The sequence below is a fragment of the Clostridium pascui genome, assembly GCF_016908015.1.
Lineage (GTDB): Bacteria > Bacillota > Clostridia > Clostridiales > Clostridiaceae > Clostridium_AK > Clostridium_AK pascui.
In genome coordinates, this window is record NZ_JAFBDB010000002.1 from 519,044 (window position 1) to 576,714 (window position 57,671).

Here is a 57,671-nt window from a genome sequence, read left to right on the forward strand (position 1 = left end):
CAGCAGCTAAAAATAGAGTACCTATTGTAATAGATGGGGTTATATCTTCAGCAGCCGCATTATGCGCTTATAAGTTAAATCCCAATGTAAAAGATTTTATGTTTCCATCTCATATTCCAGTAGAACCAGGTGCAACTTGTGTAATGAATGAAATAGGTCTTAAAGCAAATTTAGGTTTAGATATGAGATTAGGAGAAGGTTCAGGATGTCCTATAGAGTTTTTAATAATAGAATCTGCTCTATGTGTAATGAATGATATGCATACATTACAAGAGGCAAGTATACACAACACTGAATTTTTTGTGGATATTAGAGAAAAATAGCAATCAGTAACCAGTAATCAGTTATAGATGCTTCATAAATTACAAATACAAGCCACTGGTTACTGGATAATAAAAAAATATTAGTAAAAAATATAACTTTTTGAATTTTATTTGTTGACAAAAGTCATATCAGCTTATATAATAATAATTGTCTTAAACGACACGCAAGTATTTATGGGAGCATAGCTCAGCTGGGAGAGCATCTGCCTTACAAGCAGAGGGTCACAGGTTCGATCCCTGTTGTTCCCACCATGATACTGCGGCCCAGTGGCTCAGTTGGTTAGAGTGCCGGCCTGTCACGCCGGAGGTCGAGGGTTCGAGTCCCTTCTGGGTCGCCAAATGGCTGGATAGCTCAGTCGGTAGAGCAGAGGACTGAAAATCCTCGTGTCCCTGGTTCGATTCCTGGTCCAGCCACCACAATGCGGGAGTGGCTCAGTGGTAGAGCGTCACCTTGCCAAGGTGAACGTCGCGAGTTCGAATCTCGTCTTCCGCTCCAATTTTATATGGCGCTATAGCCAAGTGGTAAGGCAGAGGTCTGCAAAACCTTTATCCCCAGTTCAAATCTGGGTGGCGCCTCCATAGCGAAAAGCTTCTAGAATTTCTAGAAGCTTTTTTTTGTGCCACCCACGTGGCAAGTGGCAAATTATAAGCATATTGTTAATCTGTAACTTGCCACTTGCCATGTGAGTGGCACTCAACTACAAAGATGCTTCCTCTATCAATAAGTTTTCCATTTCTTAAATAAACAGGTTTTACATTATATTTTTCTAGAAATGATAGAACTTCTTTGCCATAAGCGTAATGAGACAAGTCACCATAAAAGGCTACAGTATTATCATCTATTTTGCCACAACATCCTCCTATAAAGCCATAATCAAGTCCAGGAAGTTCAATATCACCTGGAGGTAATAAAAGTACATCAATGTCGGTGGTCTTAAGAGAGTTAGCTATGCTTTTATCACTAGTTATTAGCGCTCCTTCAGAAACTATAGCAGTGGAGCATTTAGTGTAACCCTGTTTTACATTTATTAAGGTTTTGTTTTTTATTTCATTAAGTAATGCTTCATCTGTGTATTTTAAGTAATGCATAAATAATTTTGATAAGTTAACCGCATTTAGTGTAATATCGTAAGGGTATTTATCAGAAATTGATGAGTTAGATTTCAATACATTGAAATTTAAGGATTTCAGCAATTCGACAAAATCAGTAGGCATATCTTTATGTACTAATATGCTTTCCTTATCTATTATATGAATAAGCATATCGGGATGACCGCATACAGCGGCATATAGTTTTTTATAAGGAGGACAAGTTAATACTTTGCATCCTAGTTCTTCTAAATTACTTTTTTCTACAGGATTTATTCTATAATCTACTAATGCATATTTCATATTTCTCACCCATATTACATATTAAATTAGTTATGCTATTTTTGTCAAATTTCCTGGGAAATATGTTCAAGCATGCTATGTATACACTTCTAAATTTCACATATACTATCCTAGAAAGGAGTGAGAATAGTATGGAGCACTTTACATTGGTATATGAAAATGAAATAGAAGATATTATAGATAGTGTTAATAGCTTGAAAGAATATTTCAAAAATAAAGAAATAGAAGTTGGAATATGGGAAAGCATACATGAGAGCACTCACTTTCTTAAAATATATTTTGCTAAGGAAAAGTTTAACGAAAAATACTTTCAAATTTTTAATTTATATATAGCTAATATATTATATAGGGAAGTTGTAAAAGAATTTTTTAAAAAAAATCTTGTGGATTTTTTAGCAGATAATTATTTTTTTCTTACTGATGAAGAAATAATAGAAATAAAAAATAAAAGTGTAGAGATATTTAATAATGAGAATTTTTTAATAGATGATAAGAATATATTTTATTTAAATAGAAAAAATGAAATGATAGATAAGATAATAGATTGTGTAAAAGAAAATAAGGAAATAAATATAAATGGGTTTGTAATGTTTAGGATGAAAGAATTAGAGATATACTTAGAAGGTATACTTGAAAAAATAGTAGAAGAACATATGGTTGAAAAGGAATATGATGAATTTATAAAGTTACTTCAGTACTTTGTAAATATACAGGAAAGCAGAATAGATGAATTGAATATAATTATAGATATAGAGGGAAGATATATACTTAGAGATAAAGATGGTAAAGATATAACAGAAAGTTTTATGGATGATATACATAAAAGTAAAATAAGTACTGAAGTTTTAAATGGTGTAAATTTTGAAGATATGCTTATAAGTAATTTAATAACTTATTGTCCAGAAAAAATAGTTATACATTGTTCAGAAAATTCTTTTAATCAAGAAATAATAAATACCATAAGTAAGGTGTTCCTTCAAAAGGTGGAGTTTTGTAGTGAGTGTAAGATGTGCAATAAAATAAAAAGAAAAAGCCCGTTGTAAAAGTCATAGTTTTTATTGACAGAATTTAATGTTAATAATATAATTAAAAAAAGCAATGAAAAGGAAGAGTAAGCAATTAAATTATTACTAGAGAGGAAAATCCACGGGCTGAAAGATTTTCTTAATGATGTTGTTGAAAACCACCTTAGAGCTGTATACTGAAATTTAGTAAGTATTACCGTTGCCTGCGTTAAGGGTTCAAAGAAGATAATGTATTATATATATTATTAATTTGGGTGGAACCACGGTTATAAATCGTCCCAGTGTATGGGAGGATTTTTTATTTTTTGAAATATATTTAAATTAAATAAGGAGGATATTATGATTAAGGTAACTTTAAAAGATGGAAAAGTTTTAGAGGTTGAAAAGGGAACTAAAGTAGCAGATGTAGCTATGAAGATAAGTCCTGCCCTTTACAAAAAAGCATTAGGAGCAAAAATAAATGGTGAGGCTAGTGAGTTAATGACAGAAATACATAATGACTGCTCTCTTGAAATACTAACATTTGAAGATGAAGGTGGTAAATTAACATTAAGACACACTGCTTCACATATACTTGCTCAAGCAGTGAAGAGACTTTACCCAGAAGTAAAATTAGCAATAGGACCTGCTATAGATACAGGCTTTTACTATGATTTTGATGCTGATTTTACCTTTACTCCAGAAATGTTCGATAAGATAGAAAAGGAAATCCAAAATATAATAAAAGAAGATTATGCATTAGAAAAATTCGAACTTTCAAGAGAAGACGCTATAAAATTAATGAAAGAAAATAATGAATTATATAAGGTTGAATTAATTCAAGATCTTCCAGAGAATGCGGTTATATCTTTCTATAAGCAGGGAGATTTTACAGACCTATGTGCAGGTCCTCATGTGCCATCCACAGGAAAGGTTAAGGCTATGAAACTTCTTTCAGTAGCAGGAGCTTACTGGAGAGGTGACGAAAAAAATAAAATGCTTCAAAGAATATACGGAACAGCATTCACTAAAAAGAGTGAGTTAGAAGAATACCTACATATGTTAGAAGAAGCTAAAAAGAGAGATCATAGAAAACTAGGTAAGGAATTAGACTTATTTAGCCTACATGAAGAAGGCCCAGGATTCCCATTCTTCCATCCTAAGGGAATGGTAGTTAGAAATCTTCTTGAAAATTACTGGAGAGAAACACACACTAAAGCAGGATATCAAGAAATAAGAACTCCTATTATATTAAATGAAAAATTATGGCATCAGTCAGGTCACTGGGATCATTATAAGGATAATATGTACTTTACACAAATAGATGGAGAAGATTTTGCTGTAAAGCCAATGAATTGTCCAGGATCAATACTTGTTTATAAGAGCGCAATGCATTCTTATAAGGAATTTCCACTTAGACTTGGTGAACTAGGAATGGTTCACAGACATGAACTATCTGGAGCTTTACATGGTCTTATGAGAGTAAGATACTTTACTCAAGATGATGCTCATATATTTTTAACTAGAGAGCAAATAAAGGACGAAATATTAAATGTAATTAAATTAATAGATGGATTTTATAAGAGCTTTGGTTTTGAGTACTTTGTTGAATTATCTACAAGACCAGAGGATTCAATGGGTAGTGAAGAAGATTGGGAAGCAGCTACAAATGGACTTGTAGAAGCTTTAAATGCTGCAGGATTAAGTTATAAGGTAAATGAAGGGGATGGAGCATTCTATGGCCCTAAAATAGATTTTCACTTAAAGGATTGTTTAGGAAGAACATGGCAGTGTGGTACTATACAACTTGATTTCCAAATGCCAGAAAGATTTGATTTAACTTATGTAGGAGCAGATGGAGAAAAACATAGACCAGTTATGGTTCATAGAGTTGTATTTGGAAGTATAGAAAGATTTATAGGAATACTTATAGAAAACTATGCTGGAGCATTCCCAACTTGGCTTGCGCCAGTACAGGTTAGAGTATTAAATATAACAGATTCACAAAAGGACTATGCTAAAAACATAGTTGAAACTCTTAAAGAAAAAGGATTAAGAGTAGAATTAGATGACAGAAATGAAAAAATAGGATACAAAATAAGAGAAGCACAGCTTCAAAAAATTCCTTATATGATTGTAATAGGAGATAAGGAAATGCAAGCAGGAAAAATAGCCCTAAGAACAAGAAGAGGCGGAGATTTAGGATCAATGGAATTGAATGATTTCATGTCTAAGATAGAAGAAGAAATCAAAACTAAATCAACTGAAGGATGCACTTTATAAAAAACTTGTTGACAAGTAGATAATATTATAGTAAAATTTGTTGTGTTAAGAAGAAACCAGCCGTTTCTCACCTTACAGCATCGCTAGTAGGGTTATATGGATAGCAATTTTTATTTTGTTGCATATAAAAGGACGGCATTTGCCGTCCTTTTTTTAATACATACAATAATCATTTATTTGATGTTTATTTCTCTTGGGAGGTGAATGTTATTAGTAAAGATTACCTTATGAATGAAGATATAAGGGAAAAAGAACTAAGAGTAATTGGCGATAATGGCGACCAATTGGGAATATTGAGTTCCTCTGAGGCTATAAAAATTGCAGAAGAGAAGGAACTAGATTTAGTAATGATATCTCCTACTGCTAAACCTCCTGTTTGTAGGATAATGAATTATGGAAAATTCATTTATGAGCAGGCTAAAAAGGACAAAGAGGCTAAGAAAAAGCAAAAAGTTGTTAACATTAAAGAAGTTAGATTAAGCCCAAGTATAGAGGAACATGATATTGAAATTAAGGCTAACAATGCAAGGAAATTTTTACTTGCAGAAGATAAAGTTAAAGTAACTGTTAGATTTAGAGGCAGAGAAGCTGATTACTCACATCTAGGTAAAAAAATATTAGATTTATTTTTGACAAAACTTGAAGATGTGTGTATAGTTGAAAAGCCAGCTAAATTAGAAGGAAAAAATATGACAATGATTTTAGCTCCTAAAAGGGCTTGATATTGAGAGGAGGAAAAGATTATGCCAAAAATGAAATCAAAAAAAGCTGCTGCAAAGAGATTTAAGCTTACAGGAACAGGAAAACTAAAGAGAGCTAAAGCTTTCAAGAGCCATATCCTAACTAAAAAGAGCGCAAAAACAAAAAGAAACTTAAGACAGACAGGATATGTATCTGAAACACAGGAAAAAGTAATGAAGAAATTATTACCATACCTATAATAGGTACGTTAAAAGGAGGTTTATTAAATGGCAAGAGTTAAAAGAGCTATGAACGCTCGTAAATATCATAAAAAAGTATTAAAACTTGCAAAAGGTTACTATGGAGCAAAAAGCAAGTTATTCAAAACTGCTAATGAATCAGTTATAAGAGCATTAAGAAATGCTTACGTAGGAAGAAAGTTAAGAAAAAGAGACTTTAGAAAACTATGGATAGCTAGAATTAATGCAGCAACAAGAATGAATGGTCTTTCATATTCAAGATTCATGAATGGAATGAAGCTTTCAGGAATAGATATAAACAGAAAGATGCTTTCTGAAATAGCTATAAATGATCCAAAGGCTTTTGCAGAATTAGTAGAAGTAGTAAAAAAACAGCTTAATGCTTAATAAAAAAATGCAGCTTTAAAAGCTGCATTTTTTAAATTTTATGGAATTATTTATTTAAAATTATTATTTTACATAAGTTTGACAATTTGTATTCAAATGCTATAATAGTTGTTAATGCTATAAGATTATAGTAATTATGAGGTGCTTAAAAATGAAAGTTAGTGTAGGTAAGTACTTTAAGCTTACTCCAGTACAAATTTTAGCAATAGGTTTTGCAACAGTTATATTAATAGGAGCAATTTTATTAAATTTGCCTATAGCTACGCAGGATAGGAGCAGGACTCCATTTATAGATTGTATTTTTATTTCAACATCAGCTACTTGCGTAACAGGTCTTGTAACGGTAGATACAGGGACTCATTGGAGTTATTTTGGTAAAACTGTAATAATGTTTTTGATCGAAATAGGTGGATTAGGATTTATGTCCTTTGCAACATTAATAGCGCTTTTACTAGGTAAACGGATTACTTTAAAAGAAAGACTAGTTATGCAAGAGGCACTTAATTCATTTTCTCTCCAGGGATTAGTAAAAATGGCTAGGTATGTGCTGATGTTTACATTTTCAATACAGCTAGCAGGAGCATTATTATTATCAACTCAATTTATACCTGAGTTTGGGTTTGGAAAAGGAATATATTATAGTGTTTTTCATTCCATTTCTGCATTTTGTAATGCGGGATTTGATATTTTAGGTGAATATAGAAGTTTAACTATATATGGAGAAAATTCTGTTATAATTCTAACAATAGGTATTCTTGTAATAATAGGTGGTCTTGGGTTTTATGTATGGCAAGAAATTTATAATTATAAAGGATTAAGAAAACTATCACTTCATTCAAAAGTAGCTCTTTCAGGTACTGCTTTTTTAATCATTATTGGAACTATACTTATGTTTATATTTGAAAGTAATAATCCTGGAACTATGAAGAACATGTCCTTTAAGGGGAAAATCCTATCTTCATTTTTTGCAGCTGTAACTCCAAGAACGGCTGGATTTAACTCGATTTCTACTAGCGACATGACTAATGCTGGTATATTTTTAACTATAATTTTAATGTTTATAGGTGGAGCACCAGGCTCTACTGCAGGAGGAATTAAAGTAACTACTGCAGGGGTTTTAGCTATGACGGTGTTTAGTATTGTAAAAGGAAGAGAAGATACTGAAATATATAAGAAGAGAATAGTAAAAGATACTGTTTATAAGTCTTTGTCCATCACTATAATCGGATTAGCGTTAATAATAACAGTTATTATGTTACTTTCTTTAACTGAGCCAAGTGCATCGCTTGAGTATATAATATATGAAGCAACATCAGCCTTTGGTACAGTAGGTATGTCATTAGGACTTACAACTCAATTATCCTTTGCAGGAAAAGTAATTGTTTCATTTACAATGTATTGTGGAAGATTAGGTACACTTACTGTGTTTCTAGCTTTAACAAAGAGAGCAAATTCAAATAAAATAAAATATCCTGAAGAGAAGATATTAGTTGGATAAGGAGTGTTATCATGACAAAGAAACAATTTGTTGTTATAGGATTGGGTAGATTTGGAACTTCAGTAGCTAAAACATTATATTCACTGGGGAATGATGTTTTAGCAATAGACGTAGATGAAGAAACAGTACAAAATATATCTGACAGTGTGACTCATTCGGTTCAAGCAGATGCTACAGATGAAAATACTTTAAGATCTCTTGGAATAAGAAATTTTGATGTAGCTGTAGTAACCATAGGTTCAGATTTACAATCTAGTGTTATGGTTACCTTATTGCTTAAAGAATTAGGCGTAGATCACATAATAGCAAAGGCAAATAGTGAGATTCATGCAAAGGTACTTTACAAAATAGGTGCAGATAGAGTTGTTCTTCCTGAAAGGGATATGGGAGTCAGAGTAGCTCATAACCTAGTATCTTCAAATATATTAGATTATATAGAATTATCACCAGATTATAGTATAGCTGAGATAGCAAATCCAAAAGCATGGCAAGGAAAAACTCTTCAAGAGTTAAATTTAAGAGCTAATTTCGGAATAAATATAGTTGCTGTAAAAAAGGATAATGATATTAACGTATCTCCTATGGCAGATGATAAGTTAGAAGCTGGGGATGTAATAGTTGCAATTGGATGTTCAGATGAGCTGAATAAATTAGAAAACCAAATTGGAAATAACAAATAAGAAAAAGGTGGAGTATTTTTGGAAAGGATAACTAGTAAAGATAATTCATCTATTAAAGAAGTAAGGAAGCTTAAAGAAAAGAAGCATAGAAGTTTCAATAAAAAGTTTTTGGTAGAAGGTTTTAGATTTGTAGAAGAAGCAATAAAATCAAATTTTTATATTGAGGAATTATTTATAGCAGAAGAAGCTTTAGAAAAGTTTTATAAATATAATTTTAAGTACAATATAATGGAGTATACAAAGATATATTCCGTGGAAGATAAACTTTTTAAAACTATAGGTAATACTGAAAATCCTCAAGGTATACTGGCTATAGCAAGATATAAGGATACTAAAATAAAAGATACAGATGGATTTTATATATTAGCAGACAGGATTCAGGATCCAGGTAATATGGGGACTATAATAAGAAGTGCTCATGCAGCTGGAGCACTAGGGGTAATTTTAACCAAAGGAACTGTTGATGTATATAACGATAAAACCTTAAGATCTACTATGGGTTCAATATTTCACATTCCAATAATAGAGGATACTGATCTTTCTATAACTAAAACTTTGCAGAATAATCAATTCAAGATTTTGGTAAGTTCCTTAGAAGAAAGTCAAGATTTTTATGATATAAATTTAAATAAAAACATTATAATATGTGTTGGTAATGAAGGTAGCGGTATAAGTGATGAAATACTAAAGTTAAGTGATGAAAAGTTTAAAATACCTATGCCAGGTAAAGCTGAATCATTAAATGTAGCAGTAGCAGCATCAGTTATGATGTTTGAAAGAGTAAGACAAAACTTAAAAAAGGTTGACAATTCAATTTAAAATAAGTAAAATTTAGAATTAAGATGTTATAATAAAATACTGAAACTATGAAGAAGAGAGTAAATATAAGTCCACTTCAGGGAGAAGGGGTCATAGACTGAAAGCCCTTTTATTGATATTTATATTGAAGTTCACTTCTGAGTTCTAACTGTGAATTTATAGTAGCAGTTAGCGGCAAAGCCGTTATAATTTTAAGCTGGACATTAAGTCAATTAGGGTGGTACCGCGGATATAAAGTTCGTCCCTTTATGGGAGGGGCTTTTTTTATATGTCTTAAAACTTATATAGAGAAAGGAGTATTAATAAAAATGCAAGAAAAACTAAATTTAATAAAAGACAACGCTATAGAAGAGCTAAAAAAAGTTAATGATGCTCAAGAGCTAGAAAGTATAAGAGTAAAATACCTTGGGAAAAAAGGGGAGCTTACTCAAATACTTAGAGGAATGGGTGCCTTAAGTGCTGAGGAAAGACCTATTGTAGGTAAAGTTGTAAATGAAGTGAGAAGTAATATTGAAGAACTTATAGAAAGTACATATAGAGTTATAAAAGAAAAGGAAAAGACAAATCGTCTGCAAAATGAAACTATTGATATATCAATGCCAGGAAAGAAGCAGTTTTTAGGTAAGAGACATCCCCTTGATTTAACGCTTGAAAGCATGAAAGAAATATTTATTTCTATGGGATTTACTATAGAAGAGGGGCCAGAAGTAGAACTTGACTATTATAACTTTGAAGCTTTAAACATCCCTAAAAATCACCCAGCAAGAGGGGAACAAGACACATTTTATATAAATGACAGCTTGGTTTTAAGAACTCAAACATCACCTATACAAATAAGAACTATGGAAAAACAAGAACCTCCTATAAAGATGATTGCACCGGGAAAGGTTTATCGTTCTGATGCTGTAGACGCTACTCATTCACCTATATTTTATCAAATGGAAGGTCTTGTAATAGATAAAGGAATAACTTTTGCAGATTTAAAAGGAACACTAGATCTTTTTGCAAAAAAAATGTTTGGAGATAAGGTTGTAACTAAGTTTAGACCTCACCATTTTCCATTTACTGAACCTTCTGCTGAAATGGATGCTACTTGCTTTGTATGTAATGGAGATGGTTGTAAGGTTTGCAAGGGAAGCGGATGGATAGAAATATTAGGTTGTGGAATGGTTCATCCACAAGTTTTAAGAAACTGTGGAATTGATCCTGAAGTATATTCAGGATTTGCATTTGGATTTGGTGTAGATAGAATGGTAATGATGAAGTATGCAATAGATGATATAAGACTTTTATATGAAAGTGATATGAGATTTTTAAATCAATTTTAAGATTAATATTTTAGTAAACTTTAAAATTACTTAAGGAGGAATAAGAATGAAAGTACCAGTTAAATGGCTTAAAGATTATGTTAATATAGATATTTCACCAGATGAGCTTGGAGATGCATTAACTCTTTCAGGTTCCAAAGTAGAAGAAGTTATAACTTCAGGAGATGAAATACAAAATGTAGTAACAGGAAAAATACTCGAGATAAAGCCTCATCCTGATGCAGAAAAGTTAGTAGTATGTCAGGTAAATGTAGGAGCAGAGGAGCCAGTACAAATAGTTACAGGGGCAAATAATATGAAGGAACAGGATATAGTTCCTGTTGCATTACATGGTTCAATGCTTCCTAATGGATTAAAAATAAAAAAAGGAAAGCTTAGAGGAATAGTTTCTAATGGAATGATGTGCTCGGAAGAAGAATTAGGTATAGCTTCAGAAGAACATGTACATGGGCTTATGATATTACCAGAGAATACTCCTATTGGAAAAGACATTAAAGAAGTTTTAGGATTAAATAATGCAGTAATTGATTTTGAAATAACTTCAAATAGACCAGATTGTTTAAGTGTTGTTGGAATTGCAAGAGAAACAGCTGCTACTTTGAATACAACATATACTATGCCAGAAACAACATATAGTGTAAAATGCAATGAAAATATACAAGATTCATTAAAGGTAGAAGTAAAAGATAAATTATGTAGAAGATACATGGCACGAGGAGTTAAAAATATTAAGATAGCAGAATCTCCTTCTTGGATGCAAGAAAGACTTATAGATGCAGGGGTAAGACCTATAAATAATATAGTTGATATAACAAATTTCGTAATGCTTGAACTTGGTCAGCCAATGCATGCTTTTGACTGTAGGCAAATAACTTCAGGTAAAATAGTAGTTGAAAGAGCTGAAGATGAAGATAAGTTTGTGACTCTTGACGAAACTGAGAGAACATTAAATGAAGATGTACTTTGTATAAAAGATGGAGAAACAACTATAGGACTTGCAGGAATAATGGGCGGACTTAATTCAGAAGTTAAGGAAGATACTACTGCAATAATATTTGAAAGTGCCAATTTTGATGGTACAAATATAAGAGTGTCTTCTCAAAAGCTAGGTCTTAGAACTGAAGCTTCAGCAAAATTTGAAAAGGATTTAGATCCTAACTTAGTGGAAACTGCCATGAACAGAGCTTGTCATCTAGTAGAACAGTTAAATGCAGGAGAAGTTATTGAAGGAACTATAGATATATATGAAGAAAAACTAGATCCACATGAATTGGAAATAAGTTCAAAGTGGATAAATGAGTTTTTGGGAACAAGTTTATCAAAAGAAGAAATGAAAAGTTGCTTAGATAGATTGGATTTATTTACTGAAGTAAGTGAAGATACACTTCATGTAAATGTTCCAACTTTTAGATGTGATGTAAATATAAAAGAAGATGTAGCAGAAGAAATAGCAAGAATTTATGGATATAACAATATTCCTACAACGCTTATAAGAAGTGTAAGTGAAAGAGGAGGTAAAAGTAAGAAGCAGCATTTAGAAGATGAAGTAATAGCAGCCTTAATGGGAAGCGGATTAAATCAATCTATAAGTTACTCATTTGTAAGTCCTAAAGTATTTGACAAGGTAAAAATATCTGAAGACAGTGAACTTAGAAATGCTATAAAGATAAGAAATCCATTAGGTGAAGATTATAGCATAATGAGAACTACCACAATTCCTTCTATGATGGAAGCTTTAGCTAGAAATTATTCAAGAAATAATGAAGAAGCAAGACTTTTTGAAATAGGCAAAGTATATATGTCTAAAGAAAATGAAAATGAAGTGCCAGAAGAAAGAAATGTGTTAACTATTGGATTATATGGAGATGTCGATTACTTAAATTTAAAAGGTGTAATTGAAAACATAGCAGAGCATTTAGGAGTAGAAAGATTTAACTTTACACGCGAAAGTGAAAATCCTACATTCCATCCTGGAAAAACAGCTTGTGTAAGTATAAGAAAAGAGCTCTTAGGAATTTTAGGGGAGGTTCACCCTGATGTAGCTGAAAATTATGGTATAGAAGAAAGATGCTACATAGCAGAATTGAACATGGATGTATTATTTGCTAATGCAAATTTAAATAAGGTATATAAGGTGCTGCCTAAATTCCCAGCAGTTACTAGAGATATGGCGCTTTTAGTAGATGATGCTATATTAGTTCAGGAAATAGAAGATATCATCTTAAAGCAAGGTGGAAAGATGGTAGAAAAAGTTAAACTATTTGATGTTTATAAGGGTAAACAAATACCTGAAGGCAAAAAGAGTGTAGCTTACTCAATTCTTTATAGATTAGAAAATAAAACTTTAACTGATGAAGAAGTAAATAAGGTTCATGATAAAATAGTAAGAACTCTTGAAAATAGACTAGGAGCACAACTTAGATAAATCCGACAAATTGATATTTTAACCATAGTTGATTTGTGTTAAAATAGATATAATAATATATGATTTATCTGAGAGGTGTTTACATGAACATAGTAACTGTTAGGATAAATGGAGTAGAGTACAACTTAAAGGGTGATGAAAGAGAAGAGTATTTACATAAAGTTGCTGGGTATGTGGATAAAAAAGTTAGGGAACTTATAGAAAGTAACCCTAAATTGAGTACATCTTCTGCATCTATACTTACTGCTATAAACACAGTAGATGAGTATTTAAAAAAGCAGGAAGAAGTTCATGAAGCTTTTGAAATAGTTAAGAAAAAAGAAGAACAAGAAAAAAACTATAAACAAGAAATTGATATACTCAAACAAAAAATCTTACAGCTAGAGGCTTATGTAGAAGAACTCACAGTTGTCTTAGAAGAACCTAAGTATAAAGAACAGTTAGAAGTTAAGGAAAAGGAATTAGAAGTAACAGTAAAAGAAATTGAAAATATTACAAAAGAAAGAGAAGTACTTCAAGAAACCTGCAAAAAATACATGGAGGAAAATAATATACTTAAAGCTGAATGTAAAGAATATAAATTTCAAGTGCAGTCTCATAAGTATAAAACCATTGACCTTCAAAACAGACTAATTGAAGCTCAGGTTGAACTTGCTAAGGCCAAAAGACAAAGTTACCCGTTTGTGAGTAAGGAAGTAACAATAAAAAAATAAGTACCTTAAAGGTACTTATTTTTTTATATCTAAATTTATCACATATTAGCTATTCAAAAATAATATATTTTATTAGAGTATATTATTTTTGAAAGTTGAGGATGAGTATGAGCATGAGCATTTATATAGATAATGCAGCGACCTCTTTTCCCAAACCAGAAGAGGTTTATAATGAAACATTAAACTGCATGAAAAACTATGCAGCAAATCCAGGCCGAAGTACACATACTATGGCATTAGAATCTTCAACCAAAGTATCTGAAACAAGAGAGGTACTAAGTGATTTCTTTAATATAACAAGTTCCTTTAATATGATATTTACAAGTAATGCAACTGAAGGATTAAATATAGGAATAAAAGGGGTGTTAAAGCCAGGAGACCATGTTATAAGTACTGTAATAGAGCATAATTCAGTATTAAGACCATTAAATAGTTTAAGTAAAAAGGGAGTCAAAGTAACATTACTCGCAGTAGACAATTATGGAAAGTTAAATATAAATAGCTTAAAAAAAGAAATACAGAAAAATACAAAGCTTATAGTTGTAAATCATGCTTCAAATGTATTGGGAACCCTGCAATATATAAATACTATTGGAAAGATTGCAAGAGATGCAGGCATATTATTTATGGTAGATGCATCTCAAAGTGCTGGAACTATTAATATTGATGTAGAAAAGTATAATATAGACTTGTTGGCTTTCCCAGGTCATAAGGGGCTAATGGGGCCTCAAGGTACTGGTGGATTATTTATAAGAGATGGCATATCTATAGCTAATTTTAAGGAAGGCGGCACAGGAAGTAACTCTATGTCTATGACACAGCCAGATTTTTTACCGGACAAATTTGAAAGTGGAACTCTTAATGTTCCTGGAATTGCAGGATTATGTGAAGGGGTTAAGTTTATCCAGAAAATCGGAAGGAGAAATATTCAAAAACATGAAGAGGGACTCATACAATATCTTTTACAGGAATTTAAAAAGATGCCCTATGTAAAAATATATGGATCAGGTTGCACAGAAAAGAGATCTGCAGTTATTTCTATAAATATAGATAACATGGACAGTTCAGAAGTAGGGTATTTATTAAATAAAAAAGGTATTGCAGTACGAACAGGATACCATTGCGCAGCACTTATACATCCTATAATAGGTACATCCAAAACTGGCACTGTGAGGCTCAGTCCAGGTTATTTTAATACCTATGAGGAAATGGAACAAGTGGTGAAGGTTATACAAGGAATATATAAAGGCAATGTTTAGAAATAAGACGACATTTTTAATGCTCTGGGTCGTATAGAATTCTCATCTAGGAAGGTGTTCATTTCGCCGAGAACGGCTAATATTTATAAATTTAAAATATCTAAGCCTTCTAAACTCGCTGTCGCTCAAACAATAGGCGGCTCTTGACGGTATTTTAAATTTATAAATAAAGCCGTTCTAAGGCTCATTCAATGTCTTCTATGATGAAAATTCTATGCACCAGAGCGTTAAAAAGTTCTTCATGTGAACTGCTGAAGGAAGAAATTCAGTGGGCTGAATTTCTGAAATATTTTAAGACCTAGCACATAAAGATCTTTTAGGGCCGTGGCCAGAGGAGTTATAAGAATCTATACGAACTAGATGAGAAAATTTAATTTACAAATTAAAGATATGGTAATATAATAAAAGTTTCTTGATAAAAAATAGAATTATTAGTATTTTAGGACCTATCGGTCTTCGGGCTTACCAGCCCTTTGATAAGTGTCAATTTATTGAGAGGAACTTTCGCTAAAGCGAAATTCCTTCCTTCAGTCAGTGAGCCTGAGTGATATTTTTAATGTTGAACAGAAGTTTGGAATTTGCATTGTAGAAAGCATTGAACAAGCAATTAAAAGCTCTTTATTTCTGATTTTAAGGCGCCTATAGAGACTTCTACTGTTTGAGCTACAGGCGAGTTTAGAAGGCTTAGGCGCCTTAAAAGGAAGAAATATTAGAGCTTTTTTGCGTAGCGAACGCTTTCCTAAATGCAAATTCCATATGACCCGTTCAACATTAAAAACGTCGTAATTTCCTTTTATAGTACATTCGTAAAAAATTATCATATACTGCTATTAAGAAATAATTACTAATAACAGGTTATTATTTACTTTAATGGTGGGAGTTGAATCTTATATGAATTCTTTTAATGATAGAAATTTTATTATAATTATTGCATCCAGCAATAGAGGTGCATTTTTATATAAGAAATTAATAGAGCTTGGAGTTAATGTAGAAATTATGGCTACTCCTTGCAAGCTTTCTAAGGGATGTACTAGATCGATAAAATGCAGCAGAGAGCAATTTGATATAATAAAGGATCAAGCACAAAAGTACAATATTACAATAAATGGTATATATGAAAGGATTATTGAAAATAAAAAGTATAAGTATGTTAAAGTAGAATAATATTTTATAGAAATTCAGCTTAGTCTGAATTTCTTTTTCATATTAATCTTTTTATATGCATAATAATAATCTAAAGAACAACTAATTTATAAATCATATAAGTATAAATTACGAGGGGGATATTTTGATGAAAGTTTTGTTCTGCATGAGAAGTGATTATTACAGAAATTTTGGAGAAGACTCTATGCAGGCTTTAAAAATAAAAAAGTATTTAAACAAAATTGGTGTAGAGGTAGATGTAAATTATGGTCAAATAGACGATTATTCAAGTTATGATATAGTTCATTTATTTAATCTGAAAATTACAGGGGAAATATATAAGTATTATAAAACTGCAAAATACTATAAAAAGAATATAGTTATTTCACCATTATATTGGGATCAAAATAAATATTATAACTACATTAATGATTTAGAAGGAATTAAGTTGTGGGATAAAAGTAAGGTATATAGGCAGAAAATATTAAAAGGATGTACTATGGTTTTTCCAAATAGTTTAATGGAAGAAGAATTTATAAGAAAAGAATTTGGGAAACTTATACAATGCAGTGTGATTCATATAGGAGTAGACATACCCAATGATGAAATTCCTCTTTATAACTTTAAGGATAGATACAATTTAGATAATTATGTTATATCCGTAGGAAGAATAAATAAAAAAAATAATCAAATAACCCTTGCAGAAGCATGTGATAGGATAGGTATGCAGCTTGTACTTATAGGTAGTGCAAGAGATAAGGAATATTTAAATAAAATTATGCAATTTAAAAATGTGCTGTATCTAGGAAATGCAGATGATTATGATAGGTATAATGCTTATAAGTTTGCAAAGTTATACGCAAATTTATCTTTTGCAGAAATCGTTCCTGTATATTGCCTTGAAGCAGCAGTAAGTGGATGTAATATCCTTTCTACAGAAGAAGGAAGTTCTATAGAATATTTTAAGGATATGGGAAACTATTGTAATCCTTATTGCTCTGATAGTATATTGAAAGAATTGGAAATTGGACTGAAAAAGAAAAAGAATAGAAATATAAAATCCTATGTAATACAAAACTACAGCTGGGAAAAGTCTGCTAAAAATTTATATGAAAACTATTTAAAAATAAAAAAAACCAAGGAATATACAGCAAATCCTTAGTAGATTTTTGACGTATAGTTGCAGAAGTTTATTTATACCAAACTCCTGCAACATTTGTTTTAGCAATTAAATGTTAAAATTGTTGCAAAAAGCTTTACGGTTTTAGATTTATAATTTTATTAAGTTATAATTATCCAATAACCTCTTCTGGACAATTTTCGCAAGGACATGGGCAGTCTATTACATAATGAGCGGAAACTGCAGCTGCAAATTCTCTTGCACTGCCATTAGGTCTGCACTCATCAGCAATTAAGAAGGTAAATGTTCTGGTTACAGTTGTGCAAAATACACCTGGGTCTGCAGTTACTACTTCTTCTATAACTTGAGTAGCTATTGCTCTGCATATATCAAAGTTACCATCGCCATCTGTATCAAATTTTTCACAAAGAATAGCTCCTACAGATAGTGTGCTGCCTACGCATACATTTGCTACAGTAGTAGTTACATTTATTAGTATACCAGAATTTAATACAATAGGTTGTGTAATATTTATTTCTGCACACAATTGACAATTTTCAACAGGAACCTGTTCACTACAAACTAATGCCATTATAAATTCACTCCTAAATATTTAAATTTTATAGTATTTAAACTATAAGTACAGCATTTTTTAAAATTAACTAGTATAACGTTAATTTTGATATGTCTCTAATGTTTTTAGTTACTAAAAAAGATTAAGTTAAAATATTTGATATTATGCAAATGTTATTAATTATAATAATATCTATTAGTACAATTTGAGGGATAACAGCAACACCTATACAAAAGTAAAATAAATATTAAAATAACTAGCACCTTGTAATTAAACTTACATGGTTTATTTGGCTTTGGACAAGGAGGCATTTTTATGTGAAGTTCAACATTTTTACAACTTTCACAGGGGTTAACTATTATAGGTTCTGAGCATACAAAGCAAGAGTTTCCATGTAATTTTGTATTCAATATATACACCCCTAAGGATTATTTAATGCTTTCTAATATAATAATATGAAATGCATTTGATTTTGCCACTAGATATGTTAACAATATATTCAATATACATTAAATAATAAGTGTCATAAAAGTATATGCATTAATATAATACAGTAGAGACAAAAATTAATAATAGAAATAAATGGGAGTGATAATATGCCACTTAATTATAGTATAGCCTTAGCGCCAGGTTCACCTGAATGTGAATTTAATGCTGCTGAAAATAGATTTGAACAGACTTGGACTTATATAGTAACACTAACTGCTCCACAAGATCCTGAAATAAGTCACTGGGAGTTAGAGCTCTGTCCAGGTCATAATGTATTAAGAGTTTCTAAGAATGGCACAGAAGTTCCAATAGAGCAAGCTGCAAATTTAGATATAGAAGTTGCAGCACCAAATGTAAATGATTGCTTATTAGGTTTAGCTGCAAGAAGAATAAAATGGAATGATTTAAGTAATGCCGAAGTAGCTCCAGCTGCATTAGGGGAATTTAATTTTGTTTTAGAAGGCTGTTATCAAACAGGATTAGTAGACGCTGCAATAAAAGCTGGAACTGAACCTTGTGATATACGCCAAGTACCTGGACCAATATGTGTACTTCAGCCACCAAATAGAGGAATTAAACTTTCACAATTTGAAGAGTAATTAATAAATTATAAATTAGATTAAATTTTAGGCTGATGATAAGTATATTTTGTCATCAGCCTTTATGGTTTCCTAAAAAGGATTGTAGGTAAATCGCATATAATTTTATTATCATATAATGAAAACTTATCAACATTGTTATAAAGTTATCACAAGTTAGAACTAGATTCATATATTATAGTGAGAGTAACAATACAAGTTACTCTTAAATTCAGAAAGCGGAGATGTTAAATTATGGCTTTTAATTATAATGAAGCCCCAGTAATAACCCAAATTAATGATGGTAGTGAAGTAGTTGCTACAGTTACAACAACATTTGATGTAACTTTTAAAGTAAATGTTTTAGTTGATGCACTTGTTACAAGAGAAGGAGGAGCAAAAGAACATTATTTTGCTTCTAGACAATATAACGCTGGCGCATGGACAGGTTCTGACATTTTTAATATTGCTATAGATCCAACTGTAGGAGCTGCAGATACTGTAGAAGTAAAAGCATATGCATCCTATCTTTATGTAGAAACACCATAATGTTAATATAAAACAGTTTTGGAGTACTATTGTACTCCAAAACCCTAAATAAAGAAGGTGTATGTGTTGTCATCAATAGATATTCCAGCATCTAAAAGTTTAACACTATTAAGTAATTACACTAAAACAAATATAAGAAGTAACGTTATAACTATAGGTAAGAGAAAAAAATATGATTATATAAGTTATTTATATTTTGAATTGCCGCTTATTCCAGCAAATATGGAAGTTTATTCAGCTGAAATAGTATTATTTAAGACAGGCAATTCATTAAATGAAGCTGATAATTATTACTGGATCTACCCCCTTTTAGAAGACTTCAGCACCTATACAAATTATTACAATAGACCTAATTATGAATCTTCATTAGGAATGGTATTTTCAACATCTAAAGATAAGATATATTCACAAATCAATATAACTCCTATTATTTTACAATGGATAAATAATAATTTATCTAATAAGGGGTTAACTTTGTTTGGAAGAAGTGAAACAGCAGGAGTAATAACCTATGGTTCAGCGCTAAATAAAGATAAATATCTTGTTCCATTTTTAAGGATGTATTTAAAAAGGTATCCAGATAATTGTTGTATAAAGACAGTTCCTATTTCTTGTAAGTATTCTATATTACCTCCTATAGGTAAAGAAAAATTATAATTAGCTATTAATATAATTATTAATAGCTAATTTATTTTATTGAAAAACTATATTAATTATTATCTATAAGTTATTATTTACATGGGGAATAATAACTTATAGAAAAATACCCTTAACTACTATAGTTAATTATTGTATAATAAACCTTAGGATTTCAAATGGGAGAGATGAAAATGAGTAAAATAGAATTATTAGCTCCAGCAGGAGACATGGATAGTTTAGTAGCTGCAGTACAGGCGGGGGCTGATGCTATATATTTAGGAGGAAGTAAGTTTTCAGCTAGAGCTTATGCCTCTAATTTTGATGAAGAAAATATGAAAAAGGTAGTAAAGTACTGCCACTTATATGGAGTTAGAGTATTTGTTACAGTAAATACTCTGCTTAAAGAAGATGAAGTTTTAGAAGCACTTGAATATGTAAAGTTTTTATATAATATTGGAGTAGATGCACTTATAATTCAAGATTTAGGACTTGTAAGCTTAATAAATAAATATATCCCTAAAATGGAACTACATGCATCCACTCAAATGACAGTACATAATTTAGAGGGAGCAGAATTTCTTAAAAAACATAATTTTAAGAGGATAGTGCTTTCCAGGGAGCTTTCTTTAAAGGAAATAACACATATTTCAAATGAATTAGGTGCTGATATTGAAATATTTGTTCATGGAGCATTGTGCATATGTTATTCTGGTCAATGCCTTATGAGCAGCCTTATAGGAGGCAGGAGCGGAAATAGAGGAAGGTGTGCTCAACCTTGCAGGCTTCCATACAAATTAGAAGAAGAAGGAACTGAAAAAACTAAGCAAGGATATCTGTTAAGTCCTAAGGATATATGTACTTTAAATGATATTAAGGATATAGTAAATAGTGGAGTAACTTCGCTTAAAATAGAAGGAAGAATGAAAAGACCTGAATACGTAGCAGGAGTAGTAAGTATTTATAGAAGAGCGATAGACAGTATATATAATAATAAAGAATTTGAATTCGAACAGGAATATAATAAACTTCTTCAATTATTTAATAGAGAAGGTTTTTCTAAAGCTTATCTTTATGGAAATGTAGGAAGAGACATGATGTCTTATTCATTTCCTAAAAACACTGGAGTTTTCTTAGGAAATACAAGTAATAATAAATCTATAAAACTTGAACAAAATATAGCTGTAAAAGATGGTGTAAGAATTGGAGACAAAGGATTTATTATAAATAAGATTATAGTAAAGGGTAAAGAAGTAGAAAGGGCTTATAAAGGAGATATCGTAACGCTTTTACCTCAAAACTATAATTCAGGAGACAAAATATATAAAACCTTAGATAACGAACTTATGGCAAGTTATGAAGAATATTATACAAATCATTATAAAAGAAAAATATCTGTGGATATCAGCATAGACTTCAAGTGTGAAAATCCTATAACGCTATATGCTAATATAAATAATAAACAAATCATAATAAAGGGTGAGGAAGTTCAAAAGGCTATAAAAAGACCATTATCTGAAGAAAAAATCATAGAAAGCTTAAGTAAAACAGGAGATACTCCTTTTGAATTTAAAAATATCAAATTTAATATTTTTGAAGAAGGATTTTTGCCTGTATCCTCTATTAATGAGGTGAGAAGAAAGCTTACAGAAGCAATACATAATGAAATCATAAATTCCTATAATGAAAATAAAAAGCTTAATGAAAGAAGTTTTAAAGAGCTAAGTTATGATTATGTAAAAGCTGAAGTACCAGAGAAGATGTTTTATGTAACAACTGTAGAGCAGTTAAAGGCTTTAAAAGAGCTTGGGGAAATAGATATAATATTTAATCCTTTCATAAGAAACAGCAAACTTAATATGGAGAGGCTTTTAGAAGAAGAGGTAAATATTTATTTAAAGGCTCCAAACATAATTAAGGAAGAATTTAATTATGTAGAAAAATATATTAATGATAACCTGAAAAATATAAAGGGAATTGTAACTGCAAACCTTGGAGTAATAAATAAGTTTAATAGTGCTGTCCCTATAATTGGAGATTATAAGTTAAATATATTTAATAGTTACTCACTAGAGTTCTTTAATAAGACTATAAACGGAAGCTTGATTAGTGTAGAACTTAATAAAAAGGAAATATATTCTTTAAGTAAAAGAATAAGCTCAGGACTTCCAATGCTTGTATATGGAAGAATAGAAGTTATGGTAAGCGAATATTGTCCTATAGGAAGTACTTATGGTGGAAAGTGTGATTCTAAGCAGTGCGACAATTACTGTGAAAGAGGCAATTTTAAATTAATAGATAGACTGAAAAATAAATTCCCAGTTTATACGGATAAATTTTGCAGAAGCTATATATTAAATTCTGTCCCATTAAATTTAATACCTAATATTAAAGAATTAGAGAAGTTAAATATAAATAGTATGAGAATAGATTTTACAGATGAAAGTTACGATGAAACTGTAAAAATAGTTAAGGCGCTTCAAGATAGGCAGTGGAATGAAGGATTTGAAAATTACACAAGGGGACATTTTAAAAGAGGCGTAGAGTAAATAATAAGGTGGTTTTAAGAAATGAACGAAAGAGCACTTAGAGTATTAGAATTTAATAAAATAAGAGAAATGATTAAGAATTATGCAGTAACTGGAGCAGGTAAAGATTTAATCGAAAGTTTAGAGCCTTATAAAAGTTTATATGAAGTTCAAGAGCATCTTGAGGAAACTCATGAAGCATTAATGCTTTTAACTAAAAAGGGTGCTCCTCCCTTTGAAGGAGTACATGATGTACGAGAAGGAATAAACAGAGCTGAAAAGGGTTCTGTACTTTTGCCGGGACAGCTTTTAAGGATTGCAGCACTACTTAGAAGCGCAAGAAGATTTAAGGATTATGTATCTCATAAAGAAGAGGAAGAAGCATATAAGGTTATTGAAAACATATGTGAGGGAATTGTACCCCTTAAGAGTCTTGAGGATGAAATATTTAATGCTATCATAGGAGAAGAAGAGATATCAGATAAGGCAAGTTCAACTCTTTATAATATAAGAAGAGCTTTAAAAGATAAAAATGCTTCTATAAGAGATAAAGTAAATTCACTTATGAGAGCACATTCAGACCATCTTCAAGAGAGCTTATATACCATTAGAGGAGATAGATATGTGCTTCCTGTAAAAGCAGAGCACAAGGGAGCTGTACCAGGTCTTGTTCATGATCAAAGTTCATCTGGAGCAACACTCTTTATAGAACCTATGAGTTTAGTTAATTTAAATAATGAAATAAAAGAACTGATGCTAAAGGAAAAGGCTGAAATAGAAAGAATACTTCAAGAGCTTTCAGGAAAAGTATATGATAATATTTTTGCTGTTAAAAATAATGCAGAGATAGTTTGGGAACTAGATTTTATATTTGCAAAAGCTAAGTTTGGAAGTAACATGAATGCAACGCGTCCTCATGTAAATGATGATGGAGTAATAGATATAATAGAATCAAGACATCCTTTAATAGATCCTAAAGTAGTGGTATATAATGATATATATTTAGGAAAGGACTTCACATCACTTATAGTTACAGGACCTAACACAGGAGGGAAAACTGTTACTTTAAAAACTGTAGGACTTCTTCATATAATGGCACTAAGTGGTCTTATGATACCTGCAAAGGAAAATTCTACAGTAAGCTTCTTTAAGGAAATATTTGCAGATATAGGTGATGAGCAGAGCATTGAACAAAGCTTATCTACGTTTTCGTCTCATATGACAAATATAGTAAAGATTATGGATGAGGCAGATCAAAACTCCTTAGCATTATTTGATGAATTGGGGGCTGGTACAGACCCTACAGAGGGAGCTGCTCTTGCTGTAGCTATACTTGAAAATTTAAGGAAGAGAAAAACCAAAGTAGTAGCAACTACTCATTATAGCGAAATTAAGGGATATGCACTTAAAACTTCAGGAGTAGAAAATGCTTCTGTGGAGTTTAATGTGGAAACTTTAAGACCAACCTATAGACTTTTAATAGGTGTTCCAGGAAAATCGAATGCATTTGAAATATCTAGAAGACTGGGACTTCCAAATTATATAATAGATGATGCTAAAGAAAGTATTTCTAGTGATAGTTTAAGATTTGAAGATTTGATTCAAAGCCTCCAGGAAAAAAGTATAAAAGCTGCGGAAGATGCACGTAAGGCTGAAATATTAAAAATTCAAGCTGAAAATTTAAAAGAGAAGTACGAAGAAAAGCTAAATACCGTAGATAGAACTAGAGAAAAGGCCTTAAGAGAAGCTCAAAGAGAAGGGAAAAATATATTAAGAGAAGCTAAAGAAGAAGCAGATACTATACTTAAAAATATAAGAGAATTAGAGAGAATGGGTTATTCCTCTGATGCAAGACAAAAGCTTGAAAGTGAAAGAGCAAAGCTTAAAAATAAAATGGATCAGTTAGATAGCATGGAAGAGGATATTAAAAAGGATGAAGGGCAAGAATTAAAAACTGTAAATGTTGGAGAAGAAGTTTTCCTACCTTCATTAAATCAAAAAGTTATTATACTTACAAAGCCTGATAATAGAGGAGAAGTTCAAGTTCAAGCCGGTATAATGAAAATAAGCGTAAAGGTAAAGGATTTAAGGGCAGCTAATGGAATAAGCAAAGAAGAAAAGAAAATTAAAAAGAGAGAAGCTAAATTGAACTTAAGAAGTGTAGAATCATCCATAGATTTGAGAGGATTAGACGCAGAAGAAGCGGTTTATAATACTGATAAATATTTGGATGAAGCATATATGGCAGGTCTTGGATCAGTAACAATCATACATGGAAAAGGTACTGGGATTCTCAGAAAAGCCATACATGATATGTTAAAGCGTCATCCTCATGTAAAAACTTATAGAATAGGAGCATATGGAGAAGGCGGAGAAGGGGCAACAATTGCAGAATTAAAATAGTGCCACCCACATGGCAAGTGGCAAGTTAAAAGGTAAGCATATCTGATATGCTTACCTTTTCAATTCCCCCTAAATGTAATACATTAAGCACTTCTATAACCATACAATTACTGGCAGCATTTATTAATATAAGAAATAATCTTTAGATTTAGGTTTTATTATACAGCTGAAGTGGGAAAGATATAAGCAATTAAAAAATCAATTATAAAGCAGAGGGGATAGAAATTAAGAAGATTAAATTAATAATTATTACATTTACAGTAATTTTTTTAATTACAATATTATCTATATACATATATAGATCTAAAAATATCGTTGAATCTGCAGCAAAAGGAGCCTCAAATGTAGATCTTGCTTTTGCTGTGTTAGGAGATATCCATGAAAACACTGGTAGCCTTAAAAAGGCTATCAAGGACTTATATAAGATAAACTCTAATATGGATGCATTAGTATTAAATGGTGATATTGTAGATCAAGGTTCAGAGAAGCAGTATAAATCAATAAAAAATGTATTAAATAAAAATAAGAAATTATTGCCTGCAATAATTATCAAAAATATTGGTAATCATGAGTTTTTTGAATATGATATTAACATTAATTCACCAGAGCAAGTTCGAGGATTTATAAATAAATATCTTGAATTTGCTGGGGAGAGTAATGTATATCATGATACATGGGTAAGAGGTTACCATTTTATATCATTAGGCTCTGAAGATGGTAATTCTGAAACATTAAATTCAATAACAGCGTTTATATCAGATAAGCAGTTAAAATGGTTTGAAGAAAAGCTTGGCGCAAATTATCAAAAGGGAAGGCCAATATTTGTGTTTCTTCATCAGCCATTAGATTATGGTAATGGAGGCTGGATTGGTGTTAAGCAAAGTGAACAAATTAAAGAAATATTATCACAATATCCAGAAGTAATATTATTTTCATCTCATAGTCATAGTGATTTAAATGAAAATAGTGTAATTTTAAATAAACCATTTACTATAGTTAATACGGGAGCGGTTCATTATACTATTATTCATGATGTAAACAGTAAAAGTGGAAGGAGAAGGGAACGATATATTAAAGGTGTGTATGTTGAAATAAAGGGTAATAATGTTACTATTAAGGGGAGAGACATTAAAGAGAAGAAGTGGATATTTACTAAGGAAATCACCTCCAATATTCAATGATAAATCATAAAGATGAATAAAATATGACTGTGGAATGGATAAATTTAAACAAGGTGCTGTCCTGAATGATTTAGAAAATCACTATAGGACAGCACCTCTATTATTTATAGATTTACAACTTTTATATAATTAACTTCAGGATCTTCAGTACCCTGAACGTACAATCCGGTATCTTTAAGTCTTTGAACATATTCTATTATTTCTTTAGTTATAACTTCTCCAGGGCATAATATAGGAATTCCTGGTGGATAAGCCATTAGAAATTCTCCGCTAACTTCTCCTATACTTTGCTTTAATGGAAGAGAAACTTTGTCACTATTAAATGCTTCTCTTGGATTTAACTCTTGTCTTGGAATAGCTGGAATATCTATGAAGTCAGATTTTGCTTCTCCTTTTCCATAGTAGTCCCCACTTATTTCTCTTAAAGCATTTAAAAGTGCATTTATACTTTCTTTAGTATCTCCAAAGGAACCTACAGCAAGTACATTATATAAGTCTGATAGTTCCATTTGAATATGATATTTATTTGAAAGTATCATATCTAAATCATATCCTGTTATGCCGAGTTCTCTACAAGTAATAGTTATCTTTGTAGGATCTAATGCAAACGCACCAGGCTTATCTAAAATTTCACGTCCAAAGCAGTGAAATCCTGGAATTTTATTTATTTCTTCACGGGCATAATTTGCAAGTTCAATGGTATTATCTAATAATTCACGTCCATGCAGAGCAATTTGTCTTCTAGCACAATCAAGTGAAGCCATTAATATATAAGAAGGTGATGTGGTTTGAAGTAAATTTAATTGTTGTTTAACTCTGTGAGTATCTACTCTTTTAGAACATACTTGGAGTAGTGAGCATTGAGTTAGAGCACCAATTATTTTATGTGTACTTTGAGCACATATATCAGCTCCAGCTTCAATTGCAGACATAGGTAATTTTTCATTAAATCCAAGATGAGGGCCATGAGCTTCATCTACTATTAATGGAATGTCGTAGCTATGAACTATATCAGCTATTTTTTTGATATCTGTAGCCACCCCATAATAAGTTGGATTTATAATAAGTACTGCTTTAGCATCTGGATGTGCTTTTAATGTTTCTTCTACTGTTTCAGGAGTAACACCATGAGCTATTCCAACTGTTTTATCTAGTTCAGGCTGCATATAAACTGGTTTTGCTCCGCTTAAAATTATACCTGCAGTTATAGATTTATGAACATTTCTAGGAATTATTATTTTGTCCCCAGATTTTACTACAGACATAATCATAGCTTGAATAGCACCAGAAGTTCCATGAATAGAAAAAAACGTTGCATCAGCACCATAAGCATCTGCAGCTAGTTCCTGTGCTTTTTTTATAGGGCCTGTAGGATGATGCAGACTATCTACTAATTTAAAAACAGTTACATCTATTTTAAATGGATTTATCCCTATAAAATTTTTAAATTCCTCATCCATACCTATGCCCTTTTTATGGCCAGGAACGTGAAAAGGAATTGTCTCTCTATTAACATACTCCATTAATGCGTCGAATAAAGGAGTTTCATTTTGATCTAATTTATACACCTTGATAAGCACCTTCTTTCACAAAATTACACCCGTGAAACTATGTCAATTCAATGGTTTCCGTGGATTTTTTATAAAACAATATCATTATAAGGTAAATGATAGGTAAATGCAATATAAATTGAAAAATATTTTACTGTGTCAATTTGGAATTTATATGGTAAAATATATATACAATTACTTGAGGTATAAAGTAGATTTTTAGAATAAAGGAGTAGTATAATTATTTTTATATATACTTTAAATTTACATAAGGGAGAGGGTAATTATGGCATATGTAGACAAGTATAATCTATGGATTGATTCTGATTACATAGATGAAAAAACAAAGAAAGAGTTAAGAGATATTAGAGATGAAAAGGATTTAGAGGATAGATTTTATAGGGAATTAGAATTTGGTACTGGTGGACTTAGGGGAATAATAGGTGCAGGGACAAATAGAATGAATATATATACTGTAAGCAAAGCTACTCAAGGCCTGGCTAATTACTTAAATTCAAATTATACAGAAGATAAGTCTGTAGCAATTGCACACGATTCAAGAATAATGTCTAGAGAATTTGCGGAAGCAGCAGCAGAAGTTTTAGCGGCCAATGGAATAAAGGTATATATATTTGATTCTTTAAGACCAACTCCAATGCTTTCCTATACCACAAGACATTTAAATTGTAGTGCAGGTATATGTGTAACAGCTTCTCATAATCCTAAAGTATATAACGGATATAAGGTATATGGGGAAGATGGAGGACAGATAACTGATGAAAAGGCAAAGGATATACTTAACTCTATAGAAAATGTAGATGATTTTGAACTAATAAAAAAGATGGATTTTAACGAAGGAGTCAAAAATGATATTATAAACATAATAGGAGAAGAAGTAGATAAAAGCTATTATGAAAAGGTAAAGGCGTTAACTATAAGAAAGAATTTAGTTAAGGAAAAGGCCAAAGATTTAAAAATTATATATACGCCTCTTCATGGGTCTGGAAATATTCCAGTTAGAAGGGTATTAAGTGAATTAGGATATACAAATGTATATGTGGTAAAAGAGCAGGAAGCTCCAGATGGCACTTTCCCAACTGCACCTTATCCAAATCCGGAAAAAAAGGAAGTATTTGATATCGCATTAACTATGGCAGAAGAAATAAATGCAGATATTATTTTTGGAACAGACCCAGATTGTGATAGAATAGGAGCTGTAGTAAAAGATAATAAGGGAGAGTATAAAGTTCTTACTGGGAATCAAGTAGGACTGCTTTTGTCTCATTACATGCTTTCATCATTAAAGGAACTTAATAAATTGCCTTCCAATGGAACTGTAATAAAGACCATTGTCACAACAGACATGATTGAGGAAATTGCAAAGGATTTTGATATCACTGTAATGAATGTGCTAACTGGATTTAAGTATATAGGGGAAAAGATAAAGGAATTTGAGGAAAGCAAAAAGTTTAGCTATATATTTGGATTTGAAGAAAGTTACGGTTATCTTGCAGGAGATTTTGTAAGGGATAAAGATGCAGTAATTGCAGCAGCACTTATATGTGAGATGACTTTATATTACAAAGAGCAAGGTTTAAGCTTATATGAAGGATTAATCAAACTTTATGATAAATATGGATATTTCAAAGAAAGCTTAATATCTATGGATTTTGTTGGAAAAGAAGGTCAGGAAAACATAGAAAAAATACTTCAATATTTAAGACATTCCATGAATCCAGCTATAGCAGGAGTAAAAATAGTTAAAAAGGCTGATTATAAGCTTGGAATAGAAAAAGATATTGCGAATATTCAAGAAACTACCATTGACCTGCCTAAATCTAATGTTTTAAAATTTATACTAGAGGATGGCTCTTGGTTTGTAGTAAGACCTTCTGGAACTGAACCAAAGATGAAAGTGTATTTATCAGTTAAAGAAAAAAGCATTGAGAAAGCTGAAACAAAAATAAAAGATTTTGAAAAGAATGTAATGGATATAGTAAATAGTGCTCAAACCTTATAACATATTAGGAGGTAACGCTTATGGGTATACAATCTCGTTTTTCCGACAAGCTCACAAATATACTATTTTTAGAAGTAAATAATGAAAGATTAAGCAATATATTTAATATGAATATAGAAGACAATGTCTATATGCCTATAAAAGCTCAAGATATTATAGATAAGGTTAAGTCAGGCCAGAATGTAGATTCAATTCCTGTTATATATTTCTTAGAAGCTATGTGTTTTGTAATGGGAGCAGATAATAATTTTAAGTTTAATAATATATATAAAAACATATTATTAAATTTTGATGAGGGTATAAATTTTGTTAAGGGCAAGATATACAAAGCTGTAGAAAAAAATAATTTTGAAGATGCATATATATTATTAAAGGGCTTAGTTCAAGTTGAAGAAAATGAGGAAAATTACAGTAAATTAATAATTCTAGCAGATAAATTAAGAAACTTAGATAAGGAATATATAGAAGAGGAAAAAGCAGTACTCGATAAAACTAAGGAGATACTAGAAGAACTTTCAATTACTTATTTATATGAAGCGCTTTTGAAAAGAGATGAAAAGGACTACGAAGGTGCGTTATTTGCATTAAATAACTATATTTCTAGAGGTGGAGAAGAAAATGCTGATATTATAGATTTAAAGCTTTCACTTAAGAATATAGTTGAGTATGAGAAAGGGAAAAAGCTTTCCTATGAAGATCCAGCTCAAGCATTAAAGCTATTAGTGCCTCTTATTTCAGAATTTAATGATGATGCTGTTTTATATTATCATATAGCTGTATGTTATAGGAATTTATCAATGCATGAAAAAGCAATTTATTATTTAAATGAAGCTTTGAATATAGATAGTGCTATGCCTGAAGTGGTAAATGAACTTGGAATAAATTATGCATCCATGGGAGATTTTGATAAAGCTATAATTTATTTAAGAAGAGCTTTCGAAGCTACTAAGTCTGTAGAAATTTGCACGAATCTTATAATGTGTTACTTAGATGCTGGTAAAATAGAAGATGCAAAGCTTCACTTGAATATAGCTAAAAAGTTAAATCCTAACGATGAAATTGTAATAGAAATAGATAATTTATTTAAGGATATGTAATTAAATTATCCTTCACAAGAGGGAAAGGAAGTACATGAAGTAATGAAAGTAAAAAAGGCTATTATACCTGCAGCAGGGCTTGGAACAAGATTTCTTCCTGCTACAAAAGCTCAACCTAAGGAGATGCTTCCTATAGTAGATAAGCCTACTATACAATATATAATTGAAGAAGCTGTTGCATCAGGTATAGAAGAGATACTTATAATTACAGGTAGAAATAAAAGGGCCATAGAAGACCATTTCGACAAGTCTATAGAATTAGAAAACCAATTACAAAGTACAGGAAAAGAAGAATTACTTTGCATGGTAAATGACATATCAAATATGGCAGATATATATTATATAAGACAAAAGGAGCCAAAAGGACTTGGACATGCTATAGGATGCGCTAAAACCTTTGTTGGCAATGAACCTTTTGCAGTTATGCTTGGTGATGATGTGGTAGATAGCAGCGTTCCATGCTTAAAACAACTTATTGATTGTTATAATGAATATAAAACTACAATACTTGGTGTACAAGAAGTTCCAGAAAATGATGTTCATAAGTATGGTATCATAAAGGGAAATTATATAGAAGATAGAGTTTATAAGGTGAAAGATTTAGTAGAAAAGCCCAAAACAGAAGATGCACCTTCAAATATAGCAATACTTGGAAGGTATATAATTACACCTCAAATATTTGAAATACTTGAAAATACCAAACCTGGAAAGGGTGGAGAAATTCAACTAACCGATGCATTAAGATCATTATCTTCAGGGGAAGCCATGTACGCATATTGCTTTAATGGAAAAAGATATGATGTTGGAGATAAATTAGGATTTTTACAGGCCACAGTTGAATATGCACTTAAAAGGGATGAATTAAAAGAAGAATTTATGAATTATTTATTGAACTTGAAAGACAGTGAAAAATTTAATGAATTATATGGACAACGTTAATTCAATATAGACTAATGATAGAACAACCCACTTTATTACATTTGATAATTACTAAAAATCAAATATTGATACAAATTATGTGAAATCCCTTAATATGCGTATTTGCATATTAAGGGGTTTTGTATCATATTATGCAAAAATTTATATATATTTCTTTATTTATATGGTAAACTCTTAATATGTAGGCATATTAAGAGTTGAATAATTTTTTGAATGATGTAAAATAATTAAGGAAACATCTCATAGAGATAAGATGTGCTAATTTATAACGAAATCATAGATTTCTATAAACTATGCAAGGAACATCTCATATGATGAGATGTACTGATGTATATGTGGCATCTCAATAATTTTGACATAGGATGTGATTAAAGTGCAAAAGGACAAAAAGTTAATTTTTTATGATATTGCGTTGCTTATTTTATCGTTATATATAGCTCTTCTCCTAAGGTTGGATTTTAAAATTCCTAGTGAATATGCGGAATTTTTTTACTTATCATTTCTACCTGTAATAATTATTACATTGTTCTTTAATAAGATTTTTCATTTGTATGATAGTATATGGAAGTATGCTTCTATAGAAGAACTTATTTCTATAATATATTCAGTTTCATTATCAAATGTAATATTTATTTTATATAGTTATTTCATAAATTATAAAATACTAGAGACTAGATATTTTAGATTTCCATTTACAGTTCATATAATATTTTGGCTTTTATCAGTGGTTTCACTAGGCGGAACCAGGTTTATATTTAGATTAGTAGATGAAATGAATACTAATAAAAACTGTGAGGAAAAGAAAAAGAGGCTTCTTATTATAGGAGCTGGGGATGCGTCAGCACTTCTTATAAAAGAAATAAAGAAGAGCGACTATCTAAATTATGACATAGTAGGACTTATTGATGATGATTCATCTAAACAAGGAAAGCACATAAGTGGAGTTAAAGTAATTGGTGAGAGAAATGATATAGTTAGGATATGCGCTGAAAATAAGGTGGAAGAGATTATTTTTGCCATGCCTTCAACGGAAATAGAAACAAAGAGAAAAATAATAAATATATGTAAAAATACTTCAGCTAAATTAAAAACCTTACCGGGTATTTATGAAATAATAGACGGGAAAGTAAATGTAAATAAGATAAGAGATGTAAATATAGAAGATTTACTTGGAAGAGAAGAAGTAAGATTAAATAATAATGATATAGATAAATATATAAAAGACAAGGTTATATTGGTAACAGGTGGAGGAGGCTCCATTGGTTCAGAATTATGCAGACAGATAGCTAAATTTAATCCAAATAAACTTCTTATAATGGACATATATGAAAATAATGCATATGATTTGCAAATGGAGTTAAATTATAACTATCCTGGTTTAGATAAAGAAGTTTTAATAGCTTCTATAAGAGATGAGAATAAAATTAAAAGTATATTTGAGGAATATAAACCAGATGTTGTCTTCCACGCGGCGGCTCATAAGCATGTCCCTTTAATGGAGAGTAATCCTGGTGAAGCAATAAAAAATAACGTTATAGGAACTTATAATATTGCGAAATTTAGCCATGTTTATGGAGTTAAAAAATTTGTACAAATAAGTACAGATAAAGCAGTAAATCCTACAAATATAATGGGAGCAACTAAAAGATTTTGTGAGATAATAATTCAGGCTTTTGATACTGTAAGTAATACAGAATATGTAGCTGTAAGATTTGGAAATGTACTTGGCAGCAATGGGTCGGTTATTCCGCTGTTTAAAAAACAAATAGCACATGGAGGACCTGTTACAGTAACACATCCAGAGATAAATAGATACTTTATGACCATACCTGAAGCTGCCCAATTAGTTATACAAGCAGGAAGTATGGCTAAGGGGGGAGAAATATTTGTACTAGACATGGGGGAACCTGTTAAAATAGTAGATTTAGCTAAGGATTTAATAAAACTTTCTGGATATCAACCAGGACTCGATATAAAAATAGAGTATACAGGATTAAGACCAGGAGAGAAGCTGTATGAAGAACTACTTATAGATGAAGTAGCTTTAACATCTACTGAACATGATAAAATATTTGTAGAAAAGCCTACGGGTAATAGTATTGAGTTCATAGAGAAATCAATTGAAGAATTTAAACAAGTAATTCATAAGAGTAAGGAAGAAATATTTAAGCTTATGGAAGAAAAGGTTCCTACTTATAAAAGAAAGAAAAATAACTAAAAATAGTGCAAAAGGAGAGAAGAATATGAAGGTTGATCTATTAGATCTAAAGGTGCAGTATCGTAATATTCAGGATGAAATTGATAAAGCCATAAAAGATGTGCTAGAAAGCACTCACTTTATCATGGGGCCTAATGTAAAAGAATTTGAAAAAGAAGCAGCAGAATTTACAGGTGTAAAACATGCATTAGGGGTGGCTAATGGGACAGATGCTATAATGCTAATACTAAAGGCATTAGGAGTAGGACCTGGAGATGAAGTTATAACTACTCCATATACTTTCTTCGCATCAGCAGAAACTACATCAGTTTTAGGAGCTACACCTGTTTTTGCTGATATAGATAAAAATACTTTATGCATAGATTCTGAAAGTATAGAAAAGAAAATAACTGATAAGACAAAAGCAATTATACCAGTTCATATATTTGGACAGATGTGTGATATGGATAAAATAATGGAAATAAGCAAAAAGTATGATATACCTGTAATAGAAGATGCTTGTCAGGCAATCGGAGCAGAATATAAAGGTAAAAAGGCAGGTTCTATTGGTATAGCAGGAACATATTCATTCTTTCCTACAAAAAATTTAGGATGTTACGGTGATGGAGGAATGGTTGTAACTAATAGTGATGAATTAGCAGAAAAGATAAGAATGCTCAGAGTTCATGGTGCTAGAGAAAAATATCGTCATGAAGCTATAGGATACAACAGTAGATTAGATGAAATACAAGCAGCGGTTTTAAGAATTAAATTAAATTATTTAAATGAATGGAGCTCAAATAGATATAAAAGAGCACAAGTGTATCATGAATTATTAAAGGATACTGATATAGTAGTTCCATTTGAAGATAAAAATTGTAAACATGTATATCATCAATATGTAATAAGATGTGAAAGAAGAGATGAACTTGCAAAATACTTAAATGAAAAAGGTATAGGAACAGCAATATATTATCCAATACCAGTTCATCTTTTAGAAGTTTATAAAAACTTAGGATATAAGGAAGGGGATTTACCTATATCTGATAAAGCTTGTGAAAAAGCACTAGCATTACCTATGTTCCCTGAGCTTACAAAAGAGCAGCAAGAATATGTAGTTCAGTGTATAAAGGATTTTTATAATAACAATTAATGTGTAAGGATGAATTAAAATGAAGGTTTTAGTTATTTCTCATATGTATCCTTCAACTTTTAACCCCATGGCAGGAATTTTTGTTCATGAACAAGTTAAAGCTTTAATAAATAATGGCTGTGAAGTAAAAGTGGTAAGCCCAGTACCGTGGGCCCCTTTTCCTTTACAACATTTAAATAAAAAGTGGAAGCTATATTCCGAAATTCCTAATAAAACCGATTTAGAAGGTGTAGAGGTATATTATCCGAGATATATAGAGTTTCCTAGAGGACTTTTATTTCATAAGTCTGGTAAATTTATGTTTAATGGGATAAAAGGTATTATAGCTGATATATATAAAGAATTTAAATTTGACGTTATTCATAGCCATGTAGCTCTCCCAGATGGGTATTCAGGAATGCTTATAAATAAAGAATATAAAGCTTTGCATGTAGTAACTGTACATGGGCAAGACTTTCAACAAACTTTACATAAGAATGAACAAACTAAAAATGCGCTTTTTAAGGTTTTAAATTCAGTGGATAGTATTGTAGTTGTTAGTAATAAGTTAAAAAATATAGTTAAGGGATTTGAGTTTTCATCTAAACTAACTGTAGTTCATAATGGTATAAGCAAAGCGTATATTGATTATAGTAGTGAAGAAAGCATTAATAAGGATTACGTAGAAATTTTAAGCATTTCTAATCTTATACCTATTAAGGGATTAGAGTTTAATATTAAGGCAGTTAGTGAGCTAGTAAAAAAGTATCCTAATTTAATTTATACAATAGTAGGAGACGGTGCGTTAAGGGATGAATTGGAGAATCTAGTCAAGGAATTAAATATAGAAAAACATGTTACATTTATAGGAAGAGTTAAGCATGAAGAAGTGTTTGATTACATAAAAAAATGCGACATATTTTCACTACCAAGCTATAATGAAGGTTTTGGAGTTGCATATATAGAGGCTATGTCTCAAGGTAAACCTATTATAGGAGTTAAAGGTCAGGGAATAGAAGATATCATAGTAAATGGCGAAAATGGATTTTTGGTTAACCCTAAAAGCCATGAAGAAATTTATAATATACTTGAAACTCTTATAGAAAATAAGGATAAGAGAGAGCAAATCGGTAAAAATGCTAAAAAGTGTGTAGAAGAAAATTTAACTTGGGATATAAATGCAGATAAGATGATAAAAATATATAATAATCATTTAAAAACACCAAAAATATAACACATATGTTATTTAAAATATATATTATAAAAAAATTTGACCATATTAATCACAAAGTGTATAATTTTATGTGGTTATTTAAATTTACAAACCTAGGAGGTTCAAAACATGTCACAATTAAGAGATATGCTTATAGAAAAATTAGAAAATAAAACAGCAAAACTCGGAGTAGTGGGACTCGGATATGTAGGATTACCACTAGCAGTAGAAAAAGCTAAGGCAGGATACGAAGTAATAGGTTTTGATGTTCAAGATAAAAAAGTAGAAATGGTTAATGAAGGACACAACTATATAGGAGATGTTGTGGATGCTGATTTAAAGAATATAATAGAAGAAGGAAAGCTAAAGGCAACAACTGATTTTAGTTTTGTTTCAGAAGTAGACGCAGTATCCATTGCAGTACCAACTCCACTTGATTTATATAAACAGCCAGATTTATCATACGTGGTAAGCTCTGCTAAAAGCATAGCTAAATACTTACATAAGGGCATGCTTGTAGTACTTGAAAGTACTACATACCCAGGGACAACTGAAGAAGTTCTAAGACCAATACTTGAAGAAACAGGATTAAAATGTGGAGAAGACTTTTTCTTAGCCTTTTCACCAGAAAGAGTAGATCCAGGTAATAAACAGTTTAAAACTAAAAATACTCCAAAGGTTGTAGGCGGATGCACTCCAGATTGTACAGAAGTGGCTGCGGTATTATACAGAAATGTATTAGAAGGAGAAATACACACAGTATCCTCACCAGCAGTAGCAGAAATGGAAAAAATACTTGAAAATACATTTAGAAATATAAATATAGCGCTTGTAAATGAAATAGCTATGTTATGTAATAAAATGAAAATAGATGTATGGGAAGTAATAGATGCAGCGAAAACAAAGCCATATGGTTTTATGCCATTTTATCCAGGTCCAGGATTAGGTGGACACTGTATACCACTAGATCCATTCTACTTAGAATGGAAAGCTAAAGAATATGACTTCCATACAAGACTTATAGAAACTTCTGGAGATATAAATGATAGAATGCCAGAATTTGTAGTGGATAATGTTATGAAGTTATTAAATAAGGAAAAGAAGTCCATGAATGGAGCAAAGGTACTTTTAATGGGAGTGGCTTATAAAAATGATATAGATGATATGAGAGAATCTCCAGCATTAAAAGTAATAGAGCACTTAGAAAAGCATGGAGCAGATGTAATAATTTGCGATCCATATGTTCCAGAATTTGAGCATAAGAACAACCAATACTATTCAGTGGATTGGAAAGAAGTTATAGATGAATCTGATATAGTAGTTATAACTACAAATCACAGCAATATAGATTATGAAACTTTAGTAGAGAAAGCTAAGATTGTATATGATACTAGAAATGCTACTAAAGAAGTTAAAAATAATAGAGAAAAAATTTATAAATTATAAGATAAAACTTAGTTTAGATGGAGCAAAAACTCCATCTAAAATTTAGTTGAATAAATTTATAAGAGTAAAGTTAAAGGATAGGCTTAATATAGCTTATCCTAATTTATAATTAAGGTAAGAGGTGTTTTGGGTGAAAAAATTAAGGTTTGCAATCATTGGTTGTGGAAGAATTTCATATAAACATGTGGAAGCGTTGATAAACAATAAGGAGGAAGCGATACTTGTAGCTACTTGTGACGTAGACAAGGAAAAAGCAGAATCTAAGGCTTCCGAATACATAAAGGGAATGAATACTCCGGTAAATGTAGGAATTTACGTTGATTATAAGGAAATGTTAGAGAAAGAAGATATAGACGTTGTAGCTATTGCTACAGAAAGTGGATATCATCCTGAAATAACTATACATTGCATGAATAAGGGTAAGCATGCAATTGTTGAAAAGCCAATGGCTCTTTCTATAGAAGATGCAGATGCTATGATAAAATGTGCTAGGGAAAATAATGTAAAGCTTTGTATAAGTCATCAAAATAGATTTAATGAACCTATACAAAAATTAAGAGAAGCTGTAGATTCAGGAAGATTCGGAAGACTTATTAATGGTACAGCAAGAATACTATGGAACAGAAATATGGGTTATTATACACAAGCTCCCTGGAGAGGTACCTGGGAACTTGATGGTGGTACACTTATGAATCAATGCATACATAATATAGATTTATTACAATGGATGATGGGCGGAGAAATAGATACTGTATATGCACAGTGTGATACTTTCCTAAGAGATATAGAAGCAGAGGATTTTGGAGCAATTATCATAAGATTTAAAAATGGTTCTATTGGAATAATAGAGGGAACTGCTTGTGTATATCCGAAAAATCTTGAAGAAACATTAAGCATATTTGGTGAAACAGGAACAGTAAGTATAGGCGGTCTTGCTGTAAATAAAATCGAAAACTGGAGATTTGCCGATGGAAAAGATAGCGAAGAGGAAATATTAAAAGAGCAGGGAGAAGATCCAGATTCAGTTTATGGTTTCGGACACACTGCACTTTACAAGGATGTTTTAGATGCTATTAATAATGATAGACAGCCGCTTATAAATGGAGAAGCAGGTAAAATAGGTATGTCTATAATACTTGCAGCTTATAAGTCAAGACTTACAGGAATGCCTGTAAAATTCCCATTAGAAAACTTTTCTACAATGGATATGGTAAATGTAGATAAACTTCATAAGTAATAGTTTAATAAGTAGGGAGAAAGAGATATGAATTATATATCCGAAACTGCTAATTTAGGTAAAAATGTTACTGTGGGAAAATTTGTAGTAATAGAAGATGAGGTTACTATAGGAGATAACTGTATTATTGCAAATAATGTAGTTATTCACAAAGGTACTAAAATAGGCAATAACGTAAGAATTGACGATAATACTGTAATAGGAAAAGAGCCTATGAGATCTGTAAACAGTATATTTAAAGATGAGAAGAAGCTACCATCAGCAAAAATATCAGATGAATGTTTAATTGGAGCTGGCGTTATAATATACTGTGGATGTGAAATAGGTGAAAAAACACTTATTGCAGATACAGCTGTAGTAAGAGAAGATGTAACTATAGGATCAAAAACTATAATAGGCAGAGGAACTACAATAGAAAATTTCTGTACAGTTGGCTCTAATTGTAAAATACAAACCAACGTTTATTTAACAGCGTATTCAACGGTTGAAGACTATGTATTTATAGCACCTTGTGTAACAACATCAAATGATAACTATGCAGCTCGCTCAAAGGAACGATTTGGAAAGTTTAAAGGTGTTACTATTAAAAAGGGTGGTAGGATAGGAGCAGGTTCTGTTATTTTACCAGGAAAAGTTATTCATGAAGATGGATTTGCAGCAGCAGGCAGTGTAGTAACTAAAGATGTGAACAAAGAAGCTGTAGTGGCCGGAAACCCAGCTAAATATTTAAGACAAGTGCCAGAAGATCAACTTCTTAAAAATCAATAATACCTAATGAGGTGTAATTAATGAAAATATGTATGTTAACATCAGGACACGATGTTTTTGATAACAGGATATATTACAAAGAAATACTATCCTTAAAAAAGGTATATGATGAAATATATATCGTAGCTCCAGGAGAAAAGGACTTTGTTACGGAAGATGGAGTTATAGTTAAATGCTTTGCAAAGAGAAAAAATTGGCATGATAGATTTAGACCTATGAATGATATGTTTAAAATAGCAAAGGAAATAAAGGCTCATGTTTACCATGCTCATGAGCCTGATTCCTTTCAGGTAGCTATTAAGTTGAAAAAAGAATTAGGGTCAAAGGCGATATATGATTCTCATGAATATCATCCAGAAGGCTTTGCCGAGCATTTTAAATTAGGAAAAGGAATTGTAGCAAAAGCAATATATACCTATGAAAAAAGCTTAGGTAAAAATGCAGATTGCATTATATCTGTAAATGAAATTTTAATAAATAAGTTTAAAAGCTACAATAAAAATGTAGTTCTCTTACCTAATTATCCTGTATTAAAGGAAGAAGTATTAAAGGATTACAATGAAAAGCCTACATTTATTTATGTAGGTGGTTTAAGAGAAGATAGAGGTATATTTAAAACCCTACAAGCTATAAAAAGCGTAAATGAAGATTGTAAATACATATTTGTAGGTCCATTTGAAACAGAGGATTTTAAAAATAAATGTGAAAGTTATTTAAGACAAGAATTGAAAGATAAAGACGTAACCTTTGTTGGTAAAGTACCTCATATGGAAGTATTCGATTATTTAAAAAAAGCTCATGCAGGTTTTGTCTTACTTCAGCCTGATAATTGGAGATATGTTAACTCGGAGCCAATAAAATTATTTGAGTATATGATAAGTAAAACTGCAGTAATAGGAAGCGACTTTCCAATGATAGAAAAGATAGTGAAAAATCCAGTTAGCGGCGTTTTGGCAGATCCTTCATCAGAGGATGACATAGCAAGAGCTATCAAAGAGATAGCCATGGATTTAGAAGCTGCAAAACATATGGGGGATATAGGATATGATAAGGTATGTAAGTCCTATAACTGGAACGTATGTGAACAAAGACTTCTAGAAGCTTATAAAAGCTTAGAGTAAATTTGGAGGTAGTATGTCTGAAGTAAAGAAGGATATAAAAACTGCAGCTAAGTACAGTATAATTATTACAATTATATTGGTAGTTAGTAAGATGACAGGTTTTTTAAGAGAGTTTATAGTTGCAATACAATTAGGAGCAACTAGAGAATCCGATATATTTAAGATTGCAAGTACTATGCCACAGGTATTTTTTAGTGCTGTGGCGGCGGCTCTTGTAACTACGTTTATTCCTATATTTTCAAATGTTAAATCTAATAAGGATGAAGCAAACAAGCTTTTTAATAATGTATTAAATATAATAACCATTTTATGTGTGGTTTTAACCGTTATAGGAATAATAGTTTCCCCTCAATTGGTAAAGCTATTTGCTGGAGGAATTAAGGGACAGGATTTTTTGTTAACTGTTGATATGACAAGAATAATGATGCCATCTATAATATTTTTGGCAGTGAGTGGATTATACACAGGATATTTGCAGTCCTATGGAAAGTTTGTTCAGCCATCTTTAACTGGAATTGTAGCCAATGTAGTTATAATAATAGGACTCATAGTATTTTATAAATATTATGGTATAACTGCTGCAATAATTTCAGTATTTGCCGGGGCAATAGCACAGGCTTTAACACAAAGACCTTTTATGGGAAATGATTATAAATATAAATTTTACATAGATATTAAAGACCCTAATGTAAGAAAAATGCTTGCATTAGCTATACCTATTTTAATAAGCAGTGCAGTATCTCAAATAAATATTATGGTATCTAAAAATTTTGCATCTAATTTAGTACCAGGAAGTATTTCGGTAATAGATTATGCAAGTAAATTTAGTACTATAATAAATCAGGTATTCATTGTAGCTATAACTACAGTACTATATCCGAAACTTACAGAAAAATATGCTATAGAAGATCATAAAGGATTTAGAGAACTTTTTGTTAAGTCTGTGAATATGGTAGTGCTTGTTACTATTCCACTGATTTTTGGACTAGTAGCTTTAAGTGAACCTGTAATTAAAGTGGTTTTAGAGCATGGAAAGTTTGATAGTAATGCTACTAAAGTTACGTCATTATGCCTTAAATACTTAGCATTTTCTGCTTTTGGCTATTCGCTAATGGATATTTTGGGCAAAGTGTTTTTTGCCATGAAAAATACTTTTGTACCTATGATAAATGGATTTATATTAGTTGTAGTAAATATATTATTTGTAATTATATTAGCACCCGTTATGGGGGTAAATGGTATAGCTCTAGCTACCACTTTATCTGTAACCATTTTAGCTTTAATATTATTTATTGAGCTTAAGGCACGAATTAAGGAAGTAAGCTATCTTAAAATTTTTATAAATTTTATAAAGATGGCTGCATCAGGATTAGTCATGTATGAAGCAGTAGTTTTAGCTTATAATATGCTTTATAAGTTAATGCCTCAAGGTAATTTGTTTATAGTATCAAATATAATAATTTGTACTATAATAGGTGCATTCATATATGTAATGATGCTAGTAATATTGAGGGTTGAAGAAATAAAAGGATTATTAAAGAATAAAAAATTAAAATAAGAATTAGGGGAGATAAATAATGATTAAAAAAAATATAAGGTATTTAGTATATACCATAATCATTATAATATTGATTTCAGTATCAGCATTTTATAGGATGAATTTTTATGAAAGTTATTATGGAGAAAGACAATTGTCTCCTGAATTAAAAGATAAAACTATAATAAGATTATGGATGAAAAAAAGCATTATATCTCCTACAAGATCTTATCAAATAGAAAAGTTTAATAATACTAATAAGGACAACATACATATAGTATTCTCTGAATATAAGGAGGATTATTATAATGCTTTAAGAACTACTCTTGCATCAGGTCAGGGACCAGATATATTTGAATATGGGTTTAATGCTCTAATGAAAAACGATCAAGTTGCATATTTAGATGAAATAAATATGAATCTTAACAAAGTAAATAAGGATAACATCGTATATTATAAGGATAATCCTTTAGGTATTAAACTTATGGAAAATAACGTGAAGTTTATCTGGAACAAAGAAATATTTGAAAAAGCTGGACTAGATCCTAATAAACCCCCAAAAAATTGGAGTGAATTAATAGAGTACTCTAATAAAATCAAAAGTAAGTTTCCGGATATCACGGCATTTGCATTTCCATTTAAGGAATATGAAGATATGAATATTGCTATAGGTCAGCCTAGTGTAAATTCAGATACAATTTATACAACTTTTTGGAATTATAAACAGGGAAAATACGACTTTAGTTATTCAACAGATATATTAAATATATATAAAGATTTATATTCAAATGGTATATTAGAAGAAGATTTTGAGAAAAAGTCTAAGAATCAATTGAGATCTGAATTTTATCAAGAAAAGATAGGAATGATGATAAGCACTTACGAAGACAAGGCATATTTTTCTAGTATATTACCATTAAGTTTTCAGGTAGGAATTTCAAACTTAATGCAAGTTGATGAAAAAAGCAAGAGTAAATATTACTATACAAATAACTCCAATTTTTTAGTTTTAAATAAGGCTTCTATAGAAAAAACAAAAGATGATACAGAGCAAAGTATACAGGAAAAAACAAAGAAAACAGAAGCTATAAAAAAGGTATACGAGTATTTAGTAAGTAATGAAGTGAATAATGAAATTTTGCAAACAAGAAATGCATTGCCTATTAATGTTGATAATACTATGATAAGTAATGATGTTTATTCAGGATATAATGATGTTAATGATTTTTCTAATCAGAGGTTAGATCCTACTATATTTTTAAGTAGAAATTCAAGATATGAGTTGAATCTAGTTTTAGATGCTATAAAGTCTAAAAGTAGTGTGGAAAAGGTTATTGAAGACTTAAATAATCAATATAAAAAATATTATGATTTTGCCATAGATAAAGAAAAATTTGATTTTAAATATTATAAAATAAAATAATAGGAAAACTGAGATTGGAGCAGTGAAGTAAATGGAAACATATGTAGATTACTTCAAAAATACAATTAAGGATTATTATAAAATAATAGTAGGATGTTTTTTGATTTCTTTGATAGTATCAATTATGCTAATGAAAAGTATAGGAATGGGCACCAGCCTAATGTTATTAGCAGCGTTATTTCTATTATTATTAGATATAATATTAATAAAAAAGGATAGAAAACTATCTATCTTGATGTTTATATTATTTTTACCTATTTATACAACGGTAAGAAGAATAGTGTATTTTGATGTGTTTTTTTTAAGAGTTACTTTTGAAACAATTTATATGCTAGTACTTTTCATATTTAGTTTTAAAGATATAAAAGTTAAGATTGCAAGTTATTATAAAAACGATAAAAGAAACTTTAATTTTATTGTCTTGATATTGGCATTTTTAATCTTTTGTATCAATAGCAGCTTTTTTTCTCCGAATTTAATGAAGGGGATAAGCGAGGTACATATAGGTATTGCAACACCTATAATGTTCTTATTAAGCTTCATGGCATATTTTAATGAGGACGATAAAGAGAAAGTGTTCTACGCTTTAATATTAGCTTTAAGTTTTAGTTGTGTATATGGATACTTGCAATTATTTAGCAGGGGAATTTCTTTATCAGCTATAAAGGCGAATAGAATTTACTTAACTTATGGTTTTCATAACGTTAATATTTTCGCAGGTATACTTATTACTGTATTTCCTCTTTTACTAGAGTTAGTGTTATATAAAAAGAATAGTTTAAGAAAACAAGCATTTTTAAGTCTTATGCTTTTAAACTATGTATTTGCTATATTATTAACATTTAGTAGAGGGGCATGGTTGTGCTTATTAATTACTGTATTTATAGCTTTACTAAGCAAAAAGTATAGAAAGGTATTATATATAGGATTAATACCATTAGTGATTGGATTTAAGCCGATATTTTCCTACATAATGAATAGGGGAACAACTACATCATTTTTACAAAACGAATCCGCAGTGGCAAGACTACAATCAATATTTACTGATTTAGTTATGATTGCGAAATATCCCTTTGGTATAGGGGGAGGTAACTTTTCTATTGCATATAAAAAATTTGCCTTTCAGGGATATTTAGCAATGCCTGAGAATATAAGATTTAATGCAACAGTTGCTCATTATCCCTTAGAACATGCACATAATATTTTATTGCAAATTGCAGTGGAGTTTGGAATAGTTTCTTTGATAATATTTATAGCAATTATATTAAATAGATTAATAATATGCTTTAAAAATTATTCATACAATAGACCTTTGATTAATTCAGTATTTATATATGTTATATTTTCTACTTTGACAGGGAATGAATTTAATCATAAGGGAGTAATAACAGGAACTCTCGTGATATTTATAATTTTTGGTTTAATTTCTATACTTAATGAAGAAAGTAAAAGCTAAAAAAACTAATTAATTTCAGATTATAGGAGAGATTTAGATGAATAATAGTAACCTTACAGTGTCTATAGTAATTCCTTGTAGAAACGAAGAAAATTATATAAAGAAGTGTTTAGAATCTTTTATAAATCAATCCTATTCTAAGGAATTATATGAAATACTTGTTTGTGATGGCATGTCAACGGATAAAACAAGAGAAATCATAAAAAGTTATATGAAGGAATATTCAAATATAAAGATTATAGATAATGAAGGATTATCAGCACCTAAAGGAATGAATAAAGGAATAAACTACAGCAAAGCTGATGTAATAATAATATTTGGAGCTCATGCATATGCAGATAGGGATTTTATAAAAGAAAATGTAAATGCTCTTATTAAGAATAAAGAGGTAGGATGCGTTGGCGGACCTATAGAAACTATTAATGAAGATAACAAAGGCAGAGCTATTTCCGCTGCAATGAGTTCTCCCTTTGGTGTTGGAAATGCCTTATTTAGATATGCTAAGGAAGAAATGTTTGTTGATACAGTTGCCTTTGGGTGCTATTTTAAAAATGTGTTAAATAAAATAGGATATTTTGATGAAGAGCTTGTGAGAAATCAAGATGATGAATTAAATTTTAGGGTAATAAAAAATGGATATAAAATATTACTATCACCTAAAATAAAATCTTACTATTATAGCAGATCTTCTTTAAAAAAGCTCTGGAAGCAATACTATCAGTATGGATTTTGGAAAGTAAGGGTAATGCAAAAGCACGGAAGACCCGCATCTATAAGACACTTAATTCCAGCATTATTTGTTACTACAAATATACTAGGAGTAGGGTTAGGATTATTTTATAAATGGATACTTTATTTATGGTTTTTAGAAGTATTTCTATATTTGATAGGAGATATTATATTTTCATCAAAGCTAATTAAAAATAATAAGGGTATATTTCCATATATATTTTCAATATTCCCCATTCTTCATCTAAGTTATGGGTTAGGATTTGTAAATGGAATATTCAACTTTTTCATATTTAAATCTAAAAAATCTATTGAAAAAAATACAAAAATGTCAAGATAAATATAATAAGCACACAGATATTGAAATTTTACAATACCTTGTGTGCTTAATTTGTGTATAATATATAGAGAGACATTTTGATAAATCGACATGTGTTTGAAAGGAGAATAAAAATGGAAACAAGCACTAGAATCTTAAGCTTTTTATTATACATATATATGATTGTATTACCCATTGCTCCAAGCAAGTTTAAAGTTGGTAATATTCCATTTAATGGGGATATATTATTAGCTTTACTTATAGTTTATTATTTAATTATGATTGTAGTATTTAAAACTGTTCGAAATAGATTTCTGTATGGATTAAAGGACTTTTTCACAAATTATTTGACTATATTTATATCTTTACTAATATTTATAATGCTAATTTCTATATCCTATTCTACAGATAAAAAATTAGCATTAAGTGAAAGTATAAGATTTGGTACATATGGAGCATTGTTTTTTATAATAAAATATGAATTAAATAACAAGTATATTTCAAATAATATACTAAAGCTATATATTTACGTAGTTAGTTTAGTAAGCTCTATAGGCATACTTGAATATATATTAGGTGTAGGATTTATACAAAAAAGTGAACATGGAATAAGAACTAGAATTTTTTCTACTCTAGAAAACTCTAACAATTTGGGTGCTTTTATGTTAATAGGATTTTTCCCAATGGTAATGTTAATGTTAAACGAAAAAGAAAAAAGAAGAAAACTATATTTGGGAATAGCAAGTTTATTAACGTTTACAAACATAATATTAAGCTTTTCAAGAAATGCTTGGTTAGCATTAGTAGTAGGAATTGTAATATTATCTTTAACCTATAGTTGGAAGATAATATTAGGCATGGGAGGACTAGGCGTTATATCATTATTAATTCCACAGATAAATAATAGATTATTAGAGTTTACTGATAAAAGCCAAAATTTATCTAGAATAAAGTTATGGGATATTGCATTTATGATGATTAAAGACCATCCTTTTACTGGGGTTGGAAATGGGAATTATAGGGTTATGTATGATATATATAAGTTAAAGTACAAAAAGAAAATAGAGTACTATCCAACAGATAATTTTCATACACACAATGTTTTTTTAAAGATACAATCTGAATTAGGGTTATTTGGAACAGCAGCTTTCTTAGGTATAATTATAAGTATAGTTGTTAACGTAGTAAGATTTATAAAAAGAATTAATATTAAGTTTTATAAGATATTTTATACTGGATTTTTTGCTTCAGTAATATCGTTTGTTTTTATGAATATTATAGATAACTTTTTTTCTGCGCCTAAAGTAATAGCTTTTTTTTGGATTTTAGTAGCTAATTTTGAAGGAATATTATATAAGAATCAAGAGAGTTAGAGGAAGATAATTACTATGAAAATGTACTATAATTTTTTGAATATATTATTGTGTATATATATTTTTTTGTTCATAGCATTGCCAGTTACGTCAAAATATAAGGTTGTGGGATTAAATATACATGTTGTGCTAAGTATACTTATAACCTATTATGCACTTGGAGTCATTTTAAATAGAGAAATTAGAAATAAATCTATAAGTTCAGTTAAGAGGTTTTTTAAAAATAAATGTAATATTGTTCTTAGCTTATGCGCACTATGGATGATATTTAGTATAACCTATTCTGCAGATAAAGCTTCTGCTATATCAGAAGTTGAAATGTATATGAAGTACTTATTTATATATTATTTAATTGAGGATCAAACGCATAACAAAAGATATGTAGATAATATACTTAATAGTTTTATATTTACCTTAATAATAGTATCTATAGTAACCTTTATTGATACTCTAAAAGGAATTGGAATAGAACAAACATCAGAAGGGGTAAATAGAATAAGAGTAGAATCGCTGCTTGAAAATTCCAATAATCTTGGTGCGTTCTTTGTATTATTTATATTTCCTTTTATAATGTTATCTATTTATGAAAAGGAAAAAAGAAAAAAGTACTTGTACATAATAATTTCATTTTTATGCTTATTTAATATAATTGTGAGTTATTCGAGAAATGCATGGATGGCCTTTGGAGTTGGATGCTTACTAGTAGCAATTATATATAATAAAAAGTTTATAGTGCCATTTTTAGGCGTATTTTTAATAGGATTATTAATTCCTGAAATTTCAATGAGACTAACGGAATTTAATGATTTTAGTCAAAATGTTACTAGAATTAAGTTATGGGAAACTACATTGTTAATGATAAAGGAACATGCTTTATTGGGAGTGGGAGTGGGAAATTTTTCCTACCAATATGATAACTATATAAAAAGATTTGCAGAACTTAAGTATTCAGATTATCAAATATTTCATCCTCATAATGTATTTTTGCAGGTGCAAGCTGAGTTGGGTATTATTGGAATGATATTGATTATAAGCTTAATAATATTTATAATTATGAAAATAAGGAAATACATACATGAAACTTCAAGTAGTTTACATAAAAATTTTTATAGAGGATTTTATATTTCTTTTATAGTTTTTATTTTTATAATGAACATGGTTGATGATTTTTTCTCAGCTCCTAAAATTATCTTGATATTTATAGTTATTATATCCATACCAATTAATTCAAAGAATCTTGAAGTTATGTAATATGGAGGCGATACCAATTAATATATTGCAAGTGATAACAGGAAATGATAACGGCGGTGGGGGAAATCATGTTATAAATATATGTTTAAATAATATAAGTGAAATGAAGTGCTCTCTTTGCTTAATAGGAGATGGAATGTTATATGAAAAAGCTAAAGAGCTACATATACCAGCAACCTATTATAGTTTTAAAGAACTTTTAGGCAATAAGTTAGGAGAGTATATTGAAAAAAATAATATAGATATAGTTAATTTTCACGGAGCTCGTGCAAACTTTTTTTATTTTATGATAGCTCATAAAATAAAAGTGCCATGTGTTGTTACAATTCATAGTGACTATAGATACGATTTTATAAACAATAAGTTTAAAAGAATATTTTTTACTCCATTAAGTGCTTTAGGGTTAAAAAAATATAAAAATTATATTTGTGTATCACAGTACCTAAAAAATCTAATAAGTAAAAATAATTTTAAAGGAAATAAATATGTAATACCTAATGGGATTTCTCTAGAAAAAACTTATTTAAAACAAGATAGAGAGTCAATAAGAAATATGTATAATATATCTAAGAATGAGTTTTTATATTCAATGGTGGGAAGAATGCATCCAATAAAAAATCATGAGGGCTTAATAGATGCCTTTTTTAAACTTCAAATTGAAATAAAAGATATAAAATTAATGCTTTTAGGATTTGGAGATTTAGAGGAAACATTAAAAGAAAAGGTTCAAAAGTTAAATATACAGGATAAGGTAATATTTGCAGGATTTAAAGAAAATGTATTAGATTACATAAATGCATCAGATGTAGGTGTGCTAACTTCCTTTAGCGAAGGAGGGGCTCCACCCCTTGCAGTACTTGAAACTGCCTTGATGAAAAAGACAATCATATGCTCTAAGGTTGGAGATATGGAAAGTATAATAGGTGAAAATGAGGGATTTTTAGTAAATCCTTATGATATAAATGACATGTATGATAAAATGAGATGTGCTTATATGAATAAAGAGAAGATAGAATTAATGGGTAAAAATCTTTATAATAAAGTTATACATGAATTTTCATTGGATAACTTTTGGAAAAGATACTTTGATGCGTATAGTAAAATTTTAAGCGGAGTGAATTAGATGAAAGAATCTAAGTTTATAAAAAGTTCTTTAATAGTAATGATGTTTACCATAATAGGGAAGGTTTTGGCTGTAATTAGAGATTCTTTAGTGGCAGCCAAGTTTGGAGCATCAGATATTTCAGACATATATAATTTTTCTATAGGAATAGTATATTTACTTACTACAATAAGTTATGGACTTACAACTACATTCATACCAATGAACACAGAATATATTGAGAAAAAAGAAGAAACCCCTAGAATTAAATTTGTAAATAATACCATAAATATATATGGTGTTTTTACGATATTATTAATATTAGCATTAATAATTTTTACAAAGTATATTGTATTAGTATTTGCTCCTGGATTCAAAGAAAATCAGTATGTATTTAATACTACTGTAAATATTGTAAGGATTATGCTTTTATCATTGCTTTTTATAAGTATTCAAAGTGTTATTACTGGGGTACTTCAATCTCATAATGAATTTTATGAGCCTGCTGCTATGTCACTTGTTTCAAATATTGTATTCATAATTTATTTGGTATTCTTAACAAGTAAGTATGGAATATATGGCTTTGCTTGGGCAACAGTGATAAGCTTCTTAGTGCAGCTTATAATAAATCTTCCTAAATATAAGGCGTTAGGATATACATATAAATGGACTTTTAATATTAAAGATAAGAAATTAATAAGTATGTTTATGCTTATGACTCCTGTTATAATAAGCACTTCACTTATTCAGTTAAATAATTTTATAAATAGAGCGTTTGCAACTAAATTGTTTGTAGGAGCAGCTACAGTACTTGATTACTCAAATAAAATAAATACATTGGCCTATGAGGTTTTTGCTATAGGTATAGCTATGGTTATATATCCATTTTTATCTAGATACGCAGTGAATGGAGTGACAAAAGAATATAAAGAAATTTTATCTAAGGGAATAAATATGATATTACTCATAATGGTTCCCGCATCTATTGCTATAGCAGCACTTAGAGTACCTCTTATAACCTTAATTTTCAAAAGAGGGGCCTTTGACCAAGATGCTGTAAATTTAACAGCAAATGCATTACTATTTTATTCACCAGCTATGATAGCGTATGGATTAAGAGATATATTAAACAAGGCTTTTTATGCAGTTAAGGATACTAAAACTCCCATGATAAATAGCTTTGTTGGAATAATAATAAATGTTGTTATAAACATATTCATAGTAAATTATATGAAAGTTTCGGGGCTAGCACTTGCTACAAGTATCTCTTCTATAATTATTACTTTGCTAATGCTTATAAATTTAAATAAAAAAATGAACGGAATTGAACTGAAAAATATTTATGTTACATTTATAAAAACTTTAGTTTCAGCAGCTATTATGGGTATTATAATAAATATAGTCAGTATTTATTGTGTGAATACTTTTGGAAACAATGCATATGGAAGCTTAATTTCATTACTTGTAAATTTTGTAATAGGATTAACCATATATTTTGTATGTATATATTTTTTAAAAGTAGAAGAAATTTATTATTTTTTTAATCTATTGAAAAATAAAAAAATAAATAAGGAGGAATTTTGCATGCAAAATAATTTAATAGAAATAAATGAACAAAATCATATCAGAAATAAAAAAGGTCAGTTTGCAATAAAGAGATTTATGGACATAGTTCTATCTTTATGTGGCATAATAGTTTTGTCGCCTATATATTTAATTCTTATATTACTTATAAAATTAGATTCTAAAGGGCCGGCTGTATTTAAACAGGTAAGAGTAGGAAAAGACAATAAAGATTTTACTATATATAAGTTTAGAACAATGATTGTGAATGCGGAGAAGAAAAGAAGCTTAGAAATAAATCCCGAGGACATAGGTAATTTTGTTTTCCAGAGTAAGGAAGATAATAGAATTACAAAAATGGGTTCTTTTTTAAGAAAAACCAGCTTAGATGAGCTCCCTCAGCTTTTTAATGTTTTTAAAGGAGACATGAGTTTAGTTGGACCAAGACCTGAAATTCCTGATGTGGTAAAATATTATCCTCCTGAATATTCACAAAGGCTGTTAGTTTTACCTGGAATTACAGGACTTGCACAAGTAAGTGGAAGAGGGGAAATAGAACTTGCTAAAACTATATATTATGATTTAACATATATTAAGAATTTTTCAATATGGTTAGATATAAAAATACTATTTAAAACAGTATTTTCTGTATTTAAAAAAGAAGGAGCATTTTAAGATATGTTTAGCAAGGTATTAGGTTATAAGGTATTTAATAAAGATGAAGAAGAACTTTTTAAATATATAAGTGAATTTAATAAAGTTCATATAATATCTGGAAATCCAGAAGTATTGAATAATGGTCTTAAAAATGAGGAGTTATTTAACAATTTTACTTCTGAAAATTCTATAATCATTCCTGATGGAATAGGAACAGTTATTGCATCTAAGGCATTAAATCAAGGTGTACAAAAAAAGATTGCTGGAATTGAAGTTATGGAAAAGCTTTTGGAAAAGTGTGAAGCTGAGGGAAGAAGCATATATCTTTTAGGAACAAAGGAAGAGGTGCTTCAAAAGTGTATAAGAAACTTAAGAATAAAGCACCCAAGGCTTGTTATTTCAGGAAGCCATAATGGTTTTTTTGATTTGAATAATTGTAGCGAATTAATAACAGAAATAAATACATTAAAGCCTTATGCTCTTTTTGTAGCTATGGGGGCTCCTAGACAAGAGCTATTTATAACTAAATATATGGATGAATTAAATGCAAATATATTTATGGGTGTAGGAGGATGTTTTGATGTATTTGCAGGAGAAGTAAAGAGAGCACCAAAATGGATGATAAATTTAGGACTAGAATGGCTTTATAGAGTGAGTAAGGAACCATATAGAATGAAGAGACTTGGGTCGATTCCTGCATTCATTGCAAAGGCAATATTTAAAAGTTAAATGAAATCTGGTCATGATGTTCGATTATAAAAATAATATTAAATTAAAAAAGCACAAGGGAATTTATTTATGACAACCTTGTGCTTTTTATTTTAAACTAATTTTTATTTAAGTTCTTCAAGTGAAGCAAATCTATATCCCTTAGCTTTTAATTCTTTTATAACGTCATCTAATATTTCAGTATTGGTTTTAGAAACTGCATGTAAAAGCATTATAGCTCCATTATGAGTTCTATCCATTATCATCTTTTTAGCATAGTCATGTGAAGGCTGGTTGTTAATATCCCAATCCTTATAAGCAAAACTCCAGAAAATAGTTTTATAACCTAATTCTTTAGTATAAGAAAGGGAAAGCTCACTATATTTACCCATAGGTGGCCTAAAGAACTTAGGCATATCCTTGCCAGTAAGATCTTTAAATACTTTTGCTGTATTTTCAAGTTCATAATTAAATTTATCAGTACCTTTTAAGGCAGTTGAAGCCATAGAAGGATGGTTAGTTGAGTGGTTACATACTAAGTGACCTTCGTCTACCATTCTTTTAACTAAATCTGAACTTGTCTTTATATAAGGTGTTACTACAAAAAATGCTGCTGGTACATTATTTGCTTTTAGTACATCTAATATTTTACCAGTATAACCATTTTCGTATCCTTCATCAAAAGTCAGATATAAAACTTTTTCATTTGTATTTCCAAGGTAATATCCATCTTGTTTAGTTATTAAATTCAATATGCTAGGGTCAACAGTAGATGGAGTACCATCTTTTTTAGGTATAAAAAACCAATCACGTTCCTTTGTCTCTAAAGTAGTTGTGCTTAACTGAGGTTTAGATTCCTCGGTAGCATTTTTAGAAGGCTGACCAACCTTATTTTCTATAGGCTTTTCTTCTTTTTCTACATATTCATCCGAAGTTTTTTCATCTAAGCTATTCTTAGTTGAAGTATTTTCTTCAGTATTTATTTCTTCTTCTGGAATATATTTTTCATCGCTTTTTATAACATCATTATTTTTATTATCTGGAGAATTACTAGCTTGTTCATTTATTGAAGATGTACCAGGGTTTGTATATACTTTTTCATTACTACTTTTACAACCTATTAAAGAAAAGCAAAGCATGACTGATATTAAAATGGAAAGATGTTTCTTTTTCATATTTAATCACCTACCTAATATATGATATACTTTAGTTTGTGTGTATTACTACTTAATATACGATGGAGAGAGATAAAATGATTGATATATTTTTGGAAAAAATAGACGAGTTATATAATATCATTGTACTTCCAATGGATAATAGTTACAAGATGGAAGCTCTAAAAAAGTACAAAAATTCATTTTTTTTAAAAAATGAAGAATATTTTGGAGAATTTTATTATAATAACTTTGGTAGAGATAAATATAAAGGCGCTATATATACTCCACAGGAAATATCAGAGTATATGATAAAAATGGTTATCTCAAAAAAAGATATAATAAATAACCCATATATTAAAATATTAGACCCTGCTTCAGGATGTGGAAATATACTTATACCTTGCTATAGTTATCTTTATAGTATTTATACGGATAATCTAACCGAAATTAATAAAAAAAATAACTTAGATTTAAATAGAGATAATATTCCAAGTCATATAGTTAAAAATAATATTTTTGGTATGGATATAGATAACGCTGCATTAAAAATACTTCTAATAGATTTATTTTTAATAAGTGGAGAAGTAAATCCTCAAAACTTTAAAAATGAAGATTTTTTGTTAAATGAGATCCAAGATAAATATGAAATTATAATAGGAAATCCACCATATATAGGTCATAAATCTATAGATAAGGATTATTCGGTGAAGCTGAAGAAAGCTTATAAAGAAGTTTATAGCGATAAGGGAGACATTTGTTATTGTTTTTTTAAGAAGACCAAGGAATTATTAAAGTACGAAGGAAAGGTAGTATATATTTTAGCGCGATATTTTATAGAAGCTCAAAATGGAATAAGCTTAAGAAAATATATATCAAATAATTTCTCTGTAAGAGAAATAGTTGACTTTTATGGATTAAGGCCCTTTAAAAATACAGGAGTAGATCCAGTTATAATTTATGCTAATAACTCCAATGTGCAAAATGATATTAATGTTATAAAACCATTAAAGATTAAGGGACAAAATAAAAAAGAGTTTTATGAATCGTTGTTTTTTAACAAAGGACGTAATTATAATAGCTTTACTATAGGAGAACATGCCATAAAAAATAGTACTTGGATACTGAGAAGTAACATGGAGAGAAATATACTTGATAAAATTAAAAGGAAGTGTAGTTTGAAGTTAAAAGACATATGTAACAGCTATCAAGGAATTATAACAGGATGTGATAAGGCATTTATAGTATCTGAGGAAACTATTAAAAATAAAAATCTAGAAATAGATATATTAAGACCCTGGATAAAAAACAGTTATATAGAAAAAAATCATATAAAAAATGTAAAAGAGTACATAATTTATTCTGATTTTATAAATGATGATGAAAGCAAATATATCAATGCGTTAAATCATATAAAACCATATGAATATAAGCTTATGAATAGAAGAGAGTGTAGAAATGGTATAAGAAAGTGGTATCAGCTACAATGGGGGAGAAAACCTGACATTTTTGAAGGTGAGAAGATAATATTTCCTTATAAAAGTAATAGTAATAGGTTTGCATTAGATAAAGGAAGTTTCTTTAGTGCAGATATATATAGCTTGATTTTAAAAGAAGAAAAAAGCTATGATTATAAAACATTATTATTTTTATTGAATAGTAGCATATATGAATTTTACTATCATTGTTTTGCAAAAAAGCTAGGAGAAGATTTATACGAATATTATCCTAATACATTAATGGAATTAATGATACCATTAGAATGTGATATAACCTTTTTAGAAGAAAATGAGTTGTATAAATACTTTGAAATTACAGATCAGGAAAAAAGGATCATTGAAGAAAGTCTATGAGAAGCTAGCAATAGGTAGTTTACAACTATTATGTGAAATTGAGCGTAAATATTAAGCTTATATAAAAGAAAGTCCCTAAGGGACTTTCTTTTATAATCATTTAAGCAATTCTTCTACAAATTTAGGTAGTACAAAAGAAGCCTTATGTAACCTTGGAGTATAGTATTTTGTTTCAAAAGAAAGGTTCTCTGGAACGTTTGCATTTTCTGGATCATGTTTTTTAGAACCTACTGTAAAGCTCCAGTATCCGGATGGATATGTAGGTATTGCTGCCATAAATAACTTAGTAATAGGGAAAGTTGCTTTCGCATCATCATAAACTCTTTTAACTACATCTGGAAGATAGAAAGGTGTTTCAGTTTGTGCAATGAATATTCCATCTTCAGTTAAGCACTCGTATATTTCTTTATAAAAGCTTCCTCCAAATAGTCCTTCTGCTGCTCCAAATGGATCAGTAGAATCAACTATTATAACATCAAATTCATTTTTATGTTCATGAACATATTTAATTCCATCACCTATGAAAACTTCACATCTTGCATCATCTAGAGCACAGCTTATTTCAGGAAGATATTTTTTACATTCATTTACAACATCTTCATCTATTTCGCATAATACAGCTTTTTCTATGGAAGGATGCTTTAATATTTCACGTATTGCCCCTCCATCTCCACCACCTACAACTAATACTTTCTTAGGGTTTGGATGAGTGAATAGTGGAATATGAGCAATCATTTCATGATAAACATACTCATCATTTATAGTAGTTTGAACTATACCATCTAATACTAGCATTCTTCCCAAAGCATAAGTATCTACAATAGCAAGATTTTGATACTCTGTTTGCTTTGTAACTAACGTTTCCTTTATTTTATAAGTCATAACAGCATCTGATATTTGACCTTCTTTTAACCATAAATCCATATAAGTAGTACCTCCTGTAATATAAATATTAAACATCCCAAATATATTGAGATGTTATGATTTATAGATATATAAATCATGTAATACAACAAAAATATTATAACAATGATTTAAATATGTGGCAAGAAGATTAAATTTAAACAGTATATGAAAAAATATCTTAGTAAAAAATAAAAAATCCCATAAAAAAGAAGGAAAATTATGTAATATGTAGAATAAGTTAATTATAAATGGGAATTGCACAAATTTACATAAGTGGGGGGAAATATATGTATTTAAAATTCGAAAATGTAAATGATAAATTATTAGTTTGTTTAGCAGGAGAATTAGACCATCATAGTGCAGAAGAAGTTAGGAATAAAATAGATAACCGTATTGACAAAGATGATGTGAGCAAGGTTATACTGGATTTTTCAGATGTTTCTTTCATGGATAGTTCAGGTATAGGTGTAGTAATTGGAAGATACAAAAAAATGAATTATAAAAATGGAAAGATATGTATTACCAATGTAAATGACAATGTAAATAGGGTTTTTGAGTTATCAGGTATGTTTAAAATAATAAAGTTATTTAAAACAAATGAAGAAGCATTAGAAAATATTTAATGGGGGGGAAACTATAATGTATGATAATGTTATGAAAATAGAAT

Annotated in this window: 48 protein-coding genes, 5 tRNA genes, 1 pseudogene and 3 other annotated features (2 of these 57 running past the window's edge); of the genes and pseudogenes, 49 read left to right on the top strand and 5 right to left on the bottom strand. The window is 29.9% G+C overall.

Annotation, left to right across the window (positions count from 1 at the left end; genetic code table 11):
* The 6 genes from cobT to JOC70_RS07575 form a co-directional block, all read left to right on the top strand.
* On the top strand, positions 1–323 hold the end of the coding sequence (gene cobT / locus JOC70_RS07550; RefSeq protein WP_204598275.1) for a nicotinate-nucleotide--dimethylbenzimidazole phosphoribosyltransferase. It extends 754 nt beyond the left edge of the window; only the last 323 of its 1,077 coding nucleotides appear in the window; the start codon falls outside the window, past its left edge; its stop codon occupies positions 321–323.
* Between the two features lie 176 nt (positions 324–499).
* Positions 500–575 (top strand) — tRNA-Val (locus tag JOC70_RS07555).
* Between the two features lie 9 nt (positions 576–584).
* Positions 585–661, top strand: a tRNA-Asp gene (locus JOC70_RS07560).
* A gap of 3 nt (positions 662–664) precedes the next feature.
* Positions 665–740, top strand: a tRNA-Phe gene (locus JOC70_RS07565).
* A 4-nt stretch (positions 741–744) separates the two neighbouring features.
* A tRNA-Gly gene (locus JOC70_RS07570) sits at positions 745–819 on the top strand.
* Positions 820–828: 9 nt separating this feature from the next.
* A tRNA-Cys gene (locus JOC70_RS07575) sits at positions 829–902 on the top strand.
* A 78-nt stretch (positions 903–980) separates the two neighbouring features.
* Here the strand turns inward: JOC70_RS07575 and JOC70_RS07580 are convergent.
* Positions 981–1,715, bottom strand: coding sequence for a DUF6873 family GME fold protein (locus tag JOC70_RS07580; RefSeq protein WP_204598276.1), 735 nt, complete (start codon positions 1,713–1,715; stop codon positions 981–983).
* 131 nt (positions 1,716–1,846) lie between these two features.
* On the opposite strand from JOC70_RS07580, the gene ytxC reads away from it, so the two are divergent.
* From ytxC to JOC70_RS07650, 14 genes are all read left to right on the top strand, one after another.
* A complete protein-coding gene (gene ytxC, locus JOC70_RS07585) occupies positions 1,847–2,758 on the top strand; it encodes a putative sporulation protein YtxC (protein WP_204598277.1) in 912 nt (303 codons plus the stop codon).
* Positions 2,759–2,804: 46 nt separating this feature from the next.
* Positions 2,805–3,024, top strand: a binding site (T-box leader).
* A 55-nt stretch (positions 3,025–3,079) separates the two neighbouring features.
* Positions 3,080–5,002 (top strand): threonine--tRNA ligase, encoded by a 1,923-nt coding sequence (gene thrS, locus JOC70_RS07590; protein ID WP_204598278.1) that lies wholly within the window; start codon positions 3,080–3,082, stop codon positions 5,000–5,002.
* A 41-nt stretch (positions 5,003–5,043) separates the two neighbouring features.
* Positions 5,044–5,162 (top strand) — a sequence feature (ribosomal protein L20 leader region).
* A 67-nt stretch (positions 5,163–5,229) separates the two neighbouring features.
* Positions 5,230–5,724, top strand: coding sequence for a translation initiation factor IF-3 (gene infC, locus JOC70_RS07595; protein WP_207755248.1), 495 nt, complete (start codon positions 5,230–5,232; stop codon positions 5,722–5,724).
* Between the two features lie 21 nt (positions 5,725–5,745).
* On the top strand, positions 5,746–5,943 hold the full coding sequence (gene rpmI, locus JOC70_RS07600) for a 50S ribosomal protein L35 (RefSeq protein WP_204598280.1): 198 nt from the start codon (positions 5,746–5,748) through the stop codon (positions 5,941–5,943).
* A 27-nt stretch (positions 5,944–5,970) separates the two neighbouring features.
* Positions 5,971–6,330, top strand: coding sequence for a 50S ribosomal protein L20 (gene rplT, locus JOC70_RS07605; protein ID WP_035308179.1), 360 nt, complete (start codon positions 5,971–5,973; stop codon positions 6,328–6,330).
* A 151-nt stretch (positions 6,331–6,481) separates the two neighbouring features.
* On the top strand, positions 6,482–7,828 hold the full coding sequence (locus JOC70_RS07610) for a TrkH family potassium uptake protein (RefSeq protein WP_204598281.1): 1,347 nt from the start codon (positions 6,482–6,484) through the stop codon (positions 7,826–7,828).
* An 11-nt stretch (positions 7,829–7,839) separates the two neighbouring features.
* Positions 7,840–8,508 carry a potassium channel family protein gene (locus JOC70_RS07615; RefSeq protein WP_204598282.1) on the top strand — a complete coding sequence of 223 codons (669 nt, stop codon included), beginning with the start codon at positions 7,840–7,842 and terminating at the stop codon, positions 8,506–8,508.
* 18 nt (positions 8,509–8,526) lie between these two features.
* Positions 8,527–9,327, top strand: a complete 801-nt coding sequence (locus tag JOC70_RS07620; protein WP_204598283.1) for a TrmH family RNA methyltransferase — start codon at positions 8,527–8,529, stop codon at positions 9,325–9,327.
* A gap of 38 nt (positions 9,328–9,365) precedes the next feature.
* Positions 9,366–9,576, top strand: a binding site (T-box leader).
* Positions 9,577–9,635: 59 nt separating this feature from the next.
* Positions 9,636–10,655, top strand: a complete 1,020-nt coding sequence (pheS, locus tag JOC70_RS07625; RefSeq protein WP_204598284.1) for a phenylalanine--tRNA ligase subunit alpha — start codon at positions 9,636–9,638, stop codon at positions 10,653–10,655.
* 46 nt (positions 10,656–10,701) lie between these two features.
* A complete protein-coding gene (gene pheT, locus JOC70_RS07630) occupies positions 10,702–13,080 on the top strand; it encodes a phenylalanine--tRNA ligase subunit beta (protein WP_204598285.1) in 2,379 nt (792 codons plus the stop codon).
* 83 nt (positions 13,081–13,163) lie between these two features.
* Entirely contained in the window at positions 13,164–13,793 is a 630-nt protein-coding gene (locus JOC70_RS07635; protein WP_204598286.1) for a cell division protein ZapA, read from the top strand.
* 113 nt (positions 13,794–13,906) lie between these two features.
* Positions 13,907–15,052, top strand: coding sequence for an aminotransferase class V-fold PLP-dependent enzyme (locus tag JOC70_RS07640; protein ID WP_204598287.1), 1,146 nt, complete (start codon positions 13,907–13,909; stop codon positions 15,050–15,052).
* 891 nt (positions 15,053–15,943) lie between these two features.
* A complete protein-coding gene (locus tag JOC70_RS07645) occupies positions 15,944–16,216 on the top strand; it encodes a putative Se/S carrier protein (RefSeq protein WP_204598288.1) in 273 nt (90 codons plus the stop codon).
* Between the two features lie 127 nt (positions 16,217–16,343).
* Complete coding sequence (locus JOC70_RS07650) at positions 16,344–17,357, top strand: glycosyltransferase (protein WP_204598289.1); 1,014 nt, start codon at positions 16,344–16,346, stop codon at positions 17,355–17,357.
* A gap of 130 nt (positions 17,358–17,487) precedes the next feature.
* On the opposite strand, the gene JOC70_RS07655 is transcribed toward JOC70_RS07650, so the two are convergent.
* Complete coding sequence (locus tag JOC70_RS07655) at positions 17,488–17,907, bottom strand: hypothetical protein (protein WP_204598290.1); 420 nt, start codon at positions 17,905–17,907, stop codon at positions 17,488–17,490.
* Positions 17,908–18,485: 578 nt separating this feature from the next.
* On the opposite strand from JOC70_RS07655, the gene JOC70_RS07660 reads away from it, so the two are divergent.
* The 6 genes from JOC70_RS07660 (at position 18,486) to JOC70_RS07685 (ending at position 26,253) form a co-directional block, all read left to right on the top strand.
* On the top strand, positions 18,486–18,977 hold the full coding sequence (locus JOC70_RS07660; RefSeq protein WP_204598291.1) for a hypothetical protein: 492 nt from the start codon (positions 18,486–18,488) through the stop codon (positions 18,975–18,977).
* 234 nt (positions 18,978–19,211) lie between these two features.
* Positions 19,212–19,505 carry a hypothetical protein gene (locus tag JOC70_RS07665; protein WP_204598292.1) on the top strand — a complete coding sequence of 98 codons (294 nt, stop codon included), beginning with the start codon at positions 19,212–19,214 and terminating at the stop codon, positions 19,503–19,505.
* Positions 19,506–19,571: 66 nt separating this feature from the next.
* A complete protein-coding gene (locus JOC70_RS07670) occupies positions 19,572–20,162 on the top strand; it encodes a DNRLRE domain-containing protein (protein ID WP_204598293.1) in 591 nt (196 codons plus the stop codon).
* Between the two features lie 173 nt (positions 20,163–20,335).
* Positions 20,336–22,690 (top strand): U32 family peptidase, encoded by a 2,355-nt coding sequence (locus JOC70_RS07675; RefSeq protein ID WP_204598294.1) that lies wholly within the window; start codon positions 20,336–20,338, stop codon positions 22,688–22,690.
* 21 nt (positions 22,691–22,711) lie between these two features.
* The gene (locus JOC70_RS07680) at positions 22,712–25,072 is read left to right on the top strand and encodes an endonuclease MutS2 (RefSeq protein ID WP_204598295.1); all 2,361 of its coding nucleotides are present in this window, start codon (positions 22,712–22,714) and stop codon (positions 25,070–25,072) included.
* Positions 25,073–25,434: 362 nt separating this feature from the next.
* Positions 25,435–26,253, top strand: coding sequence for a metallophosphoesterase family protein (locus JOC70_RS07685; protein WP_341534868.1), 819 nt, complete (start codon positions 25,435–25,437; stop codon positions 26,251–26,253).
* A gap of 104 nt (positions 26,254–26,357) precedes the next feature.
* Here JOC70_RS07685 and JOC70_RS07690 read toward each other — a convergent pair whose 3' ends face one another.
* Positions 26,358–27,821: an aminotransferase class I/II-fold pyridoxal phosphate-dependent enzyme gene (locus tag JOC70_RS07690; protein WP_204598296.1), complete on the bottom strand. Its 1,464-nt coding sequence runs from the start codon at positions 27,819–27,821 to the stop codon at positions 26,358–26,360.
* A gap of 268 nt (positions 27,822–28,089) precedes the next feature.
* Here JOC70_RS07690 and JOC70_RS07695 point away from each other — a divergent pair, with 268 nt between their 5' ends.
* The 20 genes and pseudogenes from JOC70_RS07695 to JOC70_RS07790 all read left to right on the top strand — a co-directional run bounded on the left by JOC70_RS07695 (position 28,090) and on the right by JOC70_RS07790 (position 53,112).
* Entirely contained in the window at positions 28,090–29,823 is a 1,734-nt protein-coding gene (locus JOC70_RS07695; RefSeq protein ID WP_204598297.1) for a phospho-sugar mutase, read from the top strand.
* A 20-nt stretch (positions 29,824–29,843) separates the two neighbouring features.
* Positions 29,844–30,920, top strand: a complete 1,077-nt coding sequence (locus JOC70_RS07700) for a tetratricopeptide repeat protein (protein WP_204598298.1) — start codon at positions 29,844–29,846, stop codon at positions 30,918–30,920.
* A 42-nt stretch (positions 30,921–30,962) separates the two neighbouring features.
* On the top strand, positions 30,963–31,859 hold the full coding sequence (galU, locus tag JOC70_RS07705; protein WP_204598299.1) for a UTP--glucose-1-phosphate uridylyltransferase GalU: 897 nt from the start codon (positions 30,963–30,965) through the stop codon (positions 31,857–31,859).
* Positions 31,860–32,232: 373 nt separating this feature from the next.
* Positions 32,233–34,077, top strand: coding sequence for a polysaccharide biosynthesis protein (locus tag JOC70_RS07710; protein ID WP_204598300.1), 1,845 nt, complete (start codon positions 32,233–32,235; stop codon positions 34,075–34,077).
* 25 nt (positions 34,078–34,102) lie between these two features.
* Entirely contained in the window at positions 34,103–35,209 is a 1,107-nt protein-coding gene (locus JOC70_RS07715) for a DegT/DnrJ/EryC1/StrS family aminotransferase (protein ID WP_204598301.1), read from the top strand.
* Between the two features lie 19 nt (positions 35,210–35,228).
* Positions 35,229–36,422: a glycosyltransferase gene (locus tag JOC70_RS07720; protein ID WP_204598302.1), complete on the top strand. Its 1,194-nt coding sequence runs from the start codon at positions 35,229–35,231 to the stop codon at positions 36,420–36,422.
* 108 nt (positions 36,423–36,530) lie between these two features.
* A complete protein-coding gene (locus JOC70_RS07725) occupies positions 36,531–37,847 on the top strand; it encodes a nucleotide sugar dehydrogenase (protein WP_204598303.1) in 1,317 nt (438 codons plus the stop codon).
* A 130-nt stretch (positions 37,848–37,977) separates the two neighbouring features.
* Positions 37,978–39,084: a Gfo/Idh/MocA family protein gene (locus tag JOC70_RS07730; RefSeq protein WP_204598304.1), complete on the top strand. Its 1,107-nt coding sequence runs from the start codon at positions 37,978–37,980 to the stop codon at positions 39,082–39,084.
* A 27-nt stretch (positions 39,085–39,111) separates the two neighbouring features.
* Complete coding sequence (locus tag JOC70_RS07735) at positions 39,112–39,852, top strand: N-acetyltransferase (protein ID WP_204598305.1); 741 nt, start codon at positions 39,112–39,114, stop codon at positions 39,850–39,852.
* Positions 39,853–39,872: 20 nt separating this feature from the next.
* Positions 39,873–40,973, top strand: a complete 1,101-nt coding sequence (locus JOC70_RS07740; RefSeq protein WP_204598306.1) for a glycosyltransferase family 4 protein — start codon at positions 39,873–39,875, stop codon at positions 40,971–40,973.
* 13 nt (positions 40,974–40,986) lie between these two features.
* Positions 40,987–42,531 (top strand): murein biosynthesis integral membrane protein MurJ, encoded by a 1,545-nt coding sequence (murJ, locus tag JOC70_RS07745; RefSeq protein WP_204598307.1) that lies wholly within the window; start codon positions 40,987–40,989, stop codon positions 42,529–42,531.
* A gap of 19 nt (positions 42,532–42,550) precedes the next feature.
* Complete coding sequence (locus tag JOC70_RS07750) at positions 42,551–43,933, top strand: ABC transporter substrate-binding protein (protein WP_204598308.1); 1,383 nt, start codon at positions 42,551–42,553, stop codon at positions 43,931–43,933.
* 31 nt (positions 43,934–43,964) lie between these two features.
* A complete protein-coding gene (locus JOC70_RS07755) occupies positions 43,965–45,389 on the top strand; it encodes an O-antigen ligase family protein (RefSeq protein WP_204598309.1) in 1,425 nt (474 codons plus the stop codon).
* A 37-nt stretch (positions 45,390–45,426) separates the two neighbouring features.
* Positions 45,427–46,458 (top strand): glycosyltransferase family 2 protein, encoded by a 1,032-nt coding sequence (locus tag JOC70_RS07760; RefSeq protein ID WP_204598310.1) that lies wholly within the window; start codon positions 45,427–45,429, stop codon positions 46,456–46,458.
* 113 nt (positions 46,459–46,571) lie between these two features.
* Positions 46,572–47,810 (top strand): O-antigen ligase family protein, encoded by a 1,239-nt coding sequence (locus tag JOC70_RS07765; protein ID WP_204598311.1) that lies wholly within the window; start codon positions 46,572–46,574, stop codon positions 47,808–47,810.
* A gap of 15 nt (positions 47,811–47,825) precedes the next feature.
* Positions 47,826–49,061, top strand: a complete 1,236-nt coding sequence (locus tag JOC70_RS07770; protein ID WP_204598312.1) for an O-antigen ligase family protein — start codon at positions 47,826–47,828, stop codon at positions 49,059–49,061.
* Position 49,062: 1 nt separating this feature from the next.
* Positions 49,063–50,184: a glycosyltransferase family 4 protein gene (locus JOC70_RS07775; RefSeq protein WP_207755249.1), complete on the top strand. Its 1,122-nt coding sequence runs from the start codon at positions 49,063–49,065 to the stop codon at positions 50,182–50,184.
* Positions 50,185–51,735: pseudogene (gene murJ, locus JOC70_RS07780) on the top strand (murein biosynthesis integral membrane protein MurJ); the annotation flags it as partial.
* A gap of 12 nt (positions 51,736–51,747) precedes the next feature.
* Complete coding sequence (locus JOC70_RS07785; protein ID WP_204598508.1) at positions 51,748–52,401, top strand: exopolysaccharide biosynthesis polyprenyl glycosylphosphotransferase; 654 nt, start codon at positions 51,748–51,750, stop codon at positions 52,399–52,401.
* A gap of 3 nt (positions 52,402–52,404) precedes the next feature.
* Positions 52,405–53,112: a WecB/TagA/CpsF family glycosyltransferase gene (locus JOC70_RS07790; protein ID WP_204598313.1), complete on the top strand. Its 708-nt coding sequence runs from the start codon at positions 52,405–52,407 to the stop codon at positions 53,110–53,112.
* Between the two features lie 104 nt (positions 53,113–53,216).
* Here the strand turns inward: JOC70_RS07790 and pdaA are convergent, their stop codons facing one another.
* A complete protein-coding gene (pdaA, locus tag JOC70_RS07795) occupies positions 53,217–54,266 on the bottom strand; it encodes a delta-lactam-biosynthetic de-N-acetylase (RefSeq protein WP_204598314.1) in 1,050 nt (349 codons plus the stop codon).
* A 77-nt stretch (positions 54,267–54,343) separates the two neighbouring features.
* Between pdaA and JOC70_RS07800 the strand changes: the two genes are divergently transcribed.
* Positions 54,344–56,098 (top strand): Eco57I restriction-modification methylase domain-containing protein, encoded by a 1,755-nt coding sequence (locus tag JOC70_RS07800; RefSeq protein ID WP_204598315.1) that lies wholly within the window; start codon positions 54,344–54,346, stop codon positions 56,096–56,098.
* A gap of 96 nt (positions 56,099–56,194) precedes the next feature.
* Here JOC70_RS07800 and speE read toward each other — a convergent pair whose 3' ends face one another.
* Positions 56,195–57,022 (bottom strand): polyamine aminopropyltransferase, encoded by an 828-nt coding sequence (gene speE / locus JOC70_RS07805; protein WP_204598316.1) that lies wholly within the window; start codon positions 57,020–57,022, stop codon positions 56,195–56,197.
* A gap of 269 nt (positions 57,023–57,291) precedes the next feature.
* On the opposite strand from speE, the gene spoIIAA reads away from it, so the two are divergent.
* Positions 57,292–57,627: an anti-sigma F factor antagonist gene (gene spoIIAA, locus JOC70_RS07810; RefSeq protein WP_204598317.1), complete on the top strand. Its 336-nt coding sequence runs from the start codon at positions 57,292–57,294 to the stop codon at positions 57,625–57,627.
* Positions 57,628–57,643: 16 nt separating this feature from the next.
* Positions 57,644–57,671: the start of an anti-sigma F factor gene (gene spoIIAB / locus JOC70_RS07815; protein WP_204598318.1), read on the top strand. Its footprint extends 401 nt past the window's final position; only the first 28 of its 429 coding nucleotides appear in the window; it begins with the start codon at positions 57,644–57,646; its stop codon lies off the right edge, out of view.

Excerpts from the sequence above, each read along its gene's own strand:
- JOC70_RS07655 (WP_204598290.1), bottom strand. The coding sequence starts at position 17,907 with ATGGCATTAGTTTGTAGTGAACAGGTTCCTGTTGAAAATTGTCAATTG.
- pheT (WP_204598285.1), top strand. The coding sequence starts at position 10,702 with ATGAAAGTACCAGTTAAATGGCTTAAAGATTATGTTAATATAGATATT.
- JOC70_RS07760 (WP_204598310.1), top strand. The coding sequence starts at position 45,427 with ATGAATAATAGTAACCTTACAGTGTCTATAGTAATTCCTTGTAGAAAC.
- speE (WP_204598316.1), bottom strand. The coding sequence starts at position 57,022 with ATGGATTTATGGTTAAAAGAAGGTCAAATATCAGATGCTGTTATGACT.
- JOC70_RS07580 (WP_204598276.1), bottom strand. The coding sequence starts at position 1,715 with ATGAAATATGCATTAGTAGATTATAGAATAAATCCTGTAGAAAAAAGT.
- thrS (WP_204598278.1), top strand. The coding sequence starts at position 3,080 with ATGATTAAGGTAACTTTAAAAGATGGAAAAGTTTTAGAGGTTGAAAAG.
- JOC70_RS07635 (WP_204598286.1), top strand. The coding sequence starts at position 13,164 with ATGAACATAGTAACTGTTAGGATAAATGGAGTAGAGTACAACTTAAAG.
- JOC70_RS07740 (WP_204598306.1), top strand. The coding sequence starts at position 39,873 with ATGAAAATATGTATGTTAACATCAGGACACGATGTTTTTGATAACAGG.
- JOC70_RS07660 (WP_204598291.1), top strand. The coding sequence starts at position 18,486 with ATGCCACTTAATTATAGTATAGCCTTAGCGCCAGGTTCACCTGAATGT.
- JOC70_RS07720 (WP_204598302.1), top strand. The coding sequence starts at position 35,229 with ATGAAGGTTTTAGTTATTTCTCATATGTATCCTTCAACTTTTAACCCC.
- rplT (WP_035308179.1), top strand. The coding sequence starts at position 5,971 with ATGGCAAGAGTTAAAAGAGCTATGAACGCTCGTAAATATCATAAAAAA.
- JOC70_RS07640 (WP_204598287.1), top strand. The coding sequence starts at position 13,907 with ATGAGCATTTATATAGATAATGCAGCGACCTCTTTTCCCAAACCAGAA.
- JOC70_RS07725 (WP_204598303.1), top strand. The coding sequence starts at position 36,531 with ATGTCACAATTAAGAGATATGCTTATAGAAAAATTAGAAAATAAAACA.
- JOC70_RS07790 (WP_204598313.1), top strand. The coding sequence starts at position 52,405 with ATGTTTAGCAAGGTATTAGGTTATAAGGTATTTAATAAAGATGAAGAA.
- JOC70_RS07770 (WP_204598312.1), top strand. The coding sequence starts at position 47,826 with ATGAAAATGTACTATAATTTTTTGAATATATTATTGTGTATATATATT.
- JOC70_RS07800 (WP_204598315.1), top strand. The coding sequence starts at position 54,344 with ATGATTGATATATTTTTGGAAAAAATAGACGAGTTATATAATATCATT.
- pdaA (WP_204598314.1), bottom strand. The coding sequence starts at position 54,266 with ATGAAAAAGAAACATCTTTCCATTTTAATATCAGTCATGCTTTGCTTT.
- infC (WP_207755248.1), top strand. The coding sequence starts at position 5,230 with ATGAATGAAGATATAAGGGAAAAAGAACTAAGAGTAATTGGCGATAAT.
- JOC70_RS07775 (WP_207755249.1), top strand. The coding sequence starts at position 49,063 with ATGGAGGCGATACCAATTAATATATTGCAAGTGATAACAGGAAATGAT.
- murJ (WP_204598307.1), top strand. The coding sequence starts at position 40,987 with ATGTCTGAAGTAAAGAAGGATATAAAAACTGCAGCTAAGTACAGTATA.
- JOC70_RS07695 (WP_204598297.1), top strand. The coding sequence starts at position 28,090 with ATGGCATATGTAGACAAGTATAATCTATGGATTGATTCTGATTACATA.
- spoIIAA (WP_204598317.1), top strand. The coding sequence starts at position 57,292 with ATGTATTTAAAATTCGAAAATGTAAATGATAAATTATTAGTTTGTTTA.
- JOC70_RS07785 (WP_204598508.1), top strand. The coding sequence starts at position 51,748 with ATGCAAAATAATTTAATAGAAATAAATGAACAAAATCATATCAGAAAT.
- rpmI (WP_204598280.1), top strand. The coding sequence starts at position 5,746 with ATGCCAAAAATGAAATCAAAAAAAGCTGCTGCAAAGAGATTTAAGCTT.
- galU (WP_204598299.1), top strand. The coding sequence starts at position 30,963 with ATGAAAGTAAAAAAGGCTATTATACCTGCAGCAGGGCTTGGAACAAGA.
- pheS (WP_204598284.1), top strand. The coding sequence starts at position 9,636 with ATGCAAGAAAAACTAAATTTAATAAAAGACAACGCTATAGAAGAGCTA.
- JOC70_RS07650 (WP_204598289.1), top strand. The coding sequence starts at position 16,344 with ATGAAAGTTTTGTTCTGCATGAGAAGTGATTATTACAGAAATTTTGGA.
- JOC70_RS07755 (WP_204598309.1), top strand. The coding sequence starts at position 43,965 with ATGGAAACATATGTAGATTACTTCAAAAATACAATTAAGGATTATTAT.
- JOC70_RS07680 (WP_204598295.1), top strand. The coding sequence starts at position 22,712 with ATGAACGAAAGAGCACTTAGAGTATTAGAATTTAATAAAATAAGAGAA.
- JOC70_RS07700 (WP_204598298.1), top strand. The coding sequence starts at position 29,844 with ATGGGTATACAATCTCGTTTTTCCGACAAGCTCACAAATATACTATTT.
- JOC70_RS07765 (WP_204598311.1), top strand. The coding sequence starts at position 46,572 with ATGGAAACAAGCACTAGAATCTTAAGCTTTTTATTATACATATATATG.
- JOC70_RS07750 (WP_204598308.1), top strand. The coding sequence starts at position 42,551 with ATGATTAAAAAAAATATAAGGTATTTAGTATATACCATAATCATTATA.
- JOC70_RS07675 (WP_204598294.1), top strand. The coding sequence starts at position 20,336 with ATGAGTAAAATAGAATTATTAGCTCCAGCAGGAGACATGGATAGTTTA.
- JOC70_RS07735 (WP_204598305.1), top strand. The coding sequence starts at position 39,112 with ATGAATTATATATCCGAAACTGCTAATTTAGGTAAAAATGTTACTGTG.
- JOC70_RS07645 (WP_204598288.1), top strand. The coding sequence starts at position 15,944 with ATGAATTCTTTTAATGATAGAAATTTTATTATAATTATTGCATCCAGC.
- JOC70_RS07615 (WP_204598282.1), top strand. The coding sequence starts at position 7,840 with ATGACAAAGAAACAATTTGTTGTTATAGGATTGGGTAGATTTGGAACT.
- ytxC (WP_204598277.1), top strand. The coding sequence starts at position 1,847 with ATGGAGCACTTTACATTGGTATATGAAAATGAAATAGAAGATATTATA.
- JOC70_RS07665 (WP_204598292.1), top strand. The coding sequence starts at position 19,212 with ATGGCTTTTAATTATAATGAAGCCCCAGTAATAACCCAAATTAATGAT.
- JOC70_RS07610 (WP_204598281.1), top strand. The coding sequence starts at position 6,482 with ATGAAAGTTAGTGTAGGTAAGTACTTTAAGCTTACTCCAGTACAAATT.
- JOC70_RS07715 (WP_204598301.1), top strand. The coding sequence starts at position 34,103 with ATGAAGGTTGATCTATTAGATCTAAAGGTGCAGTATCGTAATATTCAG.